The organism is Streptomyces sp. Isolate_45, from assembly GCF_024721315.2.
Classification (GTDB): Bacteria; Actinomycetota; Actinomycetes; order Streptomycetales; family Streptomycetaceae; genus Streptomyces.
The window spans coordinates 1-57,671 of record NZ_JANFAK020000022.1 but is presented as its reverse complement, the minus strand read 5'-3'; the positions used below and the strand labels follow the sequence as shown (position 1 = coordinate 57,671).

General features: G+C 73.9%; 31 protein-coding genes (1 of these 31 running past the window's edge). 19 read left to right on the top strand and 12 right to left on the bottom strand.

What is annotated here, in order from left to right; genetic code table 11:
- From NOD94_RS10245 to NOD94_RS10235, 3 genes are all read right to left on the bottom strand, one after another.
- Nucleotides 1-266 carry the 5' end (the start) of a non-ribosomal peptide synthetase gene (locus NOD94_RS10245; protein ID WP_281205491.1) on the bottom strand. 15,304 nt of this gene lie to the left of the window's left edge, so the window shows 266 of its 15,570 coding nt (coding positions 1-266); it begins with the start codon at nt 264-266; its stop codon lies off the left edge, out of view.
- 38 nt (nt 267-304) lie between these two features.
- Nucleotides 305-1,288, bottom strand: coding sequence for an iron-siderophore ABC transporter substrate-binding protein (locus NOD94_RS10240; protein ID WP_281205490.1), 984 nt, complete (start codon nt 1,286-1,288; stop codon nt 305-307).
- A 156-nt stretch (nt 1,289-1,444) separates the two neighbouring features.
- Nucleotides 1,445-2,797: a lysine N(6)-hydroxylase/L-ornithine N(5)-oxygenase family protein gene (locus tag NOD94_RS10235; protein ID WP_281205489.1), complete on the bottom strand. Its 1,353-nt coding sequence runs from the start codon at nt 2,795-2,797 to the stop codon at nt 1,445-1,447.
- Between the two features lie 249 nt (nt 2,798-3,046).
- Here NOD94_RS10235 and NOD94_RS10230 point away from each other — a divergent pair, with 249 nt between their 5' ends.
- The 5 genes from NOD94_RS10230 to NOD94_RS10210 all read left to right on the top strand — a co-directional run bounded on the left by NOD94_RS10230 (nt 3,047) and on the right by NOD94_RS10210 (nt 8,842).
- The gene (locus tag NOD94_RS10230; protein ID WP_281205488.1) at nt 3,047-3,994 is read left to right on the top strand and encodes a methionyl-tRNA formyltransferase; all 948 of its coding nucleotides are present in this window, start codon (nt 3,047-3,049) and stop codon (nt 3,992-3,994) included.
- A 982-nt stretch (nt 3,995-4,976) separates the two neighbouring features.
- Nucleotides 4,977-5,948, top strand: a complete 972-nt coding sequence (locus NOD94_RS10225; RefSeq protein ID WP_281205487.1) for an alpha/beta hydrolase — start codon at nt 4,977-4,979, stop codon at nt 5,946-5,948.
- A 90-nt stretch (nt 5,949-6,038) separates the two neighbouring features.
- Entirely contained in the window at nt 6,039-6,230 is a 192-nt protein-coding gene (locus NOD94_RS10220) for a hypothetical protein (protein ID WP_281205486.1), read from the top strand.
- Between the two features lie 261 nt (nt 6,231-6,491).
- Nucleotides 6,492-7,832 carry a hemolysin family protein gene (locus NOD94_RS10215; protein ID WP_281205485.1) on the top strand — a complete coding sequence of 447 codons (1,341 nt, stop codon included), beginning with the start codon at nt 6,492-6,494 and terminating at the stop codon, nt 7,830-7,832.
- Nucleotides 7,829-8,842, top strand: coding sequence for a hemolysin family protein (locus NOD94_RS10210; protein ID WP_281205484.1), 1,014 nt, complete (start codon nt 7,829-7,831; stop codon nt 8,840-8,842). Before NOD94_RS10215 ends, NOD94_RS10210 begins: the two co-directional genes overlap by 4 nt.
- A gap of 26 nt (nt 8,843-8,868) precedes the next feature.
- Here the strand turns inward: NOD94_RS10210 and NOD94_RS10205 are convergent, their stop codons facing one another.
- The 6 genes from NOD94_RS10205 to NOD94_RS10180 all read right to left on the bottom strand — a co-directional run bounded on the left by NOD94_RS10205 (nt 8,869) and on the right by NOD94_RS10180 (nt 20,973).
- Nucleotides 8,869-9,534: a response regulator transcription factor gene (locus NOD94_RS10205; RefSeq protein WP_281205483.1), complete on the bottom strand. Its 666-nt coding sequence runs from the start codon at nt 9,532-9,534 to the stop codon at nt 8,869-8,871.
- Nucleotides 9,531-10,493, bottom strand: a complete 963-nt coding sequence (locus tag NOD94_RS10200; protein ID WP_281205482.1) for a HAMP domain-containing sensor histidine kinase — start codon at nt 10,491-10,493, stop codon at nt 9,531-9,533. Before NOD94_RS10200 ends, NOD94_RS10205 begins: the two co-directional genes overlap by 4 nt.
- Before the next feature lie 226 nt (nt 10,494-10,719).
- The gene (locus NOD94_RS10195) at nt 10,720-12,108 is read right to left on the bottom strand and encodes a M1 family metallopeptidase (RefSeq protein WP_281205481.1); all 1,389 of its coding nucleotides are present in this window, start codon (nt 12,106-12,108) and stop codon (nt 10,720-10,722) included.
- A 110-nt stretch (nt 12,109-12,218) separates the two neighbouring features.
- Complete coding sequence (locus NOD94_RS10190; RefSeq protein WP_281205480.1) at nt 12,219-16,136, bottom strand: Pls/PosA family non-ribosomal peptide synthetase; 3,918 nt, start codon at nt 16,134-16,136, stop codon at nt 12,219-12,221.
- A gap of 178 nt (nt 16,137-16,314) precedes the next feature.
- Nucleotides 16,315-19,002, bottom strand: a complete 2,688-nt coding sequence (locus NOD94_RS10185) for a SpoIIE family protein phosphatase/ATP-binding protein (RefSeq protein ID WP_281205494.1) — start codon at nt 19,000-19,002, stop codon at nt 16,315-16,317.
- Between the two features lie 132 nt (nt 19,003-19,134).
- A complete protein-coding gene (locus NOD94_RS10180) occupies nt 19,135-20,973 on the bottom strand; it encodes a VanW family protein (RefSeq protein ID WP_281205479.1) in 1,839 nt (612 codons plus the stop codon).
- 252 nt (nt 20,974-21,225) lie between these two features.
- On the opposite strand from NOD94_RS10180, the gene NOD94_RS10175 reads away from it, so the two are divergent.
- Complete coding sequence (locus tag NOD94_RS10175) at nt 21,226-22,092, top strand: hypothetical protein (RefSeq protein WP_281205478.1); 867 nt, start codon at nt 21,226-21,228, stop codon at nt 22,090-22,092.
- A 59-nt stretch (nt 22,093-22,151) separates the two neighbouring features.
- On the opposite strand, the gene NOD94_RS10170 is transcribed toward NOD94_RS10175, so the two are convergent.
- On the bottom strand, nt 22,152-22,916 hold the full coding sequence (locus NOD94_RS10170) for a tyrosine-protein phosphatase (protein ID WP_281205477.1): 765 nt from the start codon (nt 22,914-22,916) through the stop codon (nt 22,152-22,154).
- Between the two features lie 123 nt (nt 22,917-23,039).
- The gene (locus NOD94_RS10165) at nt 23,040-23,360 is read right to left on the bottom strand and encodes a hypothetical protein (protein ID WP_281205476.1); all 321 of its coding nucleotides are present in this window, start codon (nt 23,358-23,360) and stop codon (nt 23,040-23,042) included.
- Between the two features lie 199 nt (nt 23,361-23,559).
- On the opposite strand from NOD94_RS10165, the gene NOD94_RS10160 reads away from it, so the two are divergent.
- Nucleotides 23,560-27,450, top strand: coding sequence for a BTAD domain-containing putative transcriptional regulator (locus NOD94_RS10160; protein WP_281205475.1), 3,891 nt, complete (start codon nt 23,560-23,562; stop codon nt 27,448-27,450).
- Nucleotides 27,451-27,525: 75 nt separating this feature from the next.
- On the opposite strand, the gene NOD94_RS10155 is transcribed toward NOD94_RS10160, so the two are convergent.
- Nucleotides 27,526-27,702 (bottom strand): hypothetical protein, encoded by a 177-nt coding sequence (locus NOD94_RS10155; RefSeq protein WP_281205474.1) that lies wholly within the window; start codon nt 27,700-27,702, stop codon nt 27,526-27,528.
- Between the two features lie 278 nt (nt 27,703-27,980).
- On the opposite strand from NOD94_RS10155, the gene NOD94_RS10150 reads away from it, so the two are divergent.
- The 12 genes from NOD94_RS10150 to NOD94_RS10095 all read left to right on the top strand — a co-directional run bounded on the left by NOD94_RS10150 (nt 27,981) and on the right by NOD94_RS10095 (nt 57,426).
- Entirely contained in the window at nt 27,981-29,426 is a 1,446-nt protein-coding gene (locus NOD94_RS10150) for a helix-turn-helix domain-containing protein (RefSeq protein ID WP_281205473.1), read from the top strand.
- 312 nt (nt 29,427-29,738) lie between these two features.
- The gene (locus NOD94_RS10145) at nt 29,739-36,176 is read left to right on the top strand and encodes a non-ribosomal peptide synthetase (RefSeq protein WP_281205472.1); all 6,438 of its coding nucleotides are present in this window, start codon (nt 29,739-29,741) and stop codon (nt 36,174-36,176) included.
- Nucleotides 36,173-36,964 (top strand): alpha/beta fold hydrolase, encoded by a 792-nt coding sequence (locus NOD94_RS10140; RefSeq protein WP_281205471.1) that lies wholly within the window; start codon nt 36,173-36,175, stop codon nt 36,962-36,964. Before NOD94_RS10145 ends, NOD94_RS10140 begins: the two co-directional genes overlap by 4 nt.
- A gap of 90 nt (nt 36,965-37,054) precedes the next feature.
- Nucleotides 37,055-38,134 carry a TauD/TfdA family dioxygenase gene (locus NOD94_RS10135; RefSeq protein ID WP_281205470.1) on the top strand — a complete coding sequence of 360 codons (1,080 nt, stop codon included), beginning with the start codon at nt 37,055-37,057 and terminating at the stop codon, nt 38,132-38,134.
- 5 nt (nt 38,135-38,139) lie between these two features.
- Nucleotides 38,140-40,002: a non-ribosomal peptide synthetase gene (locus NOD94_RS10130; RefSeq protein WP_281205469.1), complete on the top strand. Its 1,863-nt coding sequence runs from the start codon at nt 38,140-38,142 to the stop codon at nt 40,000-40,002.
- A 13-nt stretch (nt 40,003-40,015) separates the two neighbouring features.
- Nucleotides 40,016-45,346, top strand: a complete 5,331-nt coding sequence (locus tag NOD94_RS10125; protein ID WP_281205468.1) for a condensation domain-containing protein — start codon at nt 40,016-40,018, stop codon at nt 45,344-45,346.
- A 271-nt stretch (nt 45,347-45,617) separates the two neighbouring features.
- A complete protein-coding gene (locus tag NOD94_RS10120) occupies nt 45,618-52,811 on the top strand; it encodes a non-ribosomal peptide synthetase (protein ID WP_281205467.1) in 7,194 nt (2,397 codons plus the stop codon).
- On the top strand, nt 52,808-53,014 hold the full coding sequence (locus tag NOD94_RS10115) for an MbtH family protein (RefSeq protein WP_281205466.1): 207 nt from the start codon (nt 52,808-52,810) through the stop codon (nt 53,012-53,014). The genes NOD94_RS10120 and NOD94_RS10115 overlap by 4 nt, the downstream gene beginning before the upstream one ends.
- A 190-nt stretch (nt 53,015-53,204) precedes the next feature.
- Nucleotides 53,205-53,633 (top strand): methylaspartate mutase, encoded by a 429-nt coding sequence (locus tag NOD94_RS10110; RefSeq protein ID WP_281205493.1) that lies wholly within the window; start codon nt 53,205-53,207, stop codon nt 53,631-53,633.
- On the top strand, nt 53,630-55,000 hold the full coding sequence (locus tag NOD94_RS10105) for a methylaspartate mutase (protein ID WP_281205465.1): 1,371 nt from the start codon (nt 53,630-53,632) through the stop codon (nt 54,998-55,000). The genes NOD94_RS10110 and NOD94_RS10105 overlap by 4 nt, the downstream gene beginning before the upstream one ends.
- Before the next feature lie 135 nt (nt 55,001-55,135).
- Nucleotides 55,136-56,119: an asparagine synthetase A gene (locus NOD94_RS10100; protein WP_281205464.1), complete on the top strand. Its 984-nt coding sequence runs from the start codon at nt 55,136-55,138 to the stop codon at nt 56,117-56,119.
- Complete coding sequence (locus NOD94_RS10095; RefSeq protein ID WP_281205463.1) at nt 56,116-57,426, top strand: glutamate synthase-related protein; 1,311 nt, start codon at nt 56,116-56,118, stop codon at nt 57,424-57,426. Before NOD94_RS10100 ends, NOD94_RS10095 begins: the two co-directional genes overlap by 4 nt.
- Nucleotides 57,427-57,671 lie beyond the last annotated feature (245 nt).

Sequence of the window (57,671 nt, the reverse complement as noted above, 5' to 3'; positions counted from 1 at the left end):
TCGACGGGGTGGCGGCGGGGAACCTGGCGGGGGCTGCCGTCCGCGTCGGTCGCGAAGACGACGTGGAGGCAGTCCGCTTCCTCGACCACCTGGCGCACGGAGGCGGCCAGGTGGTCGAGGTCGACGTCACCGCGCAGGTCCAGGGTGAACGAGACGTTGAAGGCCGAACTGTCCGGCTCGATCTGCTGAGCAAGCCAAATTCCGGACTGCCCACCGGTGACAGGGGTCCCGGTGGCAGGAATCCGGTCGGACTCGGCGTCAAACATCGTTCAGAGGGCCTTTCCCTGGTCGCGCGTCGGTGGTGTTACTTGATGGCTTCGAGCTTCGCCACGACCTGGTCGATGGCGTACGGGATGCTCAGCACGGTGTTGAAGGAGAGCGCGGCACCGACGTCCGGGCCCTCGTAGGGCAGGAAGATGTCCCGCTTCTCCTGGTGGACCTTGGTCTTCGTGTACAGCGGGTCGGCCTTCAGCTGCGCCTCGGTCTCGGCGGTGCCGAGCCACACGGTGCGGTCGGCCTCCATGACGTCGAAGCGCTCGAAGCTGAGGTCGGCGATGACGTCGTTGCCCAGCGTGGTGCGGTAGAGGTCCGTGGTGGTGAAGCCCATCTCGGTCAGGAAGGCGACCTTCGGGTCCTTCGGCGAGAACGCGGAGAACTTGCCGGGCTCGTAGGGCTCTCCGGCCGCGACCGTCTTGCCCTTCCACTCCGGGTGCTTGTCGCGGACGGCCTTGAAGCGGGCGTCGACGCCGGAGATGAGCTTGTCGGTCTCGGCGTCCTTGCCCAGCGCCTTGCCGATCTGCTTCGTCATGACCTGCCACGTCGCCTGGTAGTCCTCGGCGCCCTTGGGCTGCGCGACGACCTTGGCGATCTTCGACAGGGTGTCGTACTGCTCCTTCTTCATGCCCGAGTATTGGGCGATGATCAGGTCCGGCTTGAGGGCCGCGATCTTCTCCATGTTGTACTCGTCGCGCTCACCGACGAGCTGCGGCGGCGTGGAGCCCCACTGGTCCTTCACCCACGGCCACTTGCCGAACGGCTCTTCCTTGAACCAGGCGACGGCGCCGACCGGCTTCACGCCGAGGGCGAGCACGGCGTCCTGGTCCGACAGACCGAGGGTGATGACCTTCTTCGGCTCGGCCTCGATGGTCGTGCTGCCGTACTTGTGGTCGACCGTGACCGGGAAGGCCGCGGACTTCGCGGGGGCCTCGCCGGACGGCTTCGACTCGGTCTTCTCGGCACCACCACCGCACGCGCTCAGAACGAGGGCGGCGGCGGCGGCAACGGCCACGCGGGGGAAGTTTCTGACGATTCTCGTCAGCGCGGGGCTGGTCCCAACGGACACGGGTTTTCCTTTCACGGGGTTTGCACGGTGCATGCCTCGCCCGCCCGGCCGGACGGCGTGGCCAGGCGGGAGGGGAGTGGTGGGGAGGGTCGGTCGGGGTCCCTAGCGGGACGTACCGACCCCGTCGACGACGCGTTCGGCTTCACCGACGGCGGCCTTCGGGGTGCGCTCGATCACCGAGTCCAGGATCTCGCCGACCCGGATCGCGGTGTTCGACAGCAGGGACGAGGTGATGCCGTGCGTGTGCTCGGTACCGCCCTGCAGGTAGATGCCGCAGCGGAGCGCGGGGTCCGTCGTGATGCGGTAGTCGCGCTCGACGCTGACGCGGCCCTCGTCGTCGCGGTGGCAGTAGCCCTCGACGTCACCGAGGAGGCCCAGGGCGTCGGCGGGCCGGTAGCCCGTCGCGTAGACCACGACGTCGGCCTCCAGCGGGGTCTTCTCGCCGGAGACGAGCGACTCGACGGTGGTGAGCACCTTGTCCTGGGTCTCGACGACGTCCGAGAGGCGGGACACGTTGAGGAAGCGCAGGCGCTCCTCGCCCAGCACCTTCTCCTGGTACGACTGGCGGTACAGGTCGTCGATCAGGTCGATGTCCACCACGGAGTAGTTCGTGTTGCCGTGGTAGTTCATCAGCTTGCTCTTGATCTCACCCGGGGCGGTGTAGTACTCGTCCACGGCGGCGGGGTCGAAGATGCGGTTGGCGAACTTGCTGTCGTCGGCGGGGCTGTAGCCGTAGCGGGCGAACACCGCGCAGACCTCGGCCTCGGGGAACCGGCGGTGCAGGAAGGCCACGTTCTCGGCGGCGCTCTGGCCGGCGCCGACGACGATGAACCGGGACGGGTCGGTGCCGTCCAGTTCGTCGACGCGGCGCAGCAGGTCGGAGTTGTGCCAGACGCGCTCCGTGCGGTCGACGCCCTCCGGCATGTACGGGCGCAGGCCGGTGCCGATGACGAGGTTGCGGGCGCGGTGGGTCACGAGCTCGTCCCCGGAACGGGCCGTCACGTCCACGTACTCGATGACGCCGTCACGCACGACCGGCCGCACGGCGACCACTTCGTGCCCGTAGGACACCATGTCGTCGACCTTCTCCGCCGCCCACTCGAAGTAGTCGTGGAACTCGACGCGCAGCGGGAAGAGGTTCTTGTGGTTGACGAAGTCGATCAGGCGGCCCCGGCTCTGCAGGTAGCAGAGGAAGCTGTATTCGCTCGACGGGTTCCGGAGCGTCACCAGGTCCTTGAGGAAGGAGACCTGCATGGTCGCGTCCTCGAACAGCATTCCCCGGTGCCAGCCGAAACGCGGCTGCCGCTCGAAGAAGTGAGCAGTGACCGCCTCCTGCCGTCCGACGCGTGCGTTGTGCTCGGTGAGAGCAATCGCCATGGCCACATTGGACGGGCCGAAGCCGATGCCTATGAGGTCGTGGATCACCGGTGCGTCAGCAGGAAGAGCCTGTGACATGTCACTCCGATCGTGCGGGACAGCCGCCCGTGAGGCGTCGATGAAGAATGTGGAGCAGGGCACGCCGACGAGCGGCAGCCAAGCGAACTTAGGTAAAGCTAACCTGATCTCGCCACCCTGTCGACCAGGCAAACCGGACAAATAGCGGATTGCAGCCCCAAACGACGCCTAAAATCAGGCACGTTGCATCCTTAGGTAAGGCTTGCTTTACTTCTTTGAGATCTATCGCTCTTCAGAGGAGGAACCTCCATGCGGGTCGTCATGTTCGGTTATCAGACCTGGGGCCATCGCACCCTTCAAGCGCTCCTGGACTCCGAGCACGATGTGGTGATGGTCGTCACCCACCCCAAGAGCGAGCACGCCTACGAGAAGATCTGGAGCGACTCGGTCGCGGACCTCGCCGAGGAGCACGGTGTCCCCGTGGTCATCCGCAACCGTCCCGACGACGAAGAGCTCTTCGCGCGGCTCAAGGAGGCCGACGCCGACATCATCGTCGCCAACAACTGGCGCACGTACATACCGTCGCGCATCTACGACCTCCCCCGGCACGGCACGCTCAACGTGCACGACTCGCTGCTGCCGAAGTACGCCGGCTTCTCCCCCCTCATCTGGGCGCTCATCAACGGCGAGACCGAAGTGGGCGTCACGGCGCACATGATGGACGAGGTCCTCGACGCCGGGGACATCGTGCTCCAGCAGTCCGTCGCCGTCGGCCCCACCGACACGGCCACCGACCTGTTCCACAAGACCGTCGACCTCATCGCCCCGGTCACCGTCGGCGCGCTGGACCGCATCGCCGCCGGCGAGACCGAGTTCACGAAGCAGGACCGGTCGCAGGCGAGCTTCTTCCACAAGCGCGCCGAGGAGGACATCCGAATCGACTGGAGCTGGCCGGCCGAGGTCCTGGAGCGCCTCGTCCGCGCCCAGTCGGCCCCGTACCCGAGCGCCTTCACCTTCCACAAGGGCAAGCGCCTGGAGATCGTCTCCGCGGTCGTCTCCGAGGGCCTCTACGGCGGCACCCCCGGCCGCGTCTTCTACCGCGAGGGCGAGGGCGTGGCGATCGTCGCCGGCGCCGACGCCCGCACCGGCCGCAACCACGGCCTGGCCATCACCCGCGTACGCACCGAGGACGGCCGCGAGCTGCCGGCCACCGAGTACTTCACCTCCATGGGCGGGTACCTCACCAGCCGTCCCTGACTCCCCTCCCGAAGCCGGCGGATCCACTCCGTCGGCCCTTTGTCGTGTCGGTCGCCCGCCCATGGCCCCGGGCAGACCGGCCGTCGCCGCCGCCGTACGGAACACGCCGTTCCGTACGGCGGCGGCGTCATGCGGGGGTGTCGTGCGGCGGCGAGGAGGGCCGCGGAACCGGCCGACGGTGCCGGAGGGCGCCGTGGTGCCGACTCCCGGGTGCGGGAGGAAGAGTCGGGTGGCGGGGGCGGTCGTGGCATCGGATCGTGCCGGGCCGCAGGATCGCGGCGCACGACCCCTCCGAGAGGACACCCCCATGTTCGATGTCACCCGGGTTCAGGCGGCCCCGAGCGGCGACCTGCTGACGCCCGACGACGCGGTCGTGCTCTTCGTGGACCACTGGCCGCAGATGTTCCTCGGCACCGGGTCAAGGCCCACGCGGGCGCGTACCGCCCGGGCGTCGTGTACGCGCAGACCGTCATCGGCGCGCACGCGGCCGGCCGAACCCCCCTTGGACATCGGCCTCCTGATCCTGCGTCAAGTCGGCGAGGAAGGAGGTGCGTCCGGGCCTCCCGGAACGTCGTCGTCGGCGCCTCCGCCAAGGGCACCCTCGACCGCGTCCGGGCCCGGCTCACGGACTTCCGCGCGGACCTGCCCCGCATCGACGTCCCGACCCCGATCATCCACGGCGACGCCGACCGCACCCCGCCCGTCGACGCCACGGCGATCCCGCTCGCCAAGGGCATCGCCGGCGCCGAGCCGACGGTCGTGCCCGGCGGCCCGCACGGCCTGATCCCGACCCGCGCCGACGAGGTCGACTCCGCGCCGCTCGCCTTCCTCGGCCGACCGCAGCCGGGCCCGCCACGACCGACGCGCCGCACCCACCGCGTCCAAGTCCGCACGCGCGGTCGTCGCGGTGTGATCCTGAACGCTGCCCGACGGACGCCCGCGCACGCCGGCGCCGCTGCCCCGCCTCCCCCGAAGGAGACCCGTGCCGAACCGGCCCGACCAGCCGAACCAGCCCGTACTCGAAGCCGCCGCCCAGGCCTTCGCCGACGCCACCGCCAAGCCGCCCTTCCTCTACCAGATCCCCGTCCCCGAGGGCCGCGCGGCCGTCGACGACGTCCAGAGCGGCGAGGGCGTCACCCTGCCCGACGTCGACGAGGAGTGGGTCACCGTCCGGGGCGGGCCGACCGGGGAGGTCCGGGCCCGGATCGTCCGCCCGCGCGGCGCGAGCGGCCCCCTCCCCGTCGTCCTCTACATCCACGGCGCCGGCTGGGTCTTCGGCAACGCCCACACCCACGACCGGCTCGTCCGCGAGCTGGCCGTCGGCACCGGGGCGGCCGTCGTCTTCCCCGAGTACGACCTCTCCCCCGAGGCCCGCTACCCCGTCGCCATCGAGCAGAACTACGCCGTCGCCCAATGGGTGGTCCGCGAAGGGGGCCACAAGGACCTCGACGGAGGCCGCCTCGCCGTCGCCGGCGACTCGGTCGGCGGCAACATGAGCGCCGCCCTCACCCTGATGGCCAAGGAGCGCGGCGACGTCCGCATCGCCCACCAGGTCCTCTTCTACCCGGTGACCGACGCCGCCTTCGACACCGACTCCTACCACCGCTTCGCCGAGGGCTACTTCCTGCGCCGCGAGGCCATGCGGTGGTTCTGGAACCAGTACACGACCGACGCGGCCGAGCGCGCCCGGAGCACCGCCTCCCCGCTGCGCGCCACCGCCGAAGAACTGACCGGCCTGCCGCCCGCCCTGGTCATCACCGCCGAGGCCGACGTCCTGCGCGACGAGGGCGAGGCCTACGCCGCCCGGCTCCGTGCCGCGGGCGTCCCGGTCACCGCCCTGCGCGTCCAGGGAGTCATCCACGACTTCGTCATGCTGAACGCGCTCCGCGGGACCCGGGGGGCCGAACTCGCCATCAGCCTCGCCGTCGACACCCTGCGCAGGGCCCTGGCATAGGGCGTGTCGTCCCGGGCGCGGCCGCCGCGCCCGGGACGTCCCGCCCTCCCCCGACCCCGCCGCGCGCACTGACCGGGGGAGCCACTCCGGATGACCACCGACTCCGGCGACGGCGGGCCCGGCGGCCCCGACTCCTCCGCGCTCCTCGAACGGCGCCCCGAACGCCGCCACGAACCGGACCTGAGGTCGATGACGCGGATCAACCTGCGCCCCATCGCCCCGCCGATGCCTCTCGGCTCCGGGGTCGAACCCGGCGACCCGACGGCGTCCTCCATCAGGTGACTTACGCATCTGACGGATGCGGCCATTCCGCTTCGCCCGAACGGCAGGGGTCGGGCGGGCGTGGGGCGGGCGCCGGGCGCCGCAATTTACTTGCCCTTTACCATTGGTTCGCGGATACTGTCCGTAACCACAACTGTCCGGGCCGAGCCCGGCCCCACCGAGTAGCGAATGGAGCGCAGGACCCGCAATGGGTGAACCTCCCAGTCCACGCCGTGCCACGCCCAGCCCGCAGCAGCGAAGTCGGGAAGCGGGGGTGGCACGGTGACCGAAGTCCTGCTGCTCCTCCTCGCCCTGGCGCTGACCCTGGCGTGCGCGGTGTTCGTAGCCGCCGAATTCTCCCTCACCACCGTCGAACGCAGCGAGCTCGAACGCGCCGTCGCGGCGGGTGAACGCGGCGCCGAGAGCGCCCTGAAGGCCGCCAAGCGGCTCACCTTCCAGCTGTCCGGCGCCCAGCTGGGCATCACCGTGACCTCGCTGGTCATCGGCATGCTCGCCGAGCCGTCCGTCTCCGCCCTGCTGCGCGGCCCGCTGGAGGCCGCCGGGGTGCCCGCCGGCGCCGTCCCGACCATCGCGACCCTGCTGGGCGTGGCCCTGTCGACCGTCGTCCTGATGGTGGTCGGCGAGCTGGTCCCGAAGAACTGGGCGATCTCCCGGCCGCTGGCCGTGGCCAAGGTCGTCGCGGGCCCGCAGCGCGGCTTCACCGCCGCCTTCGCCCCGCTGATCCGGCACCTGAACAACACCGCGAACCGGCTCGTACGCCGCTTCGGGCTGGAGCCGGCCGAGGAGCTGGCCTCCGCGCGGACGCCGGAGGAGCTGGTGGCGCTCGCCCGGCACTCCGCCCGCGAGGGCGCCATCGAGGCGGACTCGGCCGAGCTGTTCGTGCGCACCCTGCACCTGGCCGAGCTGACCTCCGAGAACGTCATGACCCCGCGCATCGACGTCCAGGCTCTGGAGCTCCACGCCACGGCGGCCGACGCCGCGAACCTGACGCTCGCCACCGGCCTGTCCCGCTTCCCCGTCTACCGCGACTCCCTGGACGAGGTCGTCGGCACCGTCCACATCCGCGACGTCCTCGACCTCGACGAGGACAAGCGGCCGCTGACCCCGGTGGCCGACCTGATGACCTCGGCGCTGCTCGTACCGCACTCCCTGCCCGTGGACACCCTGCTCGGACGCCTGCGCAAGGCCCGCACCATGGCGGTGGTGATCGACGAGTACGGCGGCACCGCCGGCGTCGTCACGGTCGAGGACATCGTCGAGGAGGTCGTGGGCGAGGTCCGCGACGAACACGACCCCGTCGAGGTCCCCGACCTCATCGAGGGCCCGGAGCACGCCGGCCGCAAGGTGTGGGAGGCCGACGGCAGCGTCCGCGTCGACGAACTGGAGGAGATCGGCTTCGCCGTCCCCGAAGGCCCGTACGAGACGCTGGCCGGCCTCGTCGCCACCCGCCTGACCCGGATCCCCGTCGAGGGCGACACCATCACCGTCGACGGTTGGGAACTCACCGTCCTCGACATAGACCACCACCGCGCCGACCGGGTCACGGTCACCGCGCCCGCCGCATCCGACGAGGACGCCGACTCCGGGGAGGAGAACCGATGACCGCGGTCCAGCTGCTGATCGGCGCACTGACGCTGCTCACCAACGCCTTCTTCGTCGGCGCCGAGTTCGCCCTGATCTCGGTGCGCCGCAGCCAGATCGAACCGGCCGCCCTCAAGGGCAGCCTGCGCGCCCGCACCACGCTGTGGGCACTGGAACACCTCTCCGCGATGATGGCCACCGCCCAGCTCGGCATCACCGTCTCCTCCCTGGTCCTCGGAGCGGTCGCCGAACCGGCCATCGCCCACCTCCTGGAACCGCCCTTCGCCGCGATCGGGGTCCCCGAGGCGCTGATCCACCCGATCGCGTTCGTCCTCGCGCTGGCCGTGGCGACCTACCTGCACATGCTGATCGGCGAGATGGTCCCGAAGAACATCGCGCTCGCCGCGCCCGCGCCGACCGCCCTGCTGCTGGCGCCGCCGCTGGTGGCCCTCACCCGGGCGCTGCGCCCGTTCGTGTTCGGCATCAACGCCTTCGCCAACGCGCTGCTGCGGCTGCTGAAGGTCGAGCCGAAGGACGAGGTGGGCTCGGTCTTCACGGACGAGGAACTCGCCCGCCTGGTCAAGGACTCCAGCGCCGCCGGGCTCCTCGGTGCCGAGGACGGGGAACGGCTCCGGGACGCGCTCGCGCTCGGCAAGCGGCCCGTCGGCGAGATCACCATCCCGCGCGCCGAGTTCGTCACCGTCCCCTTCGGGACCACCCCGCGCGGCCTGGAACGCACCGCGGCGGACCACGGCTTCTCCCGGCTGGTCGTCGCCGGCCCGGAGGGCGAGATCATGGGCTTCCTGCACATCAAGGACGCCCTGGGCGTCGCCGACCGGACCGCCCCGTTCCCGCGCTCGGCGCTGCACACCGTCACCCGGGTCGGCAGCGGCACCCCGCTGGACGACACGATGAACGCGATGCGCGCCGCCGGCACCCACCTCGCCGCCGTCACCGACGACGGCGGCGCGGTCATCGGCTTCGTCACGATGGAGGACGTGCTGGAGGAACTCGTCGGCGAGGCCGCCTGAGCCGGGCCCTGACCGGACCCGGGGGCTCAGGGTTCGATCAGGCCGACGCGGATCGCGTAGCGGGTGAGTTCCAGGCGGTCGCGCATGCCGAGCTTCTGGAGCAGGTTCGCCCGGTGGCGTTCCACCGTCTTGGCGCTGATGACGAGGAGGTCGCCGATCTCCTTCGAGGAGTGCCCCTCGGCGACCAGCTTGAGGATCTCCTCCTCCCGCTCGGTGATCGCCCGGGCGGGCAGCGGGTGCCCTTGACGGGCCCGGTCCAGGTAGTTGCGGATCAGGGTGGTCTCGGCGCCGGGGTAGATGAACGGCTCGTCACGGATGGCGGCCCGGCAGGCCTCGACGAGGTCCCGGTCGGCGACGGACTTCGGGACGTAGCCGGCCGCCCCGGCCCTGAGGGCTTCGAAGAAGTACTGCTCGTTGTCGTACATGGTCAGGATGAGGATGCGCAGCCCCGGCCGGAGTCGGGAGAGCTCTCGGGCGGCCTGGAGTCCGGTCATCCGCGGCATGGCGACGTCCAGGACGGCGAGGTCCACGTCCTGCGACCGGGCCAGGGCGACGGCCTCGGCGCCGTCCCCGGCCTCGGCGACCACCGTGAGGTCGGGTTCGGAGTCGAGGATGAGGCGGACGCCGCGCCGGACGAGGGCGTGGTCGTCGGCCAGCAGGACCCGGGTCGGGGCCGGTCGCGGTGCGGTCATCGATGGGTCTCCTCGGTCCCGCTGCCCGCGGGTACGTCCAGCCGTACGTCGGTGCCGCCGTGCGGCGCGGGGGCGAGCGCGAGGCCGGCGCCGATGAGCAGGGCCCGTTCGCGCATGCCCTGGATCCCGGCGCCCTCTACGGCGGGGCGGAGGCCGGCGCCGTTGTCCCGGACGAGGAGCCGGACGGCTCCGGCCGGTCGGTGGGACAGCCGTACCTCCACCTCGGTCGCCCGCGCGTGGCGGGCGGCGTTGGTGAGGGCCTCCTGCGCGACCCGGTAGACGACCAGTTCGCAGGCGTCGTCCAGGGTCGGCAGGCCGGGCGCGATGTGGTGCCGCACGGTCAGCGAGGGAGTGGTGAACTCGGCGGCGAGGGCCCGCAGGGCGCTGTGCAGGCCGAGTTCCTCCAGGACCCCGGGCCGTAGCCGGCGGGCGATGCGCCGGATCTCGTCCAGGCTCGCGCGGGTGGTCTCCTGGACCTGGTGGAGGTCCTCGCGCAGCGGGCCGGGGGCCCGGTCGGCGGTGTGCTTGAGCTGGAGAAGGACCGCGGTGAGGGTCTGGCCGACCTCGTCGTGGAGTTCCTGGGCGATGCGGCGCCGTTCGGCCTCCTGGGCGGAGAGCGCACGGGCGCTGCTGGTGGCGCGTTCCGCTTCGAGGCGGGCCAGCATGGCGTTGAACGAGGTGGTGAGTTCGGCCATCTCCCCCGGGCCCTCGACCGGGGCGCGGCTGCCGGGACGCAGCAGGTCGACCGACGCCATGGCGCGGGCGAGCCGGGCCAGCGGGGCGAGGGCGACGCGCAGCAGGACGGCGTTGGCGACGAGCATGGCGGCGAGCCCGAGACCCAGGACGATCGCCTCGCCCAGCAGGACCGGAGTGGAGACGGTGACCGGGCCGAGGAGCAGCAGGACGGCCACCGCGAAGACGGCCGCGTTGAGGAGGAAGATGCGCCAGTACAACGACACGACCGCGCTCTCCCCTCGTTCCACCTGCCGGACCTCTCGACGCCAGCCAGGCCGTCGCCTTCCGTGCCGCGCACCACACCCGCCGTGACCTGCTGCGGGGCCTCCCCTGCGGCCCAGCCTGACGGTGGGAACCGTCCCTGTCCATCCGTGCCGACACCCATACCGGCCGGACGGGCCCCGGCCGGCCCCACGGGCCCGGGCCGCACCCGTCTCCGGGCCCGGTCCGTCAGAGGCCGAGGGCGGGCGGGGGGCTCGCGTTCGTCGGCAGGTGGCGGGGTCTGGCCGGTATCGGCGGGGCGGGCAGCGGCGGGAGCGCGGGCTCGTACAGCCAGGCCGCGAACAGTTCGTCCACGGGCCCGTCCGCGTAGCGGGCGACGTGGGCGGTGAACGCCGCCGTGGTCACCACGCCGTGGCGGTGCGCGGCCGTCCAGTCGCGGAGCATGCGGAAGAACGCGGTGTCGCCGAGGGCGCAGCGGACGGCGTGCACGGTGAGTCCGCCGCGCTCGTAGAGCCGGTCGTCGAACATCAGCTTGCGGCCCGGGTCGGCGAGCTTCAGGTCCTGGGCCCGCGAGGCGAGCACCCGGTGGGCCACGGCCGCGCGCTCGTGGGCGGTGTGGCCGCCGGAGCGTTCCGACCAGAGCCACTCCGCGTACTTGGCGAGGCCCTCGTTCAACCAGATGTGCCGCCAGTCGGCGATGGTCACGCTGTTGCCGAACCACTGGTGGGCGAGTTCGTGGGCGATGAGGCGCTCCGAGCCGCGCACGCCGTCCACGTGGTTGGCGCCGAACAGGGAAAGCCCCTGCGCCTCGACCGGGACGTCCAGTTCCTCGTCGGCGACGACCACCGCGTACTCGCCGAACGGGTAGGGCCCGAACAGTTCCTCGAAGAGCCGCATCATGGCGGGCTGGCGGGCGAAGTCGCGGGAGAACCGGGCCAGCAGGTGCGCCGGCACGTACGCGCTCTGGGGGACGCCGTCGAGGCCGGGGTCGCCGAGGAGCACCGTCTGGTAGAGGCCGATGGACAGGCCGACGAGGTAGCTGGAGGTGGGCGCGGACTGCTCGTACACCCAGGTGGTAGTGCTGGCCCTGGTCGTACGGGTCAGCAGCCGGCCGCCGGCCACGACCGTGTAGGCGGAGGGCGTGTTGACGGACAGGTGGTACGAGGCCTTGTCGGCGGGCCGGTCGTTGCACGGGTACCAGGACGGCGCCCCGACGGGCTGGCTGGCCACCAGCGCGCCGTCCGTCAGTTCCTCCCAGCCGAGGCCGCCCCAGGGGCTGCGCACGGGCTTGGGGTTGCCCGCCCACTGCACCTCCACGGTGAAGGCGGAGCCGGCGGGCAGCGGCTTGGTGGGCCGCAGGCGGAGCTTGCCGCTGCGGTGGGTGTAGTGCGGTGCCCTGCCGTTCACCAGGATCCGGCCGACCTTGAAGTCGGCGAGGTCCAGGGCGAACTCGGTGAGCGGCGCGCGCCCGGCGATCGCGCTGATCCTGGCGGTGCCGGCCAGCCGGTTGGGAGCGGGCCGGTATTCCAGAGCGAGTTCGTACCGGTGCACTCGGTAACGGGGATCGCCGTTGGCCGGAAAGTACGGGTCGGTTGCCGCTGTCCTCTGGCCGTTCACTGACGCTTCCGCTCCCTGCGCTGTGCTCGTGCGACGTGCTCGTACGACGTGTCCGTGTTGCCGTGCCGGCGCCCGCCGGGCCCGGCCGGCGCACGGGCCGCCGTACGGACTCAGGACCGCCACGCCTCGATCGGATTGCCCAGCCAGCGGGTGTCGGCGGGGACGGATTCCCCGGCCATCACGAGGGAGGCGGGTCCCAGGGTGCTGCGGGCTCCGACCGTGCTCCCGGGCAGGACGATTCCGCCCGGGCCCAGGGTGGCGCCCTCGCGGAGGACCACAGTATCCGTCCTCAAGATCCGGTCGTGGAAGAGGTGGGTCTGCAACACACAGCCCCGGTTCACGCTGACCGCGTCACCCAGGGTCACCAGGTCGGTCTCGGGCAGCCAGTAGCTCTCGCACCACACGCCGCGTCCGATCCGCGCCCCGAGGCCGCGCAGCCACAGGGTCATCAGGGGCGTGCCGGGTACGGATCCGGCCAGCCAGGGCACGGCCAGGACCTCGACGAAGGTGTCGGCCAGCTCGTTGCGCCACACGAAGCCGCTCCACAGTGGGTGCTCCCCCGTCCGGTGCCGGCCCACGAGCAGCCACTTGGCGGCCGCGGAGGTCAGGCAGGCGGCCGCGCCGGCGACGAGCAGGACGACTCCGGACAGCAGGGCGGCCACCCAGGCTCCCGGCCCGCTCGCGGTCATCAGCGCGCACAGCCCCGCCGCGGTCAGGACGGCCAGCGCGGCCGAGCAGAACACGGGGACGAGGCGGCACAGCTCGACCAGGCCGCGTGCCCACAGCAGGCGGGCGGGCGGGTCGTAGGTCCGGCTCCGGTCGGCGGCAGCGGCGGACCGCGGCAGCCTGACCGGCGGCAGGCCCAGGTACGAACTGCCCTTCTTGGCCTTCTTCGGGGTCGCGGACAGGACGCCGACCAGCCCGTCGTCCGGGACGGAGCGGCCCGGCGCGGTCATCCCGGAGTTGCCGAGGAACGCCCGGCGGCCGATCTCGGAGGGCCCGATCCGCATCCAGCCGCCGCCCAGCTCGTAGGGGGCCGTCAGCGTGTCGTCGGCGAGGAACGCGCCCTCGCCGACGGTGGTGAGGCTGGGCAGGGCGAGCACGGTCGACACCTCGGCGCCCCGGCCGATCTTCATGCCGAGGAGCCGCAGCCACACGGGGGTGATCAGACCGGCGTACAGCGGGAAGAGGGTTTCCCGGGAGAGGTCCATCAGCTGGGTGACGGTCCAGGCCTGCCAGCCGATCCGGCTGTGCGTCGGATGGTTGCCGGTGCGCAGGCCGAGGCTGAGCAAGCGTACGGAGACCAGGAGCAGCAGCGCGTACGCCAGCCCGAACGCGAGCGCCCCGGGCACCACGGCGAGCAGCGCCGCCCGCAGCGCCTGCCCGAGCCCGGCATCGGCCGGCACGAACCGGCTGACGACGAGCAGCGCCGGGAGGGCCGCCAGTAGGGGCAGGGCGGTCAGGCACAGGCCGCTGGCCCCGTACATGGCGCGCCAGGCGAGCGACCGCGGCGGGCGGTGGCCGGGCGGCCAGTTGCGCTTGGCCTTGCCGAGCTTGTGGGCGGGCGCCCCGGCCCAGCGCTGACCGGTCGGGACCTGTCCGACGACGGCGGAGCCGGGGGCGACCTCGGCCCGCTTGCCGACGCGGGCGCCCGGGAAGAGCAGGCTGCGCGTGCCGACGACCGCTCCGGCCCCGACCTTCACGGGGCCGATCTCCAGCCGGTCCCCGTCGAGCCAGTGCCCGGAGAGGTCCACCTCGGACTCGACGGCGCAGCCGCGGCCGAGCTTGAGCATGCCGGTGACCGGGGGCAGGGAGTGCAGGTCCACCTCGGGGCCGATCTTGGCGCCGAGGGCCCGCGCGTAGCGCTCCAGCCAGGATCCGCTGAGCGAGGTCGCGCCCGCGCACTCGGCGAGCCGCTCGGCCGTCCACAGCCTCAGGTGCACGCTGCCGCCGCGCGGGTACCGTCCGGGCCTGACCCCGCGCAGCAGCAGCCGGGCGCCGCCCGCGGCGATGGCGAGGCGGCCCGGAGGGCTGAAGAGGAGGACGGCGCCCGCGCCGACGAGCCACCACGGGGCGGTCGGCGCCCACGGGTAGGCCCCGAACCGGTGCAGGACGTTGCCGAGGGCCAGCAGCGCCACGGTCCAGCGCAGCCCGACCAGGGTGAAAAGCGGGAGCAGCAGCAGCGTCTGGATCACCTGGGAGCGGAGCCGGACGGGCGCGACGGTGCGGGCGGCCCCGTCGTCCTGCACGGACTTCTCCAGCCGCCGGGCCAGCTTGCGCAGGGTGGGCTGCTGGTAGATGTCGAGGACGGCCGCGCTCGGGTAGCGGGTGCGCAGTCGGGTGGTGAGCTGTGCGGCGGCGAGGCTGTTGCCGCCGATCGCGAAGAAGTCGTCGCCGGCGCCGGCGACGGCCACGCCCAGGGTCTCGGTCCACTGCTCGGCGAGCCAGGCCTCGGTGCCGTACAGCTGCTCGGTGGGGCCGGTGGGCTGTACGTCGGGCAGCGGCCAGGGCAGCGCGTCGCGGTCCACCTTGCCGGAGGTGCGGGTCGGCAGCGCCTCGACGGGCGCCAGGAGCGGTACGAGGGCGGCGGGCAGTTCCGCGCGGAGCCGTTCGACGGCCGCCGCGTGGTCCCAGCCGTCCTGGGTGACGAGGTAGCCGACGAGGAGCTGGTTGCCGCTGCGCGCGGTGCGGACGGCGGCGGCCGCGCCGGCGACGCCGGGCAGTGCCTGGAGCGCGGCGTCCACCTCGCCGAGTTCGATCCGCCGGCCGCCGAGCTTGATCTGCTCGTCGCCGCGGCCGAGGAAGACCAGCCCTTCCGGTTCGGCGCGGACCAGGTCGCCGCTGCGGTAGGCGCGCTCCCAGCCGAGAGATTCCAGCGGGGCGTACTTCTCGGCGTCCTTCGCCGGGTCGAGGTAGCGGGCGAGGCCGACTCCGCCGATCACGAGCTGGCCGCTGCCGCCCATGGGCACCGGTTCCCCGGACTCGTCGACGACGGCCAGTTCCCAGCCGTTCAGCGGGAGGCCGATGCGGATGGGTTCCTCGCCGGTCAGCAGGGAGGCGCAGGCGACGACGGTGGCCTCGGTGGGCCCGTACGTGTTCCAGACCTCGCGGCCCTCGGTGACCAGCCGCTGGGTCAGTTCGGGCGGGCAGGCCTCGCCGCCGAAGATCAGCAACCGGACCTCGTTGAGGCTCTCGGACTCCCAGAGCGCGGCGAGGGTCGGGACGGTGGAGACGACCGTGATCTCCTGTTCCACCAGCCAGGGGCCGAGGTCGGCGCCGCTGCGGACCTGGGAGCGCGGTACGGGCACCAGGCAGGCGCCGTAGCGCCAGGCGAGCCACATCTCCTCGCAGGAGGCGTCGAAGGCGACGGACAGTCCGGCCATGACCCGGTCGCCGGGCCCGATCGGTTCCTCGGTGAGGAAGAGCGCGGCCTCGGCGTCGACGAAGGCGGCGGCGCTGCGGTGGCTGACGGCGACGCCCTTGGGTTTGCCGGTGGAGCCGGAGGTGAAGATGATCCAGGCGTCGTGCTCGGGGCCCGGCCGGGCGGCGGGTGCCTCGCCGGCGGTCCCGGTGACGTCGACGCGCTGCCCGGCGCCCAGGACGGCCCGGACGCCGGCCTCGCCGAAGACCAGCTCGGCGCGTTCGTCGGGGTCCTCGGCGTCGACGGGGACGTAGGCGGCGCCCGCGGCGAGGACCGCGAGGACGGACGCGTACAGCTCGTTGGTGCCGGAGGGGACGCGGACGCCGACCCGGTCGCCGAGTCCGACCCCGGCGGCGGCGAGGGCGCGCCTGCGGCGCTCGACGTCGGCGGCCAGGGCGCGGTAGGTGAGCCGGGAGGTCCCGTCGTCCAGGGCGAGCTCGTCGGGGTGGGCCCGTACGGAGGCTTCGAAGACGTCGACGAGGGTGCGCACGGGGGCAGCGGGTCCGGCCGTGAAACGGGCGGACTTGCCGGGCTCGCCGGGGGCGTCGTCCCCCGCGCTCCCGCCGTCGAGCAGAGTGAGTTCACCGTGCTCAGGTGTGGCTGCCATCGGCCCTCGCGTCTTCGCTCCCGGATGTGTCCGGGTCGCCGGCGGAGCCCGGGTCTGCCCGGGTTGTTCCGGTCCGGCGCCAAACAACCTGCCATTCTAGTGCGACATCAAGGATTTTCTCGTTGAACCCTTGGTGGCGTGTCCGGGAACGGACGGTGCGGCGCCGGGGCCGGCACGGTCAGATCGGGTCCACGTCCAGGAAGGCCGCCAGGGCCGGCTCCGGGGCGCCGGGGCCGCCCGCGCTGCCGGGGAGGGTCTGTTCGGCCCAGATGACCTTGCCCTCGGGGGTGTAGCGGGTGCCCCAGTGCTCGCTGAGCTGGGCGACCAGGAACAGGCCGCGTCCGCCCTCGTCGGTGGTGGCCGCGTATCGCAGGTGGGGGGCGGTGCTGCTGCCGTCCCAGACCTCGCAGGTCAGGGTCTGGTCGTGCAGCAGCCGCACGCGGACGGGGGCGGTGCCGTGCCGCAGGGCGTTGGTGATCAGTTCGCTGAGGATCAGCTCGGTGGCGAAGGAGAGTTCTTCGAGGCCCCACTCCTCGAGCTTGCGGGCCGCGGCGCCCCGCAGGACGCCGACCGCGCTCGGCTCGAACGGCACCTCCCACTGGACGACCCGGTCCGGGCCGAGGGTCCGGGTCCGGGCGATGAGCAGGGCAACGTCGTCGGTGGGCCGGTCGGGCAGCAGCAGGTCGAGGACGGCCCGGCAGCTCTCGTGGGGATCGCGGTCGGGGTGGCTGAGCGCGCGGCGCAGCAGTTCCAGGCCCTCGGCGATGTCCCGGGTGCGTTCCTCGACCAGTCCGTCCGTGTAGAGGACGAGCTGGCTGCCCTCGGCCAGCCGGAGCTCGGCGGTTTCGAACGGCATGCCGCCCAGGCCCAGTGGGGGTCCGGCCGGGAGTTCCACGATCTCCGTCGAGCCGTCGGGGGCGACGAGCAGGGGTGGCAGGTGCCCGGCGCGGGCCATGGTGCAGTTCCGCGACACCGGGTCGTAGATGGCGTACAGGCAGGTCGCGCCGAGGATCCCGCCGTCCCCGTCGCCACCGTCCCCGTCGTGGTCGATGCGCTGGACGAGGTCGTCCAGGCGGGCGAGGATCTCGTCGGGCGGCAGGTCGAGGGAGGAAAAGTTGTGCACCGCCGTGCGCAGCCGCCCCATGGTGGCGGCGGCGTGCAGGCCGTGCCCGACGACGTCCCCGACGACCAGGGCGACGCGGCTGCCGGGCAGCGGGATCACGTCGAACCAGTCGCCGCCGACCCCGGACTGGGCGGGCAGGTAGAAGTGGGCCACGTCCACGGCGCTCTGCTCGGGCAGGGCGCGGGGCAGCAGGCTGCGCTGGAGGGTCTCGGCGAGGGCGTGTTCGCGGGTGTAGCGGCGGGCGTTGTCCATGCTGACGGCCGCGCGGGCGACGAGTTCCTCGGCCAGCGACAGCTCGTCCTCGTCGAACGGCTCGGGTTTCTGCGAGCGCCAGAAGTTGACCACGCCGAGGACGACGCCCCGGGCCCGCAGCGGCGCGGCGATCAGGGAGTGGATGCCGTAGTCGATGATGGCCTGCGCGCGCGGGGGGTCCTGGGCGTGCCAGCCGGGCGCTTCGGCCAGGTCGGGGACCAGCTCGGCCCGGCCGGTGCCGTACCCGCGCGCCTGGGGGGTGGACGGCAGGAAGTCGATCAGCCGGCCGCGGGGGTAGAGGGGGTGGTCGGAGCGGATGCCGTGGACGGCGGTGCGCCGCATGTCGGCGTCGGGGCCGGGTTCGTCGCCGACGAGGACGGGATCGGCCAGGTCGACGGTGACGTAGTCCGCGAATCGGGGGACGGCGACGGCGGCGAGTTCCTCGGCGGTCCGCACGACGTCCAGGCTGGTACCGATGTCGCCGCCGGCGTCGTACAGCAGTTTCAGGCGCCGCCGGGCCGTGTCGGCGCGGGTGGTCAGGACCTGCATCTCGGTGGAGTCCCGGATGGTGACGGCGGTCCCCTCGGGCCGGCCGCCGGGGTGGGTGAGCCGCTGGTTGACGACGAGCAGGCGGTCGCCGCTCTCGATCACCTCGTCGGTGGCGACCCGCGCGGACAGCAGCAGGTCGGCCATCCGCCGGTCCAGGCCCGGTACCTCGCCCAGGTGGCGGCCGTCGGCGTCGTCCGGGAGGCCGAGGAGGCGTTTGGCCTCGTCGTTCGCGAGGAGCAGCCGCCCGTCGCCGTCGGTGATGAGCACCCCTTCGCGGACGGCGTGGAGCACCGCGTCGTGGTGCTCGTACATCCGGGTCATCTCCTGCGTGCCGAGCCCGTGGGTCTGGCGGCGCAGTCTTCGGCTGATCAGCCAGGTGCCGACGGTGGCCAGGGCCAGGCCGGTGGCGATGGCCAGCAGGATGACGGGGAGCTGGCGGTCGACGACCCCGCTGACGTTCTTCACGGTCAGGCCCGCCGACACCAGGCCGATGACCTGGCCGTCCGACGCGGTGACCGGGACGATCGCCTGGATCTCCTTGCCGAGCGGGCCCTGCACGCTCTCGGTGTGGACCTGCCCCGCCAGTGAGGGTTCGATGGTGCCGACGAACCGTTTCCCGATGCGGTCGGGCTGGGGATGGGTGTAGCGGATGCCGTTGGTGTCCATCACGACGATGAAGTCGACACCGGCGGCCTTGCGGGTTTCCTCGGTGAGCGGCTGCAGCAGGGCGGAGGGGTTCCGGGACTCCAGGGCAGCCGGGAGTCCGATGGAGTGCGCGAAGGTCTCCGCGACGGAGACCGACCTGTTGCGCGCCTCGCGGTCGATGTCGTGCCGGGACTGGAGTACGAGCGCCAGCAGCGATCCGGCGGCGAGCAACACCACGATCGCCACCTGGAGGATGAATACCTGTCCGGCGACGCTCTTGAACCGGTTGCCTAGCAGTGACCGCACCGACGTGCCCGGCACGGGTGGCAGAGAAAGGTCACGAACCCAGTTGTAGCACTTCCGGCCGCCCGGGGCGCCCGAACGGCGCGTTCCGCGCCGGACCGGTCACCCCGCGGAGCACCCCGCGGGTCACCGTGCGGTCGGTCCCGCGGCGGCCGTCGTCGTCAGCGCGGCGCCCGCCGGGGTCGTCGTCGGCGGCACCGGGTCGGGCGATACCGGGGCGGCCGGCGCCTGCGGGTCCTGTGCCGCGGGCGGGGTGCAGGTGACCTCGTCGCGCGGGGTGTAGTGGGTCTTGGTCTCCTCGCGCTTGACCTCGCGCCCGCCCTGTACGAACACGCGGCCGACGGAGACGTCGAAGCCTTCGAGGGGGGTCTGCACCTCGCAGGTGGGGCCGCCGCCCTCGATCTTCGCCGGCGGGGTGACCTGGGTGCGGGGCCCCTTGGTGGCGCGGATCTCGTCGTACTTCTTCGTACCGAGGAGGCTGATGGTCAGCGAGGTGTCGGTGGACCGCGCCTGCACGTAGAGGGCGTGCCCGGTGTCGTTGATCCAGCGCAGGTCCAGGGTGCCCCAGGCGACCGTGGCCTCGCGGCCCTCGGGGTAGCGCTCGATGTAGAAGGAATGGGCGCCGTGCTCGACGGTCTTGACCCCGGCGAAGAAGGCGGCGTTGTACATGGTGGTGGCCACGGCGGAGACGCCGCCGCCCGGGGACTTCACGTAGCGGCCGTCATTGATCATGATTCCGTCGACGAAGCCGTTCTCGGGGGTGCGCTCGCCGACCGTGCGGTTGAAGCTCCACTCCTCGCCCGGCAGGACGACGGAGCCGTTGATGAGTTCGACGGCGCGGCCGATGTTCGTGGTGCGGTACGGGGCGGCCGGGAACTCGACGGTGAAGGAGGAGAGCTTCTCCTTGATCCCGAGACGCTGCGCCTCGGCGCTCGTCAGGTCCGGCTGGACGGCCACGGTGTCGACCTCGGCGCTGCGGGCCGCGCCCGTCCGGGTCAGGAGCGGCAGCACGGCCTTGCCGAGCGCCGCGTCCGTGACCTTCTGTCCGGTGCGGCCCCGGTCGGCGACGACGACGCGGCCGTCGGCGCCGGTGGTGAGCGAGGCGTCGCGGGGGGCCCGGGTGGCCGCCCGGACGGGGCGGGCCACGGCGGGGTCTGCGAGCAGGCCCTTGGAATCGAGGGCCGGGACGAGGCGACCCCCGTCGTCGGGGTTCATCCTGAGGTGGGCGCCGAGGACGGCCGTGCTGATCGGTATGCGGGTACCGGCGACCTCGAGGGTGACGGGGCCCGACATCGCGGGCTGCGCGAACTCGCGCAGGGCCCGTCCGGTCTCCTCGTCCCCGACCTTCGGGTGGGTGCGCTCGACCGGCATGACGACGGGACCGGGCGCGGGCCGCAGGTAGGCGTCGCGGAGGGTGTCGAGGGCCCGGTCCTCGACGAGGTCGACGCCCTGGAGCGGGGCGACGGACTTGACCTCGCCCTTCTCGAAGGCGATCACCCCGTCGCGGACCTGCTGCCGGGTCTTCTCGTCCATGCGTTCGAGGGCTGCCCGGGCGGTGCTCTCGTTCATCCGGGTCACGGGTTCCAGGTCCCGGCGCTCCTCGGAGTCGAAGAGCCGGCCGATGACGGCGGTGGGGGCGTAGCCGGTGCGGACGGCGGCGTCGACGGTGGCCCGGGTGTCCAGGGACAGCCCGAGGTCGGCGGGAGGGGCCTCCTCGGCACGGTCGCCGATCGTCATCGCGACGGGGGCGGCGGCGAGGGGGCCGAGCTCCCGGTCCAGGGTCCGCTGCGCCTGCTCACGACTCATGCCGCCGATGTCCACGCCGCGGACGAAGGTGCCCCGGTCGACGTCCGTACCGGTCACGAGTCCGGTGACGTAGAGGCCGCCGAGCCCGAGCACGGCCGCGCCGCCCGCCACCGACAGGGCGATCCGCCAGTTGACCGTCCTGTTGCCCGCGCGTCCCATGTGTCTCCCTGTTGCACCGCCGGTCGAAGGGCGGGCGCGGGCCGCGACAGCGGCCCATAGATGACGATTCCGGACATCCAGGATCACCCGAAAGGGTCACTAATGGGGCGAATGTAATTGTTGTCACGTCATCCCGGACCGCCCCCGCGACCCCGGCCGGGGGCATCGACCCGATCTCGGGGGCGTCCACCCGAAAGCCTCCGCCCCGGGGATCGACCTCCCTATAATTCCGGGGCATCGAGGGGGGTGCGCATGTCCCGAGTCGTGATGTGCCATGGCATCGGATACCAGTACAAACACCGCGAGACCGAGCTCACCGCGTGGTACGAGGCCCTTCGCCTGGGGATGACCGACACCGCGGTGGCGGTCCCGCCCGCGGACCAGGTGTCGGCGGTGTACTACGGGAACTGCTACCGCAGCCTGGGCACCAAGGGCGCCGACACCGACGAGGACGAGTTCGCCCTGGTGCCGCCGCTGCGGGAGGGCGACGTACGGGACCCGCTGGAACACGTCCTGCTGGAGGCGATCGCAGCCGGGCTCGACGCGCCCGCCGTGACCGGCAGGGGCATGGCGCAGGCCGCGCTGCGCCGGCTGGAGTCCTCCCCCGTGCTGGGACTGCCGCCGGCCCGGGTGGTGATCTGGCTCGTCCGGCAGGTGCGGCGCTACCTCGACGAGCAGGACACGGTCCGCGGCTGCGCGCAGGAGCGCTTCGCCCGGGTGGTCACCCCCGAGACCCGGGTCGTCGTCGCGCACTCCCTCGGTTCGGTCGTCGCGTACGAGGCGCTCTGCGCCGCCCGCCCGGGGTGGAACGTCGACACCTTGATCACCGTGGGCTCGCCGCTGGGCATCCGCGCGGTCCGGGAGCGGCTCGCGCCCGCACCGGGGCCCGACGGCGGCCCGCCGTGGCCGAACGTGGCCCGCTGGATCAACGTGGCGGCCGACGAGGACCCCGTCGCGCTCGTGAAGGGGCTGGGCCCGGTCTTCGGGGACCGCGTCGAGGACCGGCTCGTGGTGAACGCGGGCCCGAGCCGTTTCGTGCTCGGCGGCCACTCCCTGCTGCGCTACCTCACCACGGGGGAGGTGGCCGAGGGGGTCGCCGAAGCGCTGCGGCGCGACTGACCGCGGCGGCGGACGGTGCCCGGCCGGCCGGTGCCCGACCTTCGGGCCGGTCGGCGTCCTCAGTTCTGCGGGAGGGGAGTCAGCAGGCGCTCGCGCAGGCGGGCGACGGTGGCCGGGGTGATGCCGACGGGGCCGGTGAGGTACGCGGAGGGGGATCCGTGGCGGGCCGTCAGGTCGGCGAGGACGAGGGCCATGACGGTCGCCGGGGCGCGTCCGTAGGAGGGCCAGCGCAGGGTGCGGCCGGGATGGGCCGCCCGCCAGTCGGCGACGAGGCGCTCGGTGGCCAGCTCGGTGAGCGCGAAGTCGGCGAGGATCTCCTCCTCCGGGACGTCCAGGAGGGTCAGCACCAGAGCGGCGATGAGCCCGGTGCGGTCCTTGCCCGAGGCGCAGTGGAACACGGTGGGGCCGGGGGCGTCGGCGATGAGCTCGATGGCCTCCCGGATCTCCACGACCCCGTCCTCGGCCACCTCGGCGAACCGGTCGGCGAGGTAGCGCCAGGGGTCCGTGTCCGGGTCGATCTCGGCCTGGTCGTAGGGCCGGTGCTCGATGCTGTGGTTGGCGTACGTGAACAGGTGTGCCTGCGGCACCCGGCCGCGCCGTTCGATCTCCCAGGGGTAGCGCAGGTCGATGACGGTCCGCACGCCCAGCCCGAGGAACCGCTCCCAGTCGTCGCCCGCGAGTTTGGCGAGGTTGTCGGAGCGGTAGAGCGCGCCCCGGACGACGGTGCGGCCGTCGGCCGAGCGGTAGCCGCCCAGGTCACGGAAGTTGTGCAGGCGGTCGAACGCGACGTGGCGGGACGGCGGGGTGTCGTGCGGACGGGACAACCGGGACTCCTGGGTGTGGTGCGGTGCGCGCGCCGCGCCGGGCCTTCGGCGGTGGCCGTGGCGTTCGGTGGCGCTTCGTTGTCGCCCAGGATGCCGGCCCGTTTCGGCGGGCAGCCGGTCGGCTCAGCGGTAGTAGCGGCGGCAGGCCCGCAGCATGCCCTCGGCCGACAGGGTGAACACGTCGACGAACTCGCTCTGTTGGGGGGAGAGACAGCCCATCACGACGACGCAGTCCCCGTCGGCGACGATCCGGTCGATGTGGTGGCGGACCCCGTCCGGCCGGGGACACTCCAGGTCGGCGCCGAGGGTGCCCGCGTGCAGGAGCGAGCCGTAGCCGTCGAGGTCTCCCGCGTCCAAGTAGTCGTAGGCGAGCCGCACGTGGTCGACCCCGGAGTCGGTGATGACGCGGCTGGGTGGCACCCGCCCGGCGTGCCGACTGGTCATGGGCAGTCCTTTCGTACGTCCGCACCCCCTCCGGGTGCCGACGGATCCACGTTCCTCCAGGTCCGCAACTCGGGGCTATCCCTTGCCTATCACGCTTCATCACCACGCAATCTCCACACCATGGACAACCGGAGAGGTGTTCGGAGAGACTGACCCCGCGCTCCACCCGTTCACTGGCGTGCCTCCAGCTGGGAGTCTCATGACCGTTTCGCCCGGCGGGGTTCCGCACACCCCGGACACGGTGGTGTTCCGCATCCTCGGACCGTTACAGGTGACCGGCCTCGGCGGGCCGGTCAGGATTCCACCGGGGCGGCAGGAGGTCATTCTGGCCGCCCTGCTGCTTGAGGCGAACCGGGTCGTCAGCACCGACTACCTGGTCGATCTGATCTGGGACGACGAGCCGCCGGACACGGCGCGCACGCAGGTGCAGATCTGCGTGTCGCGGCTGCGCAAGCTGTTCTCGGCGGCGCGGATCGCCGCCGCCATCACCACCCGGCCGCCGGGCTACGCACTCAAGACGGAGGGCGAGCTCGTCGACGCGGCGATCTTCGCCCGCCGGGTCGCGGAAGCGCGGGCCCTCGGCAAGCGCGGGGAGCCCGCCGGAGCGGTGGAACTCCTGCTCGCGGCGGCCGAGTTGTGGCAGGGCGACTGCCTGAGCGGGGTGTCGAGCGAGACGCTGCGCAGCAAGGCCCTCCAGTTGGACGAGGAGCGGCTGACGGCCGCCGAGACCCGGATCGACCTCGAACTCGACCTGGGCCGCCATCACCAACTCGTGGGCGAGATCCAACTGTTGGTACGGGTCCACCCGCTGCGGGAGCGGCTGCGCGGGCAGCTGATGCTGGCCCTGTACCGCTCCGGCCGGCAGGCCGAGGCGCTGGAGAGCTACCGCGTCGGGCGGGAACTCCTCGTGGAGGAACTCGGGCTGGAGCCCGGAGGCGAACTGCGGCAACTGGAGCGGGCCATCCTCTCGGGCTCCGTCCCGTCCGCCGCCTTCCCGGCGACGACCCCGGGGAAGGGGCCGGGTCCGGACGGCCCCGACGAGGCGGAGGGCGCCCGGGACGCCCGTGGGGCGTCGGGTGGGCCGGGGGGCGCGGGGGCGTGGGGCAGGGCGGGGATCCATGGCGGGGCGGACGCCTCTGCGGCATCGGGCGTCCCGGACCGCTCGGCGGCTTCGGGTCCGGGGGGCATCGACGTGTGGGGGCCCGGCAGTGGCGCCCCGGCGGGTGTACGGCTCGGCTCCGGCCCGCCCGGCGGCGTGGCCTCGCGGCTGCCGGCCCTGCCGGGTCGGGCCGGTGCGGCTGACGCCCTCGGCGGCGCGCTGGTCGGTGCGCTCCTCGCCGGCCCGGCGGACGCCGGTGACGGCGGCCCGACCCGGGAGGGCGGTACGCAGGGGGCGGCCCCGTCGGGAGGCCTGCCCGGAACCGGCCGCGACGGCCACCGCGAGGGCGGCGCCCTGGGCGTGGGCGGTGCGGCGGCGGGGACGCTCACCGATCGCCGGGGCGTTCCCGCCGGTCAGGGGGAACCGGGCGCGGGCGGAGCGGGAGTCGGGACCCCCGGGCCGTTCCGGGACGCCGGTGCGGGCCCGGGCGGAACGGGCGGGGAGCCCGGCGACGGTCGGTCGGGGGTCGGGGTCGGTCCGGGCGGGGAGACGGGCCCGGTCCGGGCGACGGCCGGCGCCCCGGCCGGCCCCTGGGGGGTCGACCCCGGGCCGGGCAGAGCTGCCGAAGGCGGGGCGGAGAGACCCGGCGGGGCCTACGGGGGCCCCGCGCAGGCAGGTCCGTACCGTGAGGAGACGCCCCGCCAACTCCCGGCGGACACTTCCGACTTCGTCGGCGACGAGGAACAGATCCTGCACATCGAGCGGGCGCTGCTCGGGGACGGCACCCGGCGGGCCGTCGGACTGGCCGTGATCGTCGGCAAGCCGGGCACCGGCAAGTCCACCCTGGCCACCCACATCGCGCACCGGCTCGGCGATGCCGCCTTCCCCGGCGGCCAGCTGTACTGCGACCTGCGCGGCACCGGTACCCCGGCGACCTCCGGCGAGGTGCTGGGCCGGTTCCTGCGCGCGCTCGGGATACCGGGGCCGGTGATCCCCGAATCGCAGGACGAGCGCGCCGAGATGTACCGGACGCTGCTCGCCTCCCGGCGGGTCCTGGTGGTGCTCGACGACGCCGGGTCGGAGAGTCAGATCCGACCGTTGCTGCCGGGGAGCGGCGGCTGCGCCGTACTGGTGACCAGCCGGGTCCGGCTCACGGGGCTGCCCGGGGCGCACCGCGTGGAGCTCGACGTGATGGACACCGCGCGCGCCGTGGAGCTGCTGGTCCGGGTGATCGGGGCGGAGCGGGTCGCCCGCGAGGGCGTCGCCGTCGAGGCGTTGATCCGCACGGTGGGCGGGCTGCCGCTCGCGCTGCGGATCGTCGCGGCCCGGCTGGCGGCGCGCCCGCACTGGACGATCGCGTCGATGGTGCACCGCCTCGCGAACGAACGGCACCGTCTGGACGAGCTGACCCACGGCGAGATGACGATGCGGGCCAGCCTTTCGCTCACCCACGACGGGCTCGCCTCCGAGGACCGTCGGCTGTTGCGGCTGCTGAGCCTCGCGAAGGGCCCGACGCTGCCTGGCTGGCTGGCCGGGCCGCTGCTGGACGATCCGCGGCCCTTCGCCTCCGATCTGCTGGAGCCGCTGGTCGACGTACAGATGCTGGACGTCGTCGGCATGGAGTCCACGGGAGGGTTCCGCTACCGGTTCCACGAGATCATCCGGGTCTTCGCCCGGGAGCAGCTGGCCGCGCACCACGAGCCGGCCGACCAGCGGGCGGCGACGGGCCGGATGCTCGGCGGCTGGATGTCCCTGGCGGAACAGGCCCACCGGCGCATCTACGGCGGGGACTTCACCGTCCTGCACGGCGGCGCGCCGCGCTGGGAGCCGCCGCGGGGTTGCGTGGAGGAGCTGCTCGTGGATCCGTTGGAGTGGCTCGACAGTGAGCACGCCAACCTGGTGCAGGCGGTGGAGCACGCCGCCGCGGAGGGGATGGACGAGCTGTGCTGGGACCTGGCGACGACGCTGGCCACCCTGTTCGAGGGGCGCGGCTACTTCGACGACTGGGAGCGTACGCACCAACTCGCCCTGGAATGCGTACGGTCGAGCGGTAACACCCGGGGCGCGGCGGCCCTCCTCAGCTCGCTCGGCGTGCTCCACCTCGGGCGCAGCCAGGCAGGTGAGTCGCGGGCCGCGCTGACGGAAGCGCTCGGCCTGTTCGAGGAGTTGGGCGACCGGCAGGGGCTGGCGCTGTGCCATCGCGACCTGGCGCTGCTGGAGCGCATGCGGGGGAACGAGGACCACGCGCTGACCCTGTACGACCGGGCGTTGCGGGATTTCGACCGGGCCGGTGACGTGGTGGGCCGGGCCATCGTCCTCACGCAGAGCGCGCACATCTGGATGCGGCGCGGGCAGACCTCGGCCGCGCAGAGCCGCCTGGACGAGGCGCTCGGCATCTACCGCTCGGTGGGCTACACGGGTGGTCAGGCGCGGACCCTGCGGCGGGCGGGGCAGCTGCTCCAGGGGCAGGGCGAGCACGAGCGGGCGGTGACGACCTTCACCGAGGTGCTGGAACTGTGCCGGGACAGCGGGGACGTCATCGGCGAGGGGCACCTGCTGCGGGACCTGGGGCACGCGCACGCAGAGATGGGCCGGTGCGAGGCGGCTCGCGGGTTCTACGCGCAGGCGCTGTCGGTACGGGAGCAGATCATGGACCAGGGCGGGGCGGCGCTGGTGCGCCTGGACCTGGCCCGACTGCTCGCGGCGAGCGGGGGTGCCGGGGAGCGGTCGCGGTCCCGGGAGCTGCTGGAGAGTGCGGTACGGGCGTTCCGCGACCGGCGGATGGAGCCCGAGCTGGCCGAGGCCGAGCGGATGCTGGGCGTGACGACGGGGTCGGGCGGGGCGCCGGCGGTGGGCGGAGCCGTGAGGGGGGTCGCTCCCGGATCGGTGGGTGCCGCTCCCGGGGTCCTGTCCGGAGCGCTCCCCGCGGTGCCGGGGCAGGCGGTGGCCGTGGTGCGCGCGCCGGCGGCGGGTTCCGCGGCCGGGGTCTGACCGTACGCCGGGTGCCGCGGCGTACGGGGCCCGCTCGCCCCGAGGTCCCGAGCGGGGCGCCGGGCGGGTTCGGGGTCAGTCCCACGGGTTGGTGTTGGTGGAGGAGCCGGCCGCCGGGGTGGCCTGCGGGCCGGCGCCGAGGGTGGTGGCGGAGGCAGCGCCGTCGGCGTGGGCGGCCTGGGTGCCGAGGACGGCCGCCCCGGCGAGGGCGACGGTGACGAAAGCGGTGCGGAGGGTGCGGGAGACGGTCATGTCGGGTCCTTTCGTCGGTGCGCTCCGGGGGCTTCCGGGGCGCTTCCTTCTTTCTGGACACCAACGTAGGAAGGGCCGGAATCCCCGGACCGGCCGTGCTCCTATCCCCGCGCTATCACGGACCGGTCGAGATTGCCCGGACTGCCGATAGGGCCGGCGGGGCGGGCGCTGTTCGTCGGGTGATGCCGACGCGATAGCGGCCTGCTGAGGATGGGGAACAGGAACCGGGCCGTCACCCCTGGCCCCGCCGTTCTCCCTCACCGTCCCCGGGAGCGCCCATGCATACGGATACGAACAAGGACACGAGCACGGACCGGCACCACGGCGCCCCCACGGGGCCCGCGCAGGAAACCTCCCGGGTGGGAGCCTTGATACGGGCCCACAGGCTGCGGATAGGGCTCACCCAGCGGGAGTTGGCCGACCTGTCGACGATCAGCGTGCGGGCCATCCGCGACCTGGAGCAGGGCAAGGCCAGACGGCCCCGCCCCGACACCGTGCGGCTGATGGCCGACGCCTTACGGCTCGGGCAGCGGGCGCGGGCCGCGTTGGAGGCCGCCGCCCAGCAGGGTCGTGGCGGCGGGGTGGGCTGGGCGCATCCCCCGGCGCCGCCGACGGCGCTGCACGCGATGCCGGGGCGGGACGCCGAAACAGCCTTGTTGGTAAGGGAGTTGTCCTCGGGTGCCGAGCGGCTGGTGCATCTGGTGGGGCTCGGCGGGGTGGGCAAGACGCGGGTGGCGCTGGAGGTCGCCGAGCGGGTGCACGGCGCCGGGATGCCGGTGCTCTGGTACGGGTTCCCGGGCGCGTCGGCCGACTATCTGGCCTATGGCGAAGGCGAGTTGTCGGACCGGGTGGCGGGGGCCGTGGCGGAGCTGTTCGCCACGCCGGCGGCGGCCGGCGCGCTCTCCGACGGGCCGGACGGACCGGTACTCCCGGGGGTCGGCGCGGCCGGGTTCGGAGTGGCGGCCATCGCCGAACTGGTGGGCGAACAAAGGCTGTTGCTCGTACTGGACGGGGCGCCGGCGGCGGGACCGCGCTGCGAGAGGCTGACCGGACTGCTGCGGGCCTGCCCGGGGTTGCGGCTGTTGGTCACCTCGGAGCAGCCGTGGGAGGTGCCGGGTGAGCGGATCTTCCTACTGGCCCCACTGGAGGTGCCGGCGGAGGGCGCGGTGGATGCCGGGTCGCCGGCGGTACGGGTGTTCCTGGACCACGTACGGCGGGTACGGCCGGAGTTCGTTCCCGGGCCCGTCGACATGGAGCAGGTGGCCCGGTTGTGCCGGCGCCTCGACGGGCACCCGGGGGCACTCGCCTCGGCGGCGTCCTGGCTGGTGGTGTGCGATCTGACGACCCTGTGCCACGGCCTGGACTCCGATCCGGTGGCGCTCCTCGACCACCTCGGCGGCGGCGCGGGCGCGGACCGCTTCCGGGTGGCCCTGCGGCGCCGGTTGGACCGGCTGTCGGTCGGGGCCAGGGAGCTGCTGGACTCCCTCTGCGCGCGGGCCCCGGACGTCGGGCCGGACCGTGACGGAGCCGAGTTCGACCTGACCGGCATCACCGCGCTGACCGGCCTCGGCCTGCCCGAGTCGGGCCGGATGCTGCGGGAACTGCTGATCGCGGGCGCCGTACGGGCCGCGCACGAGAGCGGCGGCTCCCGGTTCAGGGTGCTGGGCCTGGTCCGGGCCGCGGTGCGCGGCGGCTCCCGGGTGGCGGCCGCGGTCGCGCCCTGATCCCGTACGACCACCCACCCCCCGGGCCCCGCGCCGCCGGTCGCCCGCCGCGAGCGCCGGCAGCGCGGTGACCACCGGTGCGGGGGGGCCGCGCACCACGCCCCGCCTGCCGGCGGATCGACCGTGCCACCGTCCGGGGCGACCCGTCCCGGTGGCCGGCGCCGGACCGTCCTGCCGCTCAACTGCTGCCGGAGTGCCGGAGCAACTGCCGCCCCCGGGGCGGACCGCCGGTTGGATGAAGTACGGCCGGACCACCGCCACCGGGCGACCGGCACCCACCCCACCCACCATCCCCTCGCGAGGAGCATCCGCATGTCCCCCACCGCGTCCGAACGCAGCAGCGCGCACGGGCCGGCCGCTGTGCGGCTGCCCCTGTCGGCGGCGCAGCGCGACATCTGGATGGCCCACGGACTCGACGCCTCGGGCTGCCGCTACAACATCGGGGAGTACCGGGAGCTCGTCGGGCCGCTGGACACGGAGCTACTGGCCCGCGCCTGGCGGCAACTGGCCCGGGAGGCGGACGTCCTGCGCGTCAGGGGTACCGGTTCGGACGAGGACGGCGGGCTGTGGCAACTGCTGCACCCCGAACCGCATGATCGTCGACTGGAGTTCCTCGACTTCGGCGGCGCCGCGGATCCCGTGGGGGCGGCCGGAGCCTGGATGACCGAGGAGCTGGCCCGCCCCTTCGACCTGGCCGGTGACTGGCTGACCCGGCACGCCCTGCTCAAGGCGGGTACGACCGGGGGCGGTGAGGACCGGTGGTTCTACTTCCACGCCTTCCACCACCTGGTGGTCGACGGGATGGGTGTGGCACTGCTGGACCGGCGGCTGGTCGAGCTGTACGAGCGGGGGGCCGCGGGCGAGCCCTGGGGGCCGAGCCCGTTCGGGTCGCTGGCCGACGTGCTGGAGGAGGACGCCGCCCACCGGGCGTCGCCGGAGGCGGCCGCGGACCGCGCCCACTGGGCGGGGCACCTCACGGAGCTGCCGCAGACCCCGCGCCTCGGGGAGGGCCGCTCCGGCCGTACGGCGCCGGGCGCGCTGCCCTTCGTACGGCGGACCGTGCTGCTGTCGCCGGACCGGGCGGAGCGGCTGCGGCAGGTGGCCCGGACGCACCGGGCACCTTGGACGATGCTGGTGATCGCGCTGGTCGGGGCGTACGTGCACCGGGTCTCCGGGAGCCCGGAGCCCGTGTTGGGGCTTCCGGTGACCGGCCGGCGCACCGATCTGGCGCGCCGCACCCCGGCCATGCTGTCGAACGTCATCCCGTTGCGGGTGCCCGTGCGGGCGGACGGGACACCGGGCGAGCTGCTGGCGACGGTGGTCGCCGAGGCGCGGCAGGGGCTGGCGCGTCAACGCACCCGGTACGAGGACATGTGCCGCGACCTGGGGCTGGGCGAGACGGACCGGCGGATCACGGCGCCCCTGGTGAACATCATGGCGTTCACCCCGGGGATGCGCTTCTGCGGTCTGCCGACGACGCAGCACAACCTGAGCAACGGCCCCGTCGAGGACCTGGCGGTGGGGGTGTACGACCTCGGGCCGGAGGGCGGGCTGCGGATCGACTTCGACGCGGCGCCCGAGGTGTGCGACCTAGAGGCGGTGGCGGGGCACCAGGACCGCTTCCTGCGGTTCGTGGAGTCGGTGCTCGCCGAGCCGGAACGCCCCCTTTCCGAGGTCGAGTTGTTGGGTGCGGTCGAGCGGCGGCGGGTGCTGGAGGAGTGGACCGGGATCCGGGTGGAAACCGGCGAGGCCACTCTCACGGACCGTTTCGAGGAGCAGGCCCGGCTGCGGCCCGCCGCCCGCGCGGTCGTCTTCGGCGGACAGGAACTCACCTACGCCGAACTCAACACCCGAGCCAACCGCCTCGCACACCACCTCATCGCCCAAGGCCTCGGCCGCGGCGACCTCGCCGGCATCCTCCTCGACCGCTCCACCGACCTCGCCGTCGCCCTCCTCGCCGTCACCAAGACCGGAGCCGGCTACGCCCTCCTCGACCCCGAGTTCCCCGACGAACGCCTCACCCGCACCGCCCAAGACGCCCACCTGCGCCTCCTCGTCACCCACACCGACCACCAACACCGACTCACCGGCCCCCGGCAGGTCGTACGGGTGGACGCGGACGGGGCGGTGATCTCGGCGGCCGGGGGCGGGAATCCCGGGGTTGGGTTGTCGTGGGAGGACGTGGCGTGCGTGATGTTCACGTCCGGGTCGACTGGCCGGCCGAAGGGCATCCTGTCCTCGCACCGCAACCTGGTCTCCACCCTCACCGCACAGACCTACGCGAGCTTCGGCCCCGACGAGACCTTCCTCCAGTGCTCCCCCGTCTCCTGGGACGCCTTCAGCCTCGAATTCTGGGGAGCACTGCTCCACGGCGGAAGCACCGTCCTCCAACCCGGGCAACGCCCCGAGCCTGCGGTGCTCTCGAAGTTGGCGCAGAAGTACGGGGTGACGATGCTCCAGTTGTCATCGAGTCTCTTCAACTACCTCACCGACGAACACCCCGAGACGTTCACCACCACCCGGATCGTCTACACCGGCGGCGAACCCGCCTCCCCCGCCCACGTCCACCGCCTCCAACAGCTCCACCCCCACCTCACCATCACCAACGGCTACGGCCCCGCCGAATCCATGGGCTTCACCACCACCCACACCATCGAACCCACCCCCGACGTCCAAGGCCCCCTGCCCATCGGCCGACCCCTCACCAACAAGCACGCCTACGTACTCGACGCGAGGCTGCGGCCCTCCCCTCCCGGGACGACCGGCGAACTCCACCTCTCCGGCGACGGCATCGCCCACGGCTACCTCGCCCAACCCACCACCACAGCGACCCACTTCATCCCCAACCCCTACGGACCCCCCGGCACCCGCCTCTACCGCACCGGCGACCAGGCCCACTGGGACAGCCACGGCAACCTCCACTACACCGGCCGCACCGACACCCAGATCAAGATCCGCGGCTTCCGCATCGAACCCACCGAAATCGAAACCACCCTCACCACCCACCCCCACATCACCCAAGCCACCCTGGTCCACTCCGACGGGCAGCTGACCGCGTACCTGACGGCGCTCCCGGGGAGCACGGCGCCGGCGCCGGAGGGGTTGCGCGCCTGGCTGCGGGAGCGGCTCCCCGAGCACATGGTCCCCGCCCGGTTCGTCCTGCTGGACCGGCTGCCGCTGACCCGCAACGGGAAGATCGACAAGGCCGCGCTGCCGGATGTCGCGCCCGCCCCGACCGAAGGGGGTCGCGGGCCGAGGAACGGGACCGAGGAACTGGTACGGGCCCTCGTCGGTGAGGTCCTGGGCATCCGCGCTCCCCTGTCCATGGACGACGACTTCTTCGAGCTCGGCGGCCACTCGCTCCTCGCCGCCCGCCTCACCCACCGCCTCGGCACCACCCTCGGCGTCACCCTCACCCTCCGCGACGTCTTCCAGCACCCCACCCCCGCCACCCTGACCCGGCGCATCGAGGCCGTCTCGTCCCGGCCCGCCCTGCCCCCGCTCTCCGCCCACGGCCCGCGACCCGAGCGGCTCCCGCTGTCCTTCGCCCAGCAGCGACTGTGGCTTGTCGACGGAGCGGCCGGGAGCGAGGGGAGGAGCGCCGCCTACAACGTCCCGATGGCGGTCCGACTGGAGGGCGAGCCGGACGTCGCCGCGCTGCGGGCCGCCTTCGAGGACCTCGCCGCCCGGCACGAGCCGTTGCGCACCCGCTTCGCGACGCAGGACGGGGACCCGTACCAGGTCGTCGATCCGGTCCCCCGCCACTCCTTCGCGTCGCGCACCGTCCCCACCGACGGGCTCGATGCCGAGCTCCTGGCCGCCGCACGCCACTCCTTCGACCTGGCCACCGAACACCCCCTGCGCGTAAGCCTGTTGCGCAGCGGGCCGGGGCAGTACACGCTGCTGGTCCTGCTGCACCACATAGCCACCGACGGCCGGTCCCTGCTCCCCCTGTTCGAGGACCTGTCCCTGGCCTACGCCGCGCGCCTGGTCGGGCGCGCTCCCGACTGGGCGCCGCTGCCGGCCGGGTACGCCGACTTCGCGCTCTGGCAGCGCACGGCCCTGACGGGCCCGGCCGGCGGGGTGGCGTTGGACGCCCAGATCGCCCACTGGAGGACGGCGCTGGCGGGGCTCCCCGCGGAACTGGGGCTGCTCCACGACCGGCCGCGTCCGCCGGTGGCCGGGCAGCGCGGCGGGGTCGTGCGGGTGGACTTCGGCGCCGAGTCGTACCGGGGGGTCGTGGAGCTGGCACGGGCCGAGCGGTGCACGCCGTTCATGGTGGTGCAGGCGGCGCTGGCGGCGACGCTGACCCGGCTCGGGGCGGGTACGGACGTGCCGCTCGGGGCTCCGGTCGCGGGCCGGCCGTACGAGTCGCTGGACCCGCTGGTCGGGTTCTTCGTCAACACCTTGGTGCTACGGACCGACACCTCCGGGAACCCGGCCTTCCGTGAGCTGCTGGCCCGGGTCCGGGCCGCGGACCTGGACGCGTTCGCCCATCAGGAGGCCCCGTTCGACCTGGTCCTGGAGGCGGTGAACCCGGCGCGCTCGGCCGCCAGGCATCCACTGTTCCAGGTGTGCCTGGCCGTCGAGTCGGGTCCCCGGGTCGTGCCGGAGTTCCCCGGCCTGCGGGCCGGGGCGGCCGAGCCGCTGGCGACGGGGGCGGTCAAGTTCGACCTGGAGTTCCTGCTGCACGCCGAGGAGGAATCGGGGCTGACGGGCGCCGTGCTCTACAGCTCCGACCTGTACGAGCACGCCACGGTGGAGCGGATGGCGGACATGCTGCGGCGCACGCTGGAGCAGGTGGCACGGGAGCCGCGGGTGCGGCTGTCGGAGCTGGAGTTGCTGGGTGCGGCGGAGCGGCGGCGCCTGCTGGAGGAGTGGAGCGGGGTACGCGGGGGGACCGCAGACACCGGCGAAGCCCGGGAAGTGGCCACCCTCACGGACCGTTTCGAGGAGCAGGCCCGGCTGCGGCCCGCCGCCCGCGCGGTCGTCTTCGGCGGACAGGAACTCACCTACGCCGAACTCAACACCCGAGCCAACCGCCTCGCACACCACCTCATCGCCCAAGGCCTCGGCCGCGGCGACCTCGCCGGCATCCTCCTCGACCGCTCCACCGACCTCGCCGTCGCCCTCCTCGCCGTCACCAAGACCGGAGCCGGCTACGCCCTCCTCGACCCCGAGTTCCCCGACGAACGCCTCACCCGCACCGCCCAAGACGCCCACCTGCGCCTCCTCGTCACCCACACCGACCACCAACACCGACTCACCGGCCCCCGGCAGGTCGTACGGGTGGACGCGGACGGGGCGGTGATCTCGGCGGCCGGGGGCGGGAATCCCGGGGTTGGGTTGTCGTGGGAGGACGTGGCGTGCGTGATGTTCACGTCCGGGTCGACTGGCCGGCCGAAGGGCATCCTGTCCTCGCACCGCAACCTGGTCTCCACCCTCACCGCACAGACCTACGCGAGCTTCGGCCCCGACGAGACCTTCCTCCAGTGCTCCCCCGTCTCCTGGGACGCCTTCAGCCTCGAATTCTGGGGAGCACTGCTCCACGGCGGAAGCACCGTCCTCCAACCCGGGCAACGCCCCGAGCCTGCGGTGCTCTCGAAGTTGGCGCAGAAGTACGGGGTGACGATGCTCCAGTTGTCATCGAGTCTCTTCAACTACCTCACCGACGAACACCCCGAGACGTTCACCACCACCCGGATCGTCTACACCGGCGGCGAACCCGCCTCCCCCGCCCACGTCCACCGCCTCCAACAGCTCCACCCCCACCTCACCATCACCAACGGCTACGGCCCCGCCGAATCCATGGGCTTCACCACCACCCACACCATCGAACCCACCCCCGACGTCCAAGGCCCCCTGCCCATCGGCCGACCCCTCACCAACAAGCACGCCTACGTACTCGACGCGAGGCTGCGGCCCTCCCCTCCCGGGACGACCGGCGAACTCCACCTCTCCGGCGACGGCATCGCCCACGGCTACCTCGCCCAACCCACCACCACAGCGACCCACTTCATCCCCAACCCCTACGGACCCCCCGGCACCCGCCTCTACCGCACCGGCGACCAGGCCCACTGGGACAGCCACGGCAACCTCCACTACACCGGCCGCACCGACACCCAGATCAAGATCCGCGGCTTCCGCATCGAACCCACCGAAATCGAAACCACCCTCACCAGCCACCCCCACATCACCCAAGCCACCCTCGCCACACACCCGGACCACCACAACACCCCGCAGCTGACCGCCTACCTGGTCACCACCGAGCCCGCTCCGGCCCCGCAGGACGTGCGCCTCTGGTTGCGGACCCTGCTGCCCGACCACATGGTTCCGGCGTTCGTGGTCCTGCTGGACCGGCTGCCGCTGACGCCCAACGGCAAGATCGACCGGAGCGCCCTGCCGTCGCCCCGCGCGGAGACCACACCCGGCGGGCGGGAACCGCGCACGCCCCTGGAGGAGACCGTGCGCACCTCCTTCAGCGAGGCCCTGGGCACGCCCTCGCCGTTGTCGATCGACGACGACTTCTTCGACCACGGCGGCCACTCGCTCCTGGCCGCCCGCCTCACCCACCGTCTCGGCAGCGCGCTCGGCGTCACCCTCACCCTCCGCGACGTCTTCCAGCACCCCACCCCCGCCACGCTCGCCCAACACATCGGGACCCGGCTGCTGACCGCGCCTCCCGCACCCCGGCGCGCCAGGCCCGCCCTGCGCCGCCGCACCCCCGACCAGGAACGGAGTTCCTCATGAGCCACGACCAGCAGCCCGCCTTCCGACCGGCACCCGACGACGTCGTCTGGGACCTGCCGGGCGAAGGCCCGCAACGCACCTCACTCCTGGTGCTGCCGCACGCCGGCGGCAACGCCCACGCCTACGCGCAGTGGCGCGACCACCTCCCCCCGGACGTCCGGCTCCTGATCGGCCAGTACCCGGGCCGCGGGGCCCGGTTCGCCGAGGACCTGCCCCGGGACATCGGCGACCTGGCCGGCCCGGTGGTGGCGTCCCTGCCCGCCGGGGTCACCGACGACCTGGTGGTGCTGGGGCACAGCATGGGCTCGCTCGTCGCGTTCGAGGTCGTACGCAGCCTCCAGGCGGCGGGCCGTACGCCGCGGGCCCTGGTCGTATCGGCCTGCCGGGCGCCGTTCCTCGCCAACCCGTGCGCCGTCCACCCCGAGCTGCTGGACGACGACGCCCTGGTGGCGGCGATCAAGGAACGCGGCGGCACCGACGACGGCATCCTCGACGAGCCGGAGCTCCGCGAGATCATCCTGCCCTCGATCCGGGCCGACTTCGCCATCGACGACGTCTACCGGTGCGAGGAGTCCGCGGCGCGCGTCCAGTGCCCGGTGACGGTGATCGGCGGGGACGTCGACCCCGTCGCCCCCGCCGCCTCCCTGGACCGGTGGGCACGGATCACCGACCGGGGGTTCTCCTCCCACGTGCTGCCGGGCGGCCACTTCTACTTCCAGGAGCGGCTCCCCGAGTTCTTCGCGGTACTGGCCCCGGTGGTGGGCGGACACGCCCCGGCCACCGCCTGACCCTCCGCCCCGGCGCCAAGCACCTCACCGCACGGCACCGCGCGCTCATCCCTCGCTCCTCTCATCCCTCCGCATCCCAAGGGACGTCCCATGACCACCACGCACACCGAAGCACCCACGGCGCCCGCGGCTATCGCGCCCTCCGGCACCGGCACCGGCACCGGCATCAGTCCGATCCGTGAGCCCGGCAAGCCCGTCGTCGTGCACACCCCGGCCGGACTCGGTCTCGCCGCTTCCGTCGCCTGGCTGACCGAGCACCGGGTGGCGATCCAGGCGGAGTTGCTCCGTAGCGGGGCCGTCCTGCTGCGCGGGCTGCCCGTCGAGGACGCGGCCTCGTTCGCCGCCGCCCGGGACGCCCTGATCGAACGGCGCGCCGGCTACAAGGAGAAGGCCACCCCGCGCACCGACTTCGGGGAGGGCGTGTTCTCCTCGACCGACCTGCCCGCCGTGCAACCGATCCGACTGCACAACGAGAACAGTTACACCCTCGACTTCCCCGGCGTCCTGCTCTTCGGCTGCGTGACCGCCCCCGAGGAAGGCGGCGCCACCACCGTCGGCGACATGCGCGAGGCCCTGCGGCTGCTGCCCCCGGAGCTGGTCCGGCGGTTCGAGCGGGCCGGCTGGCTCCTCGTACGGAACTACTCGGAACTGGCCGGGCTGCCCTGGTACAAGACCTTCGCGACCGAGGACAAGGCGGTGGCGCAGGCGTACTGCGAGGAGAACACGATCGGCTACGAGTGGACCGACGAAGGCGACTCGATGATCACCCGGCAGCGCCGGTCCGCGATCGTCACCCACCCGGTGACGGGCGAGCGGACCTGGTTCAACCACTTCGCCTTCTGGAACAGCCGCACCCTCGACCCCGACGTCCGCGAAGTGCTGCTGGACACCTACGGGGAGGACGGGCTGCCGTTCAACACCTACCTGGGTGACGGCTCCCGACTCACCGATGCCGAGGTCGACGCGGTCAACGCCGTCTACGACCGGGTCACCGTACGGGAGACCTGGCGGACGGGCGACCTGATGATCGTCGACAACATCCTCTGCGCGCACGGCCGCGAGGCCTACCGGGGCGACCGGAAGATCCTCGTCGCGATGGGCGAGCCGGTCGCGTTGGCCGACTGCGCTCCCGCCACCCAGCCGTCCACCAGCGTCCACACCGGGGAGTGAGCGCCGTGACCGCCGTACTTCCCGAGCGTGCCCGCCTCCACCCGGCCCCCGGAGCCGTGCCGGACCTGCTGGAGCGGCTCGCCCAGGCCCCCGCCGGCCGGACCGCCGTCGTGGCGGGCGGGGACGAGCTGACCTTCGGCGCGCTGCGCGCGAGAGCCATGCGGTTCGCCGACCGGCTGACCGCGCGCGGCATCGGCCCGGAGAGCGTGGTCGCGCTGTGCCTGCCGCGCGGCGCGGACCTGGTGGTGGCACTGATCGGCACCCTGACAGCAGGGGCCGCGTACCTGCCGGTGGACCCCAAGTTGCCTGCTGAACGCCGGAGTTACCTCATCGAGGACGCGGGCGCCGACCTGGTCGTCACGGCCGGGAAGGGCGAGGCGTCGACGGCAGGGGTTGCGCCGCACCTGCCGGTGGCCGACCTGTCGGCGCCGGGCCCGGAGCTGCCGTACGTCCCGGTCGCCGTCGGCTCCGACACCCTCGCCTACGTCATCTACACCTCCGGCTCCACCGGCCGCCCCAAGGGCGTCGAGATCGGCCGGGCGGCCGTCTCCGCGCTGCTGGCCGAGCTGGAGGACGCGGGCATCGCGGTGACGGACGGCGGCCGGGTCGGCTGGAACGCCTCGCCGTCCTTCGACGCCTCCGTCCAGCAGTGGGTGCGGCTGTGCCGGGGCGACACCCTGGTGATGATCGACGAGGAGACCCGCGCGGACCCGACGCTGCTGGCCCGGTTCGTCGACGAGCAGGCCCTGACCGACCTGGACATCACCCCGTCGCACGCCGAACCGCTGCTGGACCTGCTCGGCGCGGACGGCGGGCCCCGCCCGCTGACCCTGCTGGTCGGCGGGGAGGCCGTCAGCCCCGCGCTGTGGCGGCGCCTGGGCGCCCTGGGCGCGCGCGGGGTGCTGCGCACCGTGAACCTGTACGGGCCGACCGAGTGCACGGTGGACGCCACCGCGGGCTGGATCGGTCCCGACGGCGAACCGCACATCGGGCGGGTGCTGCCGGGGCTGCGGACGCGGGTCCTGGACGCGGCACTGAACCCGGTGCCGGAGGGCGGCAGCGGCGAGCTGTACCTGGCGGGGCCGCGCGTGGGCCGCGGCTACCGCGGGCGGCCGGCGCTGACGGCGGAACGGTTCCTCCCGGACCGGGCGGGCCCCGACGAGGCCGACGGCGGCGCTGACGGGGCGAGCGGCGCGGGCGGGGCCCGCATGTACCGCACGGGTGACCTCGTCCGGGTGCTGCCCGAGGGGCGGCTGGCCTACCTGGGCCGCGCCGACGGGCAGGTCAAGCTGCGCGGCCACCGGATCGAGCTCCGTGAGGTCGAGGCGGCGTTGGCCGCGACCCCGGGGGTCGCCGAGGCGGTCGTCGTGCTGCACCCGGAGGTGCACGGGGCGCCCGGCCTGGTGGCCTACCACCGGGGCAGCGGCGGCGCCGTCGCCGAGGCGGACCTTCGGGCCCACCTGGGGGCCGCCCTCCCGGCCTACATGGTTCCGGCGCTGTTCGTGGCCCTGGACCGGTTCCCGACCACCGTCAACGGCAAGGTCGACCGGGCGGCGCTGCCCGCCCCGGTCACCGCCGGGCCCGTCGTCCCGGCCGGGGAGGACGGAGCCCCCGACGGGCTGAGCGCCTCGCAGCAGCTGATCGCGAAGGTCTGGGCCACCGTGCTCGGCGCCCCGCGCATCGGTCCCGACGACAACTTCTTCAAGCTCGGGGGCCATTCACTGCTCGCGATCAAACTGGTCTCGCGGGTCCGCGCCGAACTCGGTGTCGCCCTGCCCGTGAAGGCCGTCTACGCCAACCCGCGCCTGCGGGACCTGGCCGCCCACATCGACACGCTCGTCGCGGCCACCGCGAGCCAGGACCGTTGAGGACGCCGAGGACATGACCGTGATCCCGTTGTCGTACGCGCAGCGCCGGCTGTGGTTCCTGGGCCGGCTGCACGGCCCGTCCGCCGCCTACAACGCGCCGGTCGTCCTGCACCTGGACGCCGACCCGGCCGCCGACGCGCCGGTCGGTTCGCCGGCCGGGCCGCCGGTCGACGCGCTGGCCGACGCCCTGGCCGACGTCGTGGAGCGGCACGAGGTGCTGCGCACGGTGCTGCCCGCCGGCGCGGACGCGGAGCCGTACCAGCTGGTGCTGGCGGCGGCCGACGTGCCCCGGCTGGCCGTCGAGGACTGCGCGGACGGCGCACGGGACGCGCGGGTCGCCGCCTTCGTCCGGGAGACGTTCGACGTCACCTGCCAACCACCCCTGCGCGCACGGCTGTTCCGCTCCGGTGACGGCGTCGGGGTGCTGGTCCTGCTGATCCACCACGTGGCGACCGACGGCTGGTCCGTGCGGCCGCTGCTGCGGGACCTCGCGCGGGCCCACCGGGCCCGGCTGGCCGGGCGGGCCCCCGACTGGGAGCCGCTGCCCGTCCAGTACGCCGACTACGCGCTGTGGCAGCACGAGGCGCTCGGCGACCCCGAGGACCCCGACGGTGCGGCCGGGGAGCAGCTGGCCTACTGGCGGGACGCCCTGAAGGGCGCTCCGCCGGTCCTCACCCTGCCCGCGGACCGGTCCCGTCCGGCCGAGCCGTCGGGGCGCGGCGGCACGGTGACCGGTCGGCTCGACGCTCCGGCGCACGGCGCGCTCCTCGCGCTGGCCCGTGCCCGGCGCGCGACGGCGACGATGGTGGTGCGGGCGGCCCTCGCGGCGGCCCTGTCGGCGGCGGGGGCGGGTGAGGACGTGGTGATCGGCACGCCCGTCGCGGGCCGCCCCGAGGAGGACCTGCGCGAACTCGTCGGCTTCTTCGTCAACTCGCTGCCGCTGCGCACCGATCTGTCGGGCGACCCGTCCGCCGCGGAGCTGGTGGACCGGGTCCGGGACGCGGACCTGGCCGCGTACGAGCACCAGGAACTCCCCTTCGACCTGCTGGTGGAGAAGCTGAGCCCGGAGCGGGCGCTGGGCCACCACCCCTTCTTCCAGACGATGTTGACCGTGGAGGCGGATGCGGCCGGCTCCGCGCCGGTGGACCTGGGCGGGGGCCTCGTCGGTCGGCTCGCCGCTGTCGGCCTGGGCACGGCGAAGTTCGACCTGACCTGGTACTGCGCCCAGCGGCACACCCCGGACGGGCGGCCGGACGGCATCGATGTCGCCCTGCAGTACGCGGGTGACCTCTTCGACGAGGACACGGCCCGGCTGCTGCTGGAACTTTTCGTGCGGACGCTCGACGCCTTCGGGTGGACCCCCGACGCGCGGCTCCGCGAGCTGGGGCCGGCGACGTCCGAGGAGGCGCGGGCGCTGGCAGGACGGCCGCGGACCACCGCCGCGGCGCCCGCCCCGGTGGCCGCCGCCGGGGCGCGTCGGGAGGCACTGGCGCCCCGGGAGGAAATCCTGTGCGGGCTGTTCGCCGAGGTGCTCGGCCGGCCCGGGCTCGACGCCGACGCCAACTTCTTCCGCAGCGGCGGCCATTCGCTGCTCGCGAGCAAACTCGTCAACCGGATCCGGGGCGCGCTCGGCGTCGAGGCGGGCATCCGCGACCTGTTCCTCGCCCCGACACCGGCCGCGCTGCACCGGCGGCTGGCCGGGCGCGTCGGGGCCGCCGCCGCCCGCCCCGCGCTGGTGGCGGTACCGGTCGGGAAGCGGCCGGAGCGGCTCCCGCTGTCCGCGGCGCAGCGTTCGCTGTGGCTGCTGGGCCGGATCGAGGGCCCGTCGGCGACGTACAACGCGCCACTGGTGCTGCGGCTGGAGGGAGTTCCCGGGGCGGCGGCGCTGGGGGCCGCGCTGGGCGACGTACTGGCTCGGCACGAGGTGCTGCGCACCGTGTACGGGGAGGAGGACGGGCAGCCGTACCAGCGGGTGCTGGAGGCGCCCGGGGAGCTGCTGGAGGTGGACGATTGCGCGCCGGATGCGTTGGAGGGCCTCGTCGCGGGCTTCGGCCGGGAGTCCTTCGACCTGGCGGCGCGGGTTCCCGTGCGGGCCCGGCTGCTGCGGCCCGGGGACGGCACCTCGGTGCTGGTGCTGCTGCTCCACCACATCGCCACCGACGGCTGGTCCCTGGCGCCGCTGCTGCGGGACCTGGCCGAGGCGTACGGGGCGCGCGGCGCGGGGCGGGCGCCGACCTGGCGGGCCCTGCCGGTCCAGTACGCCGACTACGCCCTGTGGCAACGGGAGTTGCTGGCGGAGCCGGCGGCTCTGCTGGCGCACTGGAGGGCGGCCCTGGAGGGACTGCCCGAGCGGACCGCGCTGCCCGCCGACCGGCCGCGGCCGGCCGAACCGTCGGGGCGGGCCGCGACGGTGTCGGCGGCCCTGGAGGAGGACGCGCACCGGGCGCTGGCATCGCTGGCCCGGGAGCGGCGGGCCAGCCTGTTCATGGTGGTCCGCTCGGCCCTGGCCGCCGCGCTGTCCGCCGCGGGGGCGGGTGAGGACCTGGCGATCGGGACCCCGGCGGCGGGCCGTTCCGACGAGGACCTCCACGACCTCGTGGGCTGCTTCGTGAACTCCCTGGTGCTGCGCACCGACCTGTCGGGCGATCCGTCGGCGTCGGAGCTGGTCGATCGGGTCCGCGACGCGGACCTGGCGGCCTTCGACCACCAGGACCTGCCGTTCGACGTGCTGGTGGAGCAACTGGCCGGACGGCGAAGGGCGTTGGGCGAGCACCCCTTCTTCCAGGTGATGCTGACCGTCGGGCAGGCCGATGCGGGCCGGGTGCAGCTCGGCGGGATCACCGGCCGGGCGGGTAGCACCGATCTGGGCGCGGCCCGGTTCGACCTGTCCTTCCACTGTGCGGAGCGGCGCGCCCCCGACGGCGGACCGGGCGGGCTGGACGTCCTGGTGCAGTACGCGGGCGACCTGTACGAGGAGGACACGGCCCGACTGCTGCTGGACCTGTTCGTGCGGGCCCTGCGCGCCTTCGGGCGGAACCCCGGGAGGCGGCTCGGCGCGCTGGAGCTGCTGCGGGAGCCGGAGCGGCAGGCCCTGGAGGAGCGGCGGGCCGCGCTGGAACGGCACGAACGGGACCTGCGGGAGGCCGGGGCCGCAGCCCGCGGCGCGGGCGGCCCGGGCCGGGTGTCGTCCCCCCGGGAGGAGATCCTCTGCGGGCTGTTCGCGCAGGTACTGGGCCGCGAACGGATGGCGGCGGACGCCAACTTCTTCAAGTCGGGCGGGCATTCCCTGCTGGCCAGCCGGCTGATGAACCGGATCCGTACGGTCCTCGGCGTCGAGGCCGGGATCCGCGACCTGTTCCTCGCGCCGACCCCGGCGGCCCTGCACCGGCGCCTCGGCGACGCCGCCGCGGGCGGCCCGGCTCGACTCGCGCCGGTCGCCCTCGCGGACCGGCCGGAGCGGCTGCCGTTGTCGTACGCGCAGCGCCGCCTGTGGTTCGTGGACCAGCTGGAGGGCCCGTCCGCGACCTACAACATCGCGCTGGTACGGGAGTTGGATCGGCCGCTGGACCCGGCGGCGCTCGCCGGGGCGCTGGCCGATGTGGCGGCGCGGCACGAGGTGCTGCGCACGGTGTACGGGGCGGAGGGCGGTGAGCCGTACCAGCGGATCCTGGAGGGGGCGCGGCCCCAGTTGGAGCTGGCGCGCCCGGCGGACCTCGCGGCGGCCGTGGACGAGGCGGCCGCGGAGGTCTTCGACCTGACGCGTGACCTGCCGCTGCGGGCCCGCCTGTTCCTCCCCGACGGCGACGGACCGCAGACCCTGGTGCTGCTCCTGCACCACATCGCGGCCGACGGCTGGTCCACGGGACCGCTCCTCGCGGACCTGGCCGCCGCCTACGAGGCCCGGCTGGCCGCAACCGCGCCCGACTGGGAGCCGCTGCCGGTGCAGTACGCCGACTACACGCTGTGGGAGCGGGCCGGCCTCGACGCCGGAACCGCGACCGGGCACTGGCGCACGGCGCTGGCGGGGCTGCCGCCGCTGATCGACCTGCCGACGCAGCGGCCCCGGCCCGCCGTCCCCTCGGGGCGCGGCGCGGTCACCGGGTTCACCGTGGACGCGGACACGCACCGGCGGCTGCTGCGGATCGCGCACGCCCGGGGGGCCACCCTGTTCATGGTGGTGCAGGCGGCCCTGGCCGCCGCGCTGGCCCGAACCGGGGCGGGCGACGACCTCGCGGTCGGCACGACGGTCGCGGGCCGCGGCGACGACGCCCTGTCCGGCCTGGTCGGCTTCTTCGTGAACACCCTGGTGCTGCGCACCGACGTGTCGGGCGATCCGAGGTTCGGGGACCTGGTGGACCGGGTCCGGGAGGCGGACCTGGCGGCGTACGCGCACCAGGACCTGCCCTTCGACCTGCTGGTGGAGGCCCTCAACCCGCACCGCTCCTCGGCCCATCACCCGCTGGTCCAGGTGATGCTCCAGGTGAACCCGGCGCCGGCCGGTCCACCGGCGGGTCCGCTCGCGGGCACGGAACGGTCGTTCGCCGCGCGGACCGCGAAGTCGGACCTCACCTTCGCCCTCACCGAGCGGGACGGGGGCGGGCTGTCCGGGGTGCTGGAGTACGCCACGGACCTGTACGAGCCCTCGGGCGCGGGCCGGCTCGCGGCGCTGCTGGTGTCGGCGCTGGAGCTGTTCGCGGCCGATCCGGAACGGCGGGTGTCGAGCCTCGCGGCCCCGGCGGACCGGCGGGCTCCGCGTCCGCTCGTCGGGGGTTACCCGATCGACCTGGCCCGGGTCGAGGCGGTCCTCTCGGCGCATCCGGAGGTCGGCGGGGCGCGGGCCCGGGTGGCGGACGGCCGGCTCCTCGCGGAGGTCACCGCGGCCGGTGGGACGGTGACGGAGGCCGAGCTCCAGGCCTGGGCGGCGGAACGCCTGCCGGAGTACGAGGTCCCGGCGGCGGTACGGGTCCCGGGCGAGCCGGCCGGCGCGACGGGCCCCGGCAGGGGCGCCGACGCGGAGGGCACGGCGGGCACGGCGGCCACCGCCGAGGACCCGGCCGTCGGGGCGCGGGCCGCCGCGCTGCTGCGGCTCTTCGCGGAGGTCCTGGAACGGCAGGTCGGACCGGACGACAACTTCTTCAAGGCCGGCGGCCACTCCCTGCTCGCCGTACGCCTGGTGAACCGGGTCCGCGCGGAGCTGGGCCACGAGCTCACCCTCCGCGACGTCTTCCGCCACCCCACCCCGGGCCGCCTCGCGAGCCTCCTGGCCACGACGTCCCCCGCCCCGGCGGCGCCCGCACCCGCCCTGCGCCGCCGCACGCACGCGGGGAGCCGGGTGCGGAGCTGAGGGACCGGGCCGATCCGGCCCGTCCGGGCCGTCGGTCCTCCGTGTCCCGTGTCGTGGCCGCCCGTGACCGCGGGCGGCCACCACGCGTTCCCGGGTCGGTGGCGTTCCGGTCCGGCCCGGCCGCCCGACCGGCGCGCGGCGGCAGTCGGGGGCGGCAGCCGGCGGCGTAGGGAGCTGCCGGAGCGACTGCCTTCCGGGGAGGTCGGGGGTGCCTAGCGTGGGGGCACGGAGTCCGCTACCGCTCCCGATCCCCTCGCCTGGAGGCCCCGCGATGCCCTCGACCGCCCCCACCGCCTCCGCCGTCCTGGACGGCGGCCCGGCGATCAGTCCGGCACCCGGCGTACTCGACCGGATCGCCGCTCAGGACCCCGAGCGGACCGCGCTGGTGCACGGCGAGCGGCGCATGACGTACGGACAGTTGGCGTTGGCGGTGGCCGTGCGCGCCGACGAGCTGGCCGCCGGCGGGGCCGGTCCGGGTCGGCTGGTGGCCGTCCACCGGCCCCGGGGCATCGACGCGGTCGTGGGGCTGCTCGCCGCCCTGCGGACCGGCGCCGGCTACCTGCCGCTGGATCCCGCGGCCCCGGCCGCCCGGAACGCGGCGATCCTCGCCGATTGCACGGGGCGCGAATTGGAGCTCGCCGATGGCGAGTTCACCCTTCCGGGCGCCCGGGTCCCCGAGGGGACCGCCTACGTGATCCACACCTCCGGGTCGACGGGCACCCCGAACGGCGTGGTCGTCGGGCACGGGGCGCTGGCCGGGTTCGTGGCGGGGGCGAGCGTCCGGTACGGGATCGTCCCCGGGGACCGGGTGCTGCAGTTCGCCCCGCTGCACTTCGACGCGAGCGTCGAGGAGGTCTTCCTGACCCTGGGGTCGGGCGCCGCGCTCGTACTGCGCGACGAGGACATGCTCGACGTCCCCGGACTCCTCGCCGGCTGCGCCGCGCACGGGGTGACGGTCCTCGACCTGCCGACCGCGTACTGGCACGAACTGGCCCACGCCCTGTCCACCGGGATCGCCGAACTGCCCCGGAGCCTGCGGACGGTGGTCATCGGCGGTGAGGCCGCGCTCCCCGAGCGGGTCGCGCAGTGGTGCGCGGCGGTGGATCCGGAGCGGGTCCGGCTGTTGAACACGTACGGGCCGACCGAGGCCACCGTCGTGGCGACCGTCGCCGACCTGTCCCGGTACGCGGGCGGTCCGGTGCCGATCGGCGCGCCGCTGCCCGGGGTGCGCGCGGCCGTGGTCGACGGGGAGCTGTGGCTGCTGGGCGGCGGCCTCGCCGAGGGCTATCTGGGCCGACCGGAGTTGACCCGGGAGCGGTTCACGACGCTGGGCACGGAACGCGCGTACCGCACCGGGGACCTGGTCCACGTACGGCCGGACGGCCTGCTGGGGTTCCGGGGGCGGGCGGACGACGAGGTGAAGATCAACGGGCACCGGGTGGACCCGGCGTCCGTGGAGTCGGTGCTGACCGCGCACCCCGGGGTGCGCGAGGCGGCCGTGGTGGCGCGGGAGACGGCGGACGGGGTGCGGCTGCTGGCGGCGTACGTGGTCGCCGACGGCGGGGTGGAGGCGCGGGAGCTCCGCGAGCGGGTCCGGGCCCAGTTGCCGGCAGCGGCCGTGCCGGGCACGGTGACGCTGGTGGAGTCGCTGCCCCGGACCTCCTCCGGGAAGATCGACCGCAAGGCGCTGCGGGGCACGTCGGTTCCGGAACTGCCCACCCCCAGAGAGGTGTTCGACGGGGTGGTGCTGCCCGCCGAGGAGCGGGTACCGCTGTCGTACGCGCAGCGCAGGCTGTGGTTCCTGGCCTCGCTGGAGGGACCCTCGGCGACCTACAACCTGCCGGTGGTACTGCGCCTGGACGCCGTCCCGGACCGGGCCGTCCTCGCCGCGGCCCTCGCCGACGTGGTGGAACGGCACGAGGTGCTGCGGACGGTGTACCCGACCGTGGACTCGGAGCCGTACCAGCACGTGCTTCCCTCCCCGCCGGTGGAGCTGACCGTGCGGCCGTGCGCGGCGGGTGAACTGGCCGACCTGGTGGCCGGGTTCACCGCGACCACCTTCGACCTGGCGACTCAGCTCCCGCTCCGCGCGGCCCTGTTCGTACCGGGCGACGGATCGGCGACCCTGGCGTTGCTGACCCATCACATCGCCACCGACGGCTGGTCGGTGGGCCCGCTGCTGCGCGACCTGGGCGAGGCGTACACGGCCCGGCTGGCCGGGTCCGCGCCCGACCGGGAGCCGCTCCCGGTGCAGTACGCCGACTACACCCTGTGGCAGCGGGAGCTGCTGGAGGAGCCCGGGGGCCTGGTGGAGCACTGGCGGGCCGCCCTGGCCGGCATGCCGGGCGTACTGGACCTGCCGACGGACCGGCCCCGACCCGCCGAGCCCGGCGGCGGGGGTGCGACGCTCGTCGCCCGTCTGGACGCGGAGGCGCACCGGCGGCTGGTGGCGCTGGCCGGGGAACGCGGCGCCAGCCTGCTCATGGTGGTGCAGCCCGCCCTCGCGCTGGCCCTGGCGTCGGCCGGCGCCGGAACCGACATCGCCATCGGCACCCCGGTGGCGGGCCGGGCCGACGAGGCCCTGAACGACCTGGTCGGCTTCTTCGTGAACACCCTGGTCCTGCGCACCGACGTCTCGGGCGACGCCTCGTACGCGGAGCTGGTGGACCGGGCGAGGGAGGCGGACCTGGCCGCTTACGCGCACCAGGAGTTGCCCTTCGACCTGCTGGTGGAGCACCTGCGACCGGAGCGGACGTCGGCCGTCAACCCGTTCTTCCAGGTGATGCTGACCGCGCAGGAGGCCACCGACGCGGAAGCCGCCGGGGCCGCGGGGGCGGCGGACGGCGGCCCGTTGTCGGGCCGGTTCGTCGAACCGGGTCTGGAGGTGGCCAAGTTCGACCTCAGCGCCTCCTGCGTGGAACGCGCGGACGGCGGGCTGGAGGTGTGGTGGCAGTACGCGGTGGACCTGTTCGACCCGGAGACCGCGCAGCTGCTGCTGGACCTGTTCGTACGGGCCCTCGCGCGGGCCGCCGCCGACCCCGACGCCCGGCCGGGCGCCCGCCCGCTGCCGACGCCCGAGGAGGAGGCGCTCCTGGCCGGGCTCCGGGAGCGGCCGCCCGTGGAGCGGGCCGCGGAAACCGCCGCCCCCGCCACGCACTCCCCCGCCGAGGAGCTGCTGTGCACGCTGTTCGGCGAGGTCATCGGACTCCCCGGGCCCGTGGCCCCGGACGCCAACTTCTTCTCGGAGGGCGGCCATTCGATGATGGGGATCCGCCTGGTGAACCGCATCCGCGCGACGCTCGGGGTGCAGGCGCGGATCCGCGACCTGTTCCTCGACCCGACACCCGCCGGCCTCGCGCGACGGCTCCTCGCCGACCCGGACGCGCAGGCCGGCCCACCGGACGGGACGGGTCAGGCGAACGGTTCGGGCCCGGCGGACGGGAGCGGGCCGGCCCCGCACCCCGCCCGGCAGGACCGGCCCGCCGCCCGGCCCGCGCCGACCGCCGTGCCGCCCGAGCTCCGTCCCGAGCGGATCCCGCTGTCGTACGCGCAGCGCCGGCTGTGGTTCGTGGACCAGTTGGAGGGGCCGAGCCGCTCGTACAACATCCCGTTCGTACTGCGGCCGGACCGGCCGCTGGAGCCCGCGGCCCTCACCGAGGCGCTGGCCGACGTCGCGCAGCGGCACGAGGTGCTGCGGACCGTGTACCCGGCGGTGGACGGGCAGCCGTACCAGCGGGTGCGCGCGGGGGCCCGGCCGGTGCTGGAGCGGGTGACCGTACCGGGGGACGGTCCGGCACCCGGACCGCACGACCCGCCGCACCACGCGCTGGAGGCGGCCGTCGACGCGGCGGCCGGTCACGTCTTCGACCTGGCGGCCGAACTGCCCTTCCGGGCCACGCTGATCAACTGCGGGACCGGTCAGGTCCTGGTGGTACTGGTCCACCACATCGCCGCCGACGGCTGGTCCGCCGGGCCGCTGCTCGACGACCTGACCACGGCCTACGAGGCCCGACTGGTCGGGAGCGCCCCCGACTGGGAGCCGCTGCCGGTGCAGTACGCCGACTACACCCTGTGGGAGCGTGCCGCACTGGACGGCGAGGCCGCCGCCGAACACGTCGCCTTCTGGAAGGAGACCCTCGCCGACGCGCCGCCCGTCCTGGAGCTCACCGGCGCCCGGACCCGCCCCGCCGAAGCCTCGCACCGGGGCGCGGCGGCCCCGCTGGCCGTGGACGCCGCCACGCACGCCCGGCTGGAACGCCTGGCCCTGGAGCACGGGGCCACCTTGTTCACGGTGGTGCAGGCGGCCTTCGCGGCCACCCTCACCCGGCACGGCGCCGGCACCGACCTGCCGCTGGGCACGGTCGTGGCCGGTCGCGACGACGAGGCCCTCGACGACCTGGTCGGCTTCTTCGTCAACACGCTCGCCCTGCGCTGCGACACCTCCGGAGACCCCCGGTTCACCGAGCTGCTCGGCCGGGTCCGGGACACCGCCTACGCGGCGTACGCCCACGCCGAGCTGCCCTTCGACCTGGTCGTCGAGCAGCTGAACCCGGTACGGTCCACCGCACACCACCCCCTGGTCCAGGCGGTCGTCCAGGTCCAGCCGGCCGAGGCGGGCCCGCCCCGCGCGACGGCCCTGGCCGGGACCGCGGTCGGCACGGCCTCCGGGTTCACCAAGTTCGACCTCACGCTGTCGCTGCGCGAGACACGGGACGCGGACGGCGCTCCGGGCGGACTCGACGGCGTGCTGGAGTACGCCACGGACCTGTACGACGGGCCCACGGCGGGCGTGCTGGCCGGGCACGTGGCGCGGACGCTGCGGGCCGTGGCCCGGGACCCGGAGCAGCGGATCGGGGACGTACGGCTGCTGTCCGCCGAGGAGGAGCACCGGCTGGTCGTCGAGTACAACGACACGGCCGCTCCCCGGGCGGCGTGCGGGCTGGTGCACGAGCGGTTCGCGGCGCAGGCCCGGCGCACGCCGCGGCGGACCGCCGTCTCGTACGGGGAGGAGAGCCTGCGGTACGACGAGCTCGACGCGCGCGCCAACGTGCTGGCCCACCGGCTGATCGAGGCGGGCGTGGGCCGGGACGGTGCGGTGGGGCTGCTGTTGGAGCGCACCCCGCACCTGCTGGTCGCGGCGCTGGCGGTGCTCAAGTGCGGGGCCGCGTACGTACCGCTGGACCCGCGGCTGCCCGAGGCGCGGGTGGACATGGTCATGGAGGACGTGGGCGCGCGGGTGTTGCTCGTCGGTGAGGCCCAGGCCGACCTACCGGCCGTGCGCGCACAACTCGCCGCCGGCGTGCGTGTGTTGTCGGTGGACACACCGGTGTCGGGCCATCCGACGACGGATCCGGGCGTGCCGGTCGGCGAGGACGCGTTGATGTACGTGATGTTCACCTCGGGCTCCACGGGCCGCCCCAAGGGCGTCGGGGTCACCCACCGCAACGTGGTGGACCTGGTCACCGACCGCTGCTGGGACCTGGCCAACCACCGTCGGATGCTGGTCCATTCGGCGATCGGCTTCGACGCCTCGACCTACGAGCTGTGGGTGCCGCTGCTGAACGGCGGGCAACTGGTGATCGCGCCCGGGGACGGTACCGACGTCGCGGAGCTGGACCGGGCGATCCGCGGCAACGAGGTCACCGCCGCCTACTTCACGATGGGCCTGTTCCACATCATGGCGGACGAGGGCCTCGACACCCTCAAGCTCCTCGACGAGGTGTGGACCGGAGGGGACGTGGCCTCCCCGAGCGCGCTCCAGCGCGTGCTGGAACACTGCCCCGACACGGTGCTCGTCCACTCCTACGGGCCGACCGAGACCACCTTCGCCTCGCACCGACAACGGTTCCCGCTCACCGAGCGGGAGGTCCGCGGCGTGTACCTGGGCGCGGCCCTCGACAACACCCGCGCCCACGTACTGGACGGGCGGCTGCGCCCGGTGCCCGTCGGGGTCCCCGGCGAGCTGTACCTGTCCGGCAGCCAGGTGGCCCGCGGTTACGTCGGCCGGCCGGGGCTGACGGCCGAACGGTTCCTTCCGGACCCGTTCGCGGCGGACGGCAGCCGCATGTACCGCACGGGCGACCTGGCGCACTGGACGCCCGGCGGCGAACTGCGCTTCATCGGGCGGGCCGACGGCCAGGTCAAACTGCGCGGGTTCCGCATCGAGCCCGGCGAGATCGAGGAGACCCTCGCCCGGCACCCGGGCGTCGGGCAGGTCGCCGTCGCGGTCCGCGAGGACGGTCCCGGCGGCAAGCGGCTCGTGGCGTACGCCGTGCCCCGCGCCGGGCACACCCTGACCGGGCCGGGGCTGCTGCGCTGGGCGGCCGACGAGCTGCCCGAGCACATGGTGCCCTCGGCGGCGGTGCTGCTCGACGCGATCCCGCTCACCGTCAACGGCAAGCCCGACCGGGCGGCCCTGCCGGCGCCCGCGCCGGCCGTGCGGGGCGGCGGGCGGGCGGCCCGTACCCCGCGCGAGGAGGTGTTGTGCTCCCTGTTCGCCGAGGTGCTGGGTCTGGAACGGGTCGGCATCGACGACAACTTCTTCGCCCTGGGGGGTCATTCGCTGCTCGGGGTGCGGCTGGTGAGCCGGATGCGGACCGTCCTCGGCCTGGAGCTCGGGGTCCGGGACCTGTTCCGTACGCCGACGGTCGCCGGTCTCCTCGGTGACGAACCCTCCGGCTTCGACCCGATGGGGGTGTTGCTGCCGCTGAGCACCCGGGGCGCGGAGCGGCCGCTGTTCTGCCTCCACCCGGGGACGGGCGTCGGCTGGCCGTACGCCGGTCTGGCCCGCCACCTCGGGCCCGACCAGCCGCTGTACGCGGTCCAGGCGCGGGCGCTGAGCGAGCTGGGGCACTCCCCCGGGTCCGTCGAGGAGATGGTGGACGACTACCTGCCGCTGATCCGCGGGATCCAGCCGCACGGGCCGTACCGCTTCCTCGGCTGGTCCTTCGGCGGCACGGTCGCCCACGCGCTGGCGGTGCACCTCGCCGAGTTGGGGGAACGCACCGACCTGCTGGTCATGATGGACGTGCACCTGCTGCCGACGGAGCCCGAGCGGCGCCGGATGACGCCGGCGCAGAAGCGGGACATGCTCGTCGGCGACGCCACCGACGAGCCCGAGGACGCCCCCTTCGACGTGGACGCGCTCATCGGGCTGGTCCGACTGAAGGACCCGGTCCTCGGTGCCTTCTCCGACGCGGAGATCCGCTCGGTGATCGGCGCCTCCATCAACCACGCCGAAATCATGAACCTGTACGCCCCGCGCCCGGTCGCCACCGATCTCCTGTTCCTGGCGGCCCTGGAGGACGGGGAAACCGAAAACACCCTCGCCCAGCATTGGATTCCCTATGTGGAGGGCCGGGTGGAGAACCATCTGATCGGTGTTCCGCACACCAGGATGGGCGAACCGGAACCACTTGCGATGATCGGCCGTATCCTTTCCGAGAAATTGAGGAGTCTGTCATGACCAATCCTTTCGACGACACCGAGGGCACCTTCCGCGTCGTGGTCAACGCCGAGGGGCAGCACGCCCTGTGGCCGGTGTTCGCCGAGGTCCCGGGCGGCTGGGAGATCGTGTGGGGCGAGGGGTCCCGGGCGGACGCACTCGCCTACGTGGAGCGGAGCTGGACCGACATCCGCCCCCGGAGCCTGGTCGCCCAGTACTCCTGAACGAAATCGCGCACCCGATTCCCGGACCGAAATGGTCGTGCCCCGCACCGCGGGGCACGACCATTTCCCTTTGCCCCGCCGGCCCGTGCCCGCGCCGCCGGCACCCGGCCGGAATTCCCCGATACTGCCGCCACAACTTCCCCTCGGCGGTCCGGTCGCTTTCTATATTCTCGGTATGCGACGACGGAATATGGACATCCTGCTGAGCGGTACGGCATCGGATTCCCACACTTGGAACCTGGTCTACCTCCAGCTGTTCCTGGAGGAGCTCGGGCACCGGGTTGACAACCTCGGCCCCTGCGTCCCGGACGACCTGCTGACCGGAGCCTGCGCCACCGACGGGCCGGCCCGGCCGGACCTCCTGGTGATCAGCAGCGTCAACGGTCACGGCTACCGCGACGGGTTGGGCGCCGTGCGGGCCGTGCGGCGGGCCGGTCTGACCCTGCCGGTCGTCATCGGCGGCAAACTGGGCGTCGCCGGGGTGGCGGACCCCGAGCAGCGCGGTCGCCTCCTCGACGCCGGTTGTGACGCCGTCTTCGACGACGGGAACGTGGCCGCGCTGCGGGACTACCTCACCACGCTCACCGTCGGCCGGTCCGTCCCGCGGGCCGTGGCATGACCGGCGGCGCCGCCCTGCTGGCCCCCGGGGTGCAGCGGGAGCCGGGCGCCCCGGAACCCGACGCCTCCTTCGGGGGCTTCGTGGCCCGCGCCGCCGCCGCCGGACAGCTCGTCGTGCAGCCCCGCATGGGGTTCGGCGACCCGCGCCGGATGCGGGCCGGGCTGGAACGCACGAAGGGCGCCGTCGCCACCACCGTCGGCACCCTCACCATCGACAGCTACACCCGGGTCGGGGACGTCGCCGCGGCGCGGGCCGCCGTGGCCGAGGGCAGCGCCCTCAACGGCTACCCGATCACCACCCACCCCGTCGAACTGACCCGGTCCCTGCTGGACGGGCTGGCCGGCCCGGGGTTCCCCGTCCAGGTCCGGCACGGCTCCTCACGGCCCGAGGCCATCGTGCGGGCTCTGGCGGCCGCCGGACTCGACGCCACCGAGGGGGGACCGGTCTCGTACTGCCTGCCCTACGGCCGCACCCCCCTCGCCGAGTCCGTGGAGAACTGGGCCCGTTGCTGCGAACTCCTGGCCGCGCTGGCACCCGCGCCCCGGGTACCGCACCTGGAGAGCTTCGGGGGCTGCATGCTCGGGCAGCTCTGCCCTCCCGGGCTGCTGGTGGCGCTGAGCCTGCTGGAGGGGATGTTCTTCGTCCGCCACGGCATCCGCAGCGTCTCCCTCAGCTACGCCCAACAGACCGACCCCGCGCAGGACGCGGAGGCCGTCCGGGCGCTGCGCCGACTCGCCGGGGAGTTCCTGCCCGCCGGGGTGGACCGGCACGTGGTGCTCTACACGTACATGGGGGTCTTCCCGCGGACGGCCCGGGGCGCCACCCGGCTGCTGGAGGCCTCGGCGCGGCTCGCCGTACGGTCCGGGGCGCAGCGGCTGATCGTGAAGACGGCCGCCGAGGCGTACCGGATCCCGACGGTGCTGGAGAACGTACGGGCGCTGGAGACGGCCGCGGCGACGGCGGCGCTGCAGGAACGCCCGGACTCCCCGGGCGGTGGGCCGTCGGCCCCCGGTGACGGCGCCACCGACGACGCCGCCGGCGCCGACAGCGAGGTGTACCGGGAGGCCCGGGCCTTCGTGGAAGCGGTGCTGGAGCTGGACGAGGACCTCGGACGCGCGCTGCGGACCGCGTTCGCGCGGGGCGTGCTGGACGTCCCGTACTGCCTGCACCCGGACAACGCGGGCCGATCGCGCAGTTTCGTCGACGCGGGCGGCCGGCTGCGCTGGTCCGAGACGGGCTCGATGCCGGCGGCCGCCCGTACGGCCCCCCGCGCGGGGGTTTCCGCCCCGGCCATGACCTCGGACGGACTGCTCGCCGCCGTGCACGGGGTGGCCCTGCGCTACGACGCACCGGACGACGGGGAGTGAACGGGCCCCGGGCGGCGGGCCCGCAGGGCCCGACCCACCCGGCCATCCGACCACCCGGCCACCCGGCCACCCGGCCACCAGGCCACCCGGCCTCCCACCCACCGACCAATGACCCACAGACCGACAGGAGTCGACATGGAGCTTCGGACCCCTCCCCCGCTCGGTGAGCACCTGCGTTCGCCGGAACTGCGCTCCGCGATGCTGGTGCAGCAGGAAGTCCTGCACGCGGCAAGGGAGTTCCTGCGCGGTGAGGACTTCGTGGAGTTGCTGCCGCCGCTGATCGGCCCGGTGACCGATCCGGGCGGACGCGGCGCGAAGGCCCTCGACGTGGACTACTACGGGCAGCCGTACAAGTTGATGACGAGCGCGATCCTCTACAAGCAGGCCTCGCTCAAGGGCTTCCCCCGGCTGTTCTACATCGCCCCGAACGTCCGGGTGGAGCCGCCGGAGACCGCGTCCACGGGCCGGCACCTGGTGGAGTTCCACCAGATCGACGTGGAACTGGCGGCCGGCACCCGGCGCGACGCCCAGGAGCTCGCGGCCGGGCTGCTGACGCACGTGGTGCGTCACGTGTGGGCGACGCTCCCGCACGTGTTGCGCGAACTCGGGCGGGACGAGCTGGAGTTCGCGGAGCTGCGGCAGGGGAAGTTCGACTCCTTGACGCACGCGGAGGCCGTGGCGAGGCTGCTGGCCCGGGGCCACGCCCAGAGCCCGGACGCGGAGATCGATTGGGCGGGCGAACGGATCCTCTCCCTGGAGGCCGACCGACCGTTCTTCGTCAACGACTACCCGAAGGGTTCGCGCGGGTTCTACGACCGCGAGGACCGCGAACACCCCGGCGTCCTGAGGAACTTCGACCTGATCGCGCACGGCGGGTTCGGCGAGCTGGTCAGCGGCAGCGAGCGGGAGAACGACTACGCGACGATCGTGACCCGGATGCGGGAGAGCGGCGAGAACCCGGCCAAGTACGCCTGGTACCTGGAACTGGCCCGCGAGGGCATCGAGGGCAGCGCCGGCTTCGGGATGGGCCTCCAGCGCCTCGTCCGGTTCCTGACCGGCCTGGACGCCCTGTGGCAGGTCAGCGCCTACCCGAAGCTGCCGGGGGTGATCGCCCCGTGAGCGCCGCGTTGGAGGCGGCCGGGTTCCCGGCGGAGGCCGTACGGGCCCGGGCGCGGGCGGGGACGGCCGAGGTCTTCCCCGCCGCCGACGGCTACGGGACACGGTTGTTCGGTGCCGCGCCCGAACCGCACGGCCGGGACGGGTCCGGTGCGGGCCCGGCACCCGACGGGCAGGGCGGCGACTGGCTGGACTCGCTGCGCCTCGCCCCGCCGGTGTTCATGCCGAGGCGGCTGGAGAAGCTGATCGACCTGGGCCGGGAGCCCTCGTACGAGGACGTGGACCTGCGCACCCCCGTGGGCGGCTTCGCCTCACGACTGCCCCTCTACCTCTCGGCGTTCGGCTCCACCCGGGCGGGCAGCGGGGACCTCGGCGTGGCCGCGGCCCGGCAGGCCGCACGACTCGGCATCCCGATGGTGATCGGCGAGAACATGGTTCCGGTGCACGGCTACGGCAGCCGCTCGGCGCTGCTGGAGCGGGTCACGGCGTACGCGGAAGACCTCGCGGACGGGGTCGGCGGGGTGGTGGTGCAGCAGTCCACCGAGGACGCCGACTCCGAGGTGTGGAACCTCCTCTACAGCGATCCGGGCTCCCGCCCCCTGCGGGACTCCGGGCGGCTCGGCTTCGAGCTGAAGACCGGCCAGGGCGCGAAGCCGGGGCTCGGCGGGATGACGGTGGTCGACGCGGCCGAGGCCGAGCGGCTGGCCGGGCGGTTCGCCGTGCGGGACCTGCTGGGCGAGCCCGCCGGGCGCCGGCTGCGGTCCGCGACCCCCGGGACCTTCACCGAGGAGATCCTGCGCCAGCAGCTGCGGTTCATGCGGAACAACTTCCCGCTGGCCCGGACCTGGGTGAAGTTCCACCCGGGCCGTGACATCGCCCGGGCCGCCACGACGGCCTGGGCGGCGGGCGCCGACGCGGTCACCGTCGACGGCGCCGAGGGCGGCACCGGCTGGGCGCCGAGGGTGTTCCTGGACCGGGCCGGGCTGCCCCTCGGGGAGTGCCTGCGCAGGATCGAACGCCCCTCCGGGGCCCACCTGTTGGCGTCGGGTCGGATGTGGGAGGGCGGCCGCGCCGTGCGGGCCCTGGCACTGGGCGCGACGGCGGTGGGACTCGGCCGGGCGGCCCTGCTCGCGGTGGACGAGGACCCTCGCGAGGGCCTGGTCCGGCTGGTGGACGCCCTCGCCCTTGAGGCCCGGCTGCTGATCAGCGCCGTCGGTCAGTACCGGCCGGCCGACCTGACCCCCGAGGACCTGTGGTCACCCCTGGATCCCGCCCCGGCGGCCCCGCTCCCCGTCGGCGGCCCGGTGTGAGCGGCCGCCCGCCCCGGGGCCCGGCCGACGTCGCGGGCCGAGCCGTCGCGCCCGGCCGGCGGGGTGGACTCGTGCGGGCCCGCTTCCGGCTCGGTGAACTCCCCGGGGTCACCGTTCGCCCCGGGCCGGCCGGCCGGGTGGCGGGCCCCGCCGCCCGCCGGGCCCTGACCACATCGGAAGAGCGTCGTGTACGGCAAGACTGTTCCAGCAAGTGTAGATATAGGTGGTCGCCGTTTAATTAAAAA

Bases quoted from the DNA above. Each gene is read 5' to 3' on its own strand.
- NOD94_RS10235 (WP_281205489.1), bottom strand. From the start codon at position 2,797: ATGTCACAGGCTCTTCCTGCTGACGCACCGGTGATCCACGACCTCATA.
- NOD94_RS10230 (WP_281205488.1), top strand. From the start codon at position 3,047: ATGCGGGTCGTCATGTTCGGTTATCAGACCTGGGGCCATCGCACCCTT.
- NOD94_RS10220 (WP_281205486.1), top strand. From the start codon at position 6,039: ATGACCACCGACTCCGGCGACGGCGGGCCCGGCGGCCCCGACTCCTCC.
- NOD94_RS10210 (WP_281205484.1), top strand. From the start codon at position 7,829: ATGACCGCGGTCCAGCTGCTGATCGGCGCACTGACGCTGCTCACCAAC.
- NOD94_RS10205 (WP_281205483.1), bottom strand. From the start codon at position 9,534: ATGACCGCACCGCGACCGGCCCCGACCCGGGTCCTGCTGGCCGACGAC.
- NOD94_RS10190 (WP_281205480.1), bottom strand. From the start codon at position 16,136: ATGGCAGCCACACCTGAGCACGGTGAACTCACTCTGCTCGACGGCGGG.
- NOD94_RS10180 (WP_281205479.1), bottom strand. From the start codon at position 20,973: ATGGGACGCGCGGGCAACAGGACGGTCAACTGGCGGATCGCCCTGTCG.
- NOD94_RS10175 (WP_281205478.1), top strand. From the start codon at position 21,226: ATGTCCCGAGTCGTGATGTGCCATGGCATCGGATACCAGTACAAACAC.
- NOD94_RS10165 (WP_281205476.1), bottom strand. From the start codon at position 23,360: ATGACCAGTCGGCACGCCGGGCGGGTGCCACCCAGCCGCGTCATCACC.
- NOD94_RS10160 (WP_281205475.1), top strand. From the start codon at position 23,560: ATGACCGTTTCGCCCGGCGGGGTTCCGCACACCCCGGACACGGTGGTG.
- NOD94_RS10155 (WP_281205474.1), bottom strand. From the start codon at position 27,702: ATGACCGTCTCCCGCACCCTCCGCACCGCTTTCGTCACCGTCGCCCTC.
- NOD94_RS10150 (WP_281205473.1), top strand. From the start codon at position 27,981: ATGCATACGGATACGAACAAGGACACGAGCACGGACCGGCACCACGGC.
- NOD94_RS10145 (WP_281205472.1), top strand. From the start codon at position 29,739: ATGTCCCCCACCGCGTCCGAACGCAGCAGCGCGCACGGGCCGGCCGCT.
- NOD94_RS10140 (WP_281205471.1), top strand. From the start codon at position 36,173: ATGAGCCACGACCAGCAGCCCGCCTTCCGACCGGCACCCGACGACGTC.
- NOD94_RS10135 (WP_281205470.1), top strand. From the start codon at position 37,055: ATGACCACCACGCACACCGAAGCACCCACGGCGCCCGCGGCTATCGCG.
- NOD94_RS10125 (WP_281205468.1), top strand. From the start codon at position 40,016: ATGACCGTGATCCCGTTGTCGTACGCGCAGCGCCGGCTGTGGTTCCTG.
- NOD94_RS10120 (WP_281205467.1), top strand. From the start codon at position 45,618: ATGCCCTCGACCGCCCCCACCGCCTCCGCCGTCCTGGACGGCGGCCCG.
- NOD94_RS10115 (WP_281205466.1), top strand. From the start codon at position 52,808: ATGACCAATCCTTTCGACGACACCGAGGGCACCTTCCGCGTCGTGGTC.
- NOD94_RS10110 (WP_281205493.1), top strand. From the start codon at position 53,205: ATGGACATCCTGCTGAGCGGTACGGCATCGGATTCCCACACTTGGAAC.
- NOD94_RS10105 (WP_281205465.1), top strand. From the start codon at position 53,630: ATGACCGGCGGCGCCGCCCTGCTGGCCCCCGGGGTGCAGCGGGAGCCG.
- NOD94_RS10100 (WP_281205464.1), top strand. From the start codon at position 55,136: ATGGAGCTTCGGACCCCTCCCCCGCTCGGTGAGCACCTGCGTTCGCCG.